This window comes from Corynebacterium sp. CCUG 70398 (genome assembly GCF_024454055.1).
Lineage (GTDB): Bacteria > Actinomycetota > Actinomycetes > Mycobacteriales > Mycobacteriaceae > Corynebacterium > Corynebacterium genitalium.
In genome coordinates, this window is record NZ_JAGPYZ010000007.1 from 55157 (window position 1) to 111553 (window position 56397).

A 56397-nucleotide genomic window follows, 5' to 3' on the forward strand; every position below is an offset into this window, starting at 1 on the left:
TGGCCAGCGTGCACCGCATCGCTGGGTATCCGCTAGTCTCGGAGGGCATGACTACTTCCCAGCTGCTTGGCCCCGCGGAGATCCGCGCGTTGGCTGAGGAGCTCGAGGTCTCTCCAACGAAGAAGTTGGGGCAGAACTTCGTGCACGACCCGAACACGGTCCGCCGGATCGTCGCTGCCGCTGACCTGGATGAGCCAGGCATTGCTGAGACGGTTCTCGAAGTCGGACCGGGTTTGGGCTCGCTCACACTGGGGCTTATCGACGTTGCGAATCACGTCGTCGCTGTCGAAATCGATCCGCGGCTGGCAACCAAATTGCCGGAAACTGTCGCCGAGCGCAGCGACGACGACAAGCTCACCGTGTTCAACATGGATGCACTCGCGGTGTCCCACGCCGACCTCGACCGGGAGCCGACGGCGCTGGTGGCAAACCTGCCGTACAACGTGGCGGTGCCCGTGCTCCTTCACCTGCTTGAGGAGTTTCCCAGCATCCGCCGCGTGCTGGTCATGGTCCAGCTTGAAGTGGCGGAGCGTCTCGCGGCCGACCCTGGCTCGAAAATCTACGGCGTGCCCAGCGTTAAAGCGTCATTCTACGGGGATGTGCGCAAGGCGGGGACGATCGGCAAGAACGTCTTCTGGCCTGCACCAAACATCGAATCAGGGCTTGTGCGCATTGATGTGAACGAGACATTCGACCGCTCGCTGCGGCCCCAGGTCTTTCCGCTTATCGACGCCGCATTTGCCCAGCGCCGCAAAACCCTTCGTGCGTGTTTGACCGGGGTCTACGGATCTGGCCCGGCTGCAGAGGAAGCCTTGCGGGCAGCGGGCATTGACCCGGGGCTGCGCGGTGAGAAGCTCTCTGTGGAGGACTTTGTCCAGCTTGCGGAGGTGACTGACTAATGTCACCTGCAGTTCCACTGTTCACGGAATCGTTCTCGGGCCGTGCGCACGGGAAAGTGAACCTCCACCTTGGTGTGGGGGAAGCAAGGGCCGACGGGTACCACGAGTTGTCCACAGTGTTCATGGCCGTCGACAGGCCGGAGACAGTCACCTTGACGCCGGCGGAGGAGGCGTCGATCAGCACGACCTTTCATGTCGAAGAACCCGACGAAGATGTGGACACCCCGCGTAACTTGGCCTGGCGCGCGGTGGAGGCGCTGGCTGGCGTGGCCGGAGACGCAGAGGGGGCTGATCTGCCGCCGGTGCGGATTGAGGTAGATAAGACCATCCCCGTCGCAGGTGGCATGGCCGGGGGCTCCGCCGATGCGGCTGCCGCGGTTGTCGCTGCTGAGGCCCTGTTGCTCCACTACGGGTACACAGTGGAGCCGGAAGATCGAGACAACGTATGGAAGGCCCTCGGGGCAGACGTGCCGTTTGCTGCGATGGGCGGCGTCGCGTTGGGCACGGACCGCGGGGATAGCCTCGTACCGATGATGTGCCGTGGCTCCTACTGGTTCGCTTTTCTCAACCCGCAGGTGGGGCTGTCGACTGGAAAGGTCTTCGAGAAGCTCGACGATCTGCGCTTTACCTACGCTTCGATGGTCCCGCACATGGACACCGCACTCATTTCCCGGGCGCTGCTTTCTGGCGACCCTCACCAGGTCGGCGCGGCGATGCACAACGATCTTGAACCGGCGGCCCTGGCGTTGCGGCCGTCATTGCAGCAGATCATCCACGATGCCGAAGACGCTGGTGCAATCCGAGCAATGGTGTCTGGATCCGGGCCGACAATTGCCGCGCTGTGTGAGGATCAGGCGGTGGCGCTGCGCGTCGTCGATAAGCTCACGGCGCACGGAAACATTGAAGGTTTCGCCGCACAGGGTCCCGTCGGTGGTGCAGCTCTTCTCTAGAATGGCCACATCATGGCTAACCTGATCAACCTGGAAAATGTGTCCAAGACGTGGGGGCTGAAAACGCTCTTGGATGGAGTCTCTCTCGGCGTTCAAACCGGCGACCGCATCGGCGTTGTCGGTCTCAATGGCGGCGGCAAGACCACGCTGCTGGAGGTGCTCACCGGCATCGAGCCGCCAGATGATGGGCGCGTGTCCCACACGAACGATCTGCGGATGGCGGTGGTGACGCAGCGTTTCGATCTGCCAGATGAGATGACCGTTGGCCAGGCAGTTGTGGAGCCGCTTGGGTTGGAGGTCTTCGAGTGGGCGTCGAATGCGAAGGTCCGCGAGGTGCTTGCCGGCACCGGTGTGGCTGAGCTCGGGTTGGACACACCCGTGGGGCAGTTGTCGGGTGGTGAGCGCCGACGCGTGAACCTTGCCGCTGCGCTCGTGCGTGATCTCGATCTGGTTGTGCTCGATGAGCCGACAAACCACCTCGATGTGGAAGGTGTGCAGTGGCTCGCTGACCATTTGATGAAGCGCAAACTCGCCATCGTGGTGGTCACGCACGACCGCTGGTTCCTGGATACAGTGGCCACCCTGACCTGGGAAGTCCATGACGGCAAAGTCGACGTTTACGAGGGCGGATACAACGACTGGACCTTCGCCCGCGCCGAGCGCGCCCGCCAGGCCGACGCGATTGAACAGCGCCGCCAGAATCTCGCCCGCAAAGAGCTTGCGTGGTTGCGCCGCGGTGCGCCGGCGCGCACGTCGAAGCCGCGCTACCGCATCGAGGCGGCGGAAGCACTCATTGCGGACGTTCCTGCCCCGCGCGACACGGTCGAGCTCATGGCGTTTTCTAAGCAGCGCCAGGGCCGCGTTGTGATCGAGCTCGAGGACGCACGTATTGACGCTCCTGACGGGCGAACCCTTGTGGACCATCTCACGTGGCGTCTCGCGCCGGGGGAGAGGATCGGTCTGGTCGGCGTGAACGGATCCGGCAAGACGACGCTGCTGCGCGCGTTGGCAGACGATTACCCCCTCGCTGCAGGCCGCCGCGTTGAAGGTCAGACGACCCGTATTGGATGGCTACGCCAAGAGCTCGACGACCTTGACCCGACCCGCCGCGTTATCGACGCCGTCGAAGACGTGGCCACCTACATCACCCTAGGCAAGAAGGAGCTATCTGCCTCCCAGCTGGCGGAACGCCTCGGGTTCTCCCCCAAACGTCAACGCACCCCCGTCGGGGATCTCTCCGGTGGAGAGCGCCGTCGCCTGCAACTGACGCGTGTGCTCATGAGCGAGCCGAACGTGCTGCTTCTCGACGAGCCAACCAACGACCTCGACATCGACACCCTCCAGGAACTCGAGGACCTGCTCGACTCGTGGCCGGGGACGCTCGTGGTGATTTCCCACGACCGCTACCTCATCGAGCGCATCGCTGATGTCACGTACGCCCTTTTCGGTGACGGTGACTTAACGAATTTGCCGGGTGGGATTGAGCAGTACCTGGAGCGCAGAAAAGCAATGGAGCAGGACTCGGGCGTTCTCAACCTGGGACAGAACGAGCCGAAGGCTGCGGAGAAGCCGGCTGGCGTCTCACCGCAGGAACGCCGCGAGCTGTCGAAGAAGATGAAATCGCTCGACCGCAAAATGGAGAAGCTCGACGAGCAGGTGGCCGCGTTGGAGGCGCAGATCACGGCGATGTCGCAGGAGGATGCCCCCGATTTCGAGGCCATCGGAGCCAAGACGGGTGAGGTCGCGCAGCTGCGCGGACAGCGCGAAGAACTCGAGCTCGAGTGGCTTGAGCTGGGAGAAATGCTCGAGGGTTAAAGCTCTCAACGTTGTCGAGAACGCGCTGACTTAGCGTCGCTCGACGGGCAGCTCGACCTTTCGCACTGTCCATCCCGCGCGTGCCAGGCTCGCTAACACGCCATGATCGAGCGGTAGGTGGGCGGCGCCGACGAGAACCAATCCTTCTTTGTCGCACAGCGCGACGTCCAGCTTGCTGGCCAGGGCGCTGTTGCGCTCAACCATGGCGGGCGAGTTCAGGTCCTTGTCCCGAACCAGTAGCAAGTTTTGCTCTACATAACGCTCAAACATGTCGAATGCGTCGTCCGCGTAGTACTCGTCTAACGCTTCCGCGAGGTCCTCGTTTTCGTGCATGTGTGCAAATTGCTCTTCGACACTTTCGAGGGATTCAACCGGAATCTCTTCCTTCATTGCAACGTCGACGAAGTGAGTTTCAGGTTCGAACGTGCCCTCGTCGAAAAACTGCGAACGGAGCTGGGTTTCCACTCTGACCAGCTGCGCGAGTGCTCCCGCTGGCAAGTGTTCGAGGTGGTCTTTCATGGGGGAGAGGCGAGGGGACGAGCTCAGCAGACTCTGCAACCTGTCCATGTCATCTGAGGAAAGGGTTTCGGATGCAGTTTTCTGGCTCATCTCAGTTTCGCTGCCGAGTTGTTCGAGCCCCTGCTTCCGCAGATCATCAAGGTCGTGGGGGTTGATCTCAACGAACAGTGCCTCTTTGCTCTTGAGGATTTGTTCAAGCTCGCTCACCGGCAACGCGATCTTCGTGTCGTCGATGACGTGGAGGGTTCCGAAGAGAAAGGATTCTTTTCCCTCCGGTGACCTGAGCGACCAGAAGAGAGAATCAGCGAACGGTGTGGATGAGCTCATGAGATTGAGGGTAGCGGACCCCGATTCCCGGCATTCGGGTCCACAAGGGTAGGTTCACGCCTTAAACTAATCGCAAATTTTCTCCCTAGGAAAGGAGGGCCCGATGACTATTCAGGACGGCTCCACCAAGGCAGAGGTTGAGACCTCTAATAACGGAAAAGTGGAGGCACCCAAGGGCGTCGGCTCCGTTATCGGCGCTGTGTTCCTCATGGCGACCAGCTCGATCGGCCCGGGCTTTCTCACCCAGACCAGTGTGTTCACCGTCCGGTTGGGCGCTGCTTTCGCGTTCGCGATTCTCATCTCCATTCTCGTGGATATCGCGATCCAGCTGAATGTGTGGCGCGTGCTCGGTATCTCGGGGCTGCGTGCTAACGAGCTCGGCAACTCGGTGATTCCCGGGCTGGGATGGGTGATGTCGTTACTGGTCTTCGCAGGCGGCATGATCTTCAATATCGGCAACATCGCCGGTGCAGGGCTGGGAATGAATGCCATGCTCGGCCTTGACCCGAAGATCGGCGGCGGGATCTCAGCGGTGATCGCCGTATTGATCTTCCTGTCCAAACGCGCAGGTGTTGCGCTGGACCGCATTGTTGTGGGCCTCGGCGCGATCATGATCCTGCTCATGCTGTACGTCGCTATTGTCTCCCAGCCGCCCGTCGGAGATGCGTTGAAGCAGACGGTCCTCCCCGAGCAAGTGGACTTTGCAGTCATCGTCACGCTAATCGGCGGCTCGGTCGGCGGCTACATCACCTTCGCCGGTGTCCACCGCATCATTGATTCGGGCCAGACCGGTGTGGAGAATATCAAGAATATTTCGAATGCATCTGTGCTGGGCATCGTGGTGATCGGCATCATGCGTGTGCTTCTCTTCCTCGCGGTGCTCGGCGTGGTTGCTACCGGCGTGGTGCTATCCAAGGACAATACGGCCGCCGATGCTTTCTACCAGGCCGCCGGAGAGTTCGGGCTTCGTGCCTTCGGTCTGGTGCTGTGGGCGGCGGGCCTGTCGTCGGTGATCGGTGCGTCCTACACTTCGCTGACATTCGTGACCACGCAGAAGACAGATGTGAAGCTGCGCAACTGGCTCACGGTGGCGTTCATCGTGGTATGCACGATCCTGTTCCTCCTCCTTGGCACTGCGCCGCAGAAACTGCTCATCTTCGCTGGTGCCTTCAACGGGCTTATCCTGCCGATCGGTTTTGCCGTGGTCATGTGGGCCGCGCTGTTCCGCAAGGATCTACTCAAGGGATACAACTACCCGGTGTGGATGAAGGTCATAGGAGTGATTGTGCTCGTGGGCACTTTCTGCATGGGCTTCCGCTCACTCTCCGGATTGGCAGCACTGTGGGCGTAGAAAAGGATCCCGCCCGCGCGCGGGACTACTTCCGCACCCACGACGTGGGCACCACCGCGGGGTGGGCGCCCGGCTACGCGCAGGCGAACCTTATTGCGGTTGACCAGAAGTACGCTTTCGACTTCTTGCTGTTCGCTCAGCGCAACCCGAAGCCGTGCCCGGTGCTCGGCGTTCTCGAGGCAGGCCAACTAAATTCCGAGCTCATGGCCGGCGGCGACATTCGCAAGGATATTCCGGCGTACAGGATCTACAAGCACGGTGTGCTTATCGACGAAATCACCGACGCCACCGGCTACTGGACCGACTCCACGGTGGCATTTCTCATCGGCTGCTCATTCACATTCGAAGACGCCCTCATTGCCGAGGGAATTCCAGTCGCGCATATTGAGCAAGGGCGCAATGTGCCCATGTACCTAACCACCCTCGAGACGGAGCCAGCTGGGGTCTTCGGCGGGCCGATGGTGGTGTCTATGCGCCCGATCCCTGCTAACCGCGTCGCGGACGCTGTGCGGGTCACTTCGCGCTATCCAGCGGTGCATGGTGCGCCGATCCATGTCGGCGACCCGGCGGCGATCGGCATTAAGGATCTTGGGGCACCCGATTTCGGTGACCCCGTGGACATCCCCGCCGGCACTATCCCAGTGTTCTGGGGTTGCGGCGTGACTCCGCAGTCCGTCGTGATGAGTTCCAAGCCGGAGCTGGCCATCTGCCATGCCCCGGGCAAGATGCTCATCACTGATATTCCGGACCGGTCCTACCAGGTTCCGTAAAGAGGGCTTAGGCGATCGTTGCGATCGTCGTTCCCGCCTTCACACGGTCTTTCTCCGACGCGGAGAGCGAGATCGTGCCGGCGGTCGGGGATTTGATGGTGGATTCCATCTTCATGGCCTCGACGGTGGCCAGCGGCTGATCCTTTTCCACGGTGTCGCCGTCGCTGACCATCCACTTCACGATGGTCGACTCGTACTTCACCGTCACAGCCCCTTCACCGCCGCTACCAGCAGTATTCTCCGCGGCGGAAGAAGATGACTCGCCAGTGACGCCGCCGCGGAGCAAGCTGCGGGGGAAGCCGATCTGGTGCAGGCGCCCGTCGATTTCGATGACGACGGTCTCCCGCTCGTCGTAAATGTGCTCGATATCGGCCGTTTCGTGGTTGGCGCTGGGGGAGTAATTGCCGTCCACCCAGTCGGTGTAGATATCCAGAGAATCGCCGTTGAGCTCCGGAGCATCCACCATGTCGCGGTGGAACGGCAACACTGTGCGCACTCCCTCAATGGTGAATTCCTTCAGGGCTTGGCGGGAGCGCGCCAGAGCCGCGTCGCGGTTCGGGCCGGTGACAATCAGCTTGGCCATCAGCGAGTCGTAGTAGGCGGGGATCTCACTGCCTGTCCGCACCCCAGAGTCGACGCGAATGCCGGGGCCGGTGGGGACGTCGAAACGCGTGACGGTGCCCGGCGCAGGTGCGAAACCGTTGGTGACGTCCTCGGCGTTAATGCGGAACTCGAAGGCGTGAGTGGTGATCTCCGGGTCCCCACCGAAGGACAGCTCCTGGCCGTCAGCGATGCGGAACTGCTCAGCGATGATGTCCACGCCTGTGACCACCTCCGTGACGGGGTGCTCCACCTGCACGCGGGTGTTCACCTCCAGGAAGGACACGGTGCCGTCTTCGGACACGATGTACTCGACGGTTCCCGCGCCGACGTAGTTCGCTGCGCGGCAAATCTCGCGCGCACCGTCCTCGATGCCGGTGCGCTGCTCGTCGGTGAGGAAGGGGGCGGGGGCTTCCTCGATGAGTTTCTGGAACCGGCGTTGCGTCGAGCAGTCTCGGGTTCCTAACACTGCGACGTTGCCGTGGGTGTCGGCAAGCACCTGAGCTTCAACGTGGCGCGGGTGGGTGAGGAACTTCTCCACGTAGCATTCCGCACGGCCGAAAGCTTCCTTGGCTTCGCGGCCGGCAGATGCGAAAGCGTCCTCGATGTCGGACTCGTCGTGGACGACCTTCAAACCGCGTCCACCACCGCCGTAAGCAGCCTTGATGGCAATCGGCATGCCGTGTTCTTCCGCGAAGGCGCGGGCCTCCTCCCAGTCGCCGATCGGATCTTCGGTGCCTGGGGCCAGCGGCGCGCCAACCTCCACTGCGACGCGGCGAGCGGCGATCTTGTCGCCGAGCAGCTCGATCGAGTCGGGAGTGGGGCCAATCCAGGTCAGGCCAGCGTCAACAACTGCACGGGCGAAGTCAGAGTTCTCCGACAGGAAGCCGTAACCGGGGTGGATGCAGTCTGCTCCAACTTTATGCGCCAGGGAGATCAGTGCCGGGACGTTCATGTACGTCTCGGAAGCGCTATTGCCGGGCAGGCGGTAGGCCTCGTCGGCAACGAGCGTGTGCAGCGCGCCGGTGTCAGCGTCGGAATAGACCGCGATGGATCGGATGCCCAGGTCGCGCGCCGCGCGGGCGATGCGGACCGCGATCTCCCCACGGTTGGCAATGAGCACCGCTTTCAAGGATGTCTGAGGTGCAGGAGTGGTCATGGTGTAGTTAATCTCTTTCGCTGTATCGTTCGAAGCGGATGGTGGAGCCAGGGGAAAGTTGCGCGGCAATGTCGACGTCTTCACTGATCACGGTGGCAATGACGGGATAGCCACCGGTCACTGCGTGGTCACGCAGGAACACGACGGGCTGGCCGCTGGGCGGGATTTGCACGCTGCCGGCCACCATGCCTTCTGAGGGAAGTTCGCCACTGCGATCACGCTGCAGCGGTTTGTCTGTTTCTAGGCGCACGCCGACGCGGTTGGATTCGCCGGTCACCGTGAAAGTCGTGTCAAAGAAACGCTCGACTTCATCTGTGCTGAACCAGTCATCGCGCGGGCCGAGCACGCAGCGCACGGTCGCGGTGTCAGCGGTGACGCGCAGTGGGTTGGACAACAGGGCGTTCGCAGTGTCCGGCTTCTTCAGCGACACGGAAACGGTGTCGCCAGCCTGGATCGGTGCGGGGCCGAGCCCGGAGAGCAGGTCGGTCGCGGCGGAATCCAACTCGGTATCGGCGATGAGCCCGCCGCGCACAGCGATATAAGAGCGCATGCCCACCCGGGGTGGGGCGACAACGAGCTGCGCACCGGCCGGCACAATGATCGGGGTGGCGAGTGGGAACGACCTCTGGCCCACGAACACGTCGGTGTCGGCACCGGTGACGCACACGACGGTTTCCGTCAGTGCCGTCATAGTCAGCCCGCCGATGTTTTCCAGGAGAGTCGCGTTGCGCTTGTTGCCCACCACGTCGTTCGCGATGCGCGCGGACGCACGGTCCGACGATCCGGACGTGGTCACGCCGAGGCTGCCGTTGCCCTGCCTGCCTAGGTCCTGGTAGAGCGTCTGCAGTCCAGCATCGTCCACAGTGAACAGCGGCATGCGTGGGGGAGTGTCCAGCTCGAAGTGGCTGGTCTCTTGCTCGTGCGCAAGCTTTTCGACGCTGACATAGCGCACCGTATCCCCAGGGCTGACCAACGCCGGAGGCTCAGCGGTGGAGTCCCACATCGGTGTCGTGGTCGTGCCGATGAGCTGCCACCCGCCTGGTGAGGTGCGCGGGTAAACGGCGGAGAAGTCACCAGCCAATGCGACGGCGCCGGCTGGGACCTCAGTACGGGGGGATGAGCGGCGTGGCACGTCGAGTGCGTCTGCCTCGTTTTCAGGGACGCAGTAGGTGAATCCGGGAGCGAATCCGCCAAACCCGGCCTTCCACACGGTGGAGGTGTGCCATTCGATGAGTTCGTCGCGGGTCTTGCCCAGGTGTTCAGCTAGTTCGTCGAGGTCTGCGCCGTCGTAGCAAACCTCAATTTCGATCTCGCGGGATTCCTTGCTTCCTGCCGCCTCGGGTTCGAAGTCGCGGAGGAATTCGGCTGCTGCTGTAGCCGCCGAGGTGGAATCAAAGGTGACCAGCACGGTGCGGGCGCCGGCGATGACGTCGGTTTGGCGCTCGAGAGGCTCGGTGCTTAAGGCCGCGTAGAAATCCATGACCTGTTCGAGGCTGACTAGGTCGACCATGAGTCCGCGCGTGCCCACGCGCTTGATGTCGCGTTTAATGGTGCCGCTCACAGGAAGCTCCTGATCTCAATGCCTTCGTCCTGCAGCTTCGCCACAACGCTGCGGGTCAACTCAACAGAGCCGGGGGAGTCGCCGTGCACGCACACCGATTCCGCAGCAACGTCGACGATACTGCCGTCGATGGCAGTGACGGCACCGGTTGAGGCGACCTGCAACACGCGCTCAGCCACCTGTTGGGCATCCGTCATCACAGCGTTCGGTTCGCGGCGGGAGACCAAAGTGCCGTCCGGGTTGTACCCGCGGTCCGCGAAGGCTTCACGGATCACCCGCAGGCCAGCCTTTTCTGCGATGTCCACCGCGGCGCCGCCAGGCAGAAGCATGACTGGGAGATCCCCAAAGGCTTTGATGCCGTCGATCACGGCTTGGGCGTGCTTGTCGTGGTGAACGATGGTGTTGTACAGCGCACCGTGCGGCTTGACGTAACGGACCTCCAATCCCTGCGCACGGGCCAGCGCGTCAAGAGCGCCAATTTGGTACAACGTCTCGTCAGCCAGCTCGGCTGGGTCGTAGTCGATGAAACGACGACCGAAACCGGCCGGGTCCTTGTAGGCGATGTGGGCGCCGACGGTCACGTTGCTTCTTTTCGCGTCGACAAGCGTCCCTTTAATGGAATGCGGATCACCCGCGTGGAAACCTGTAGCCACGTTGGCGCTGGAGACCATCTCCAGCATGGCTGCGTCGTCGGCGACGGGGTTACCCGCCGTCGTCTCGCCAAGGTCGGCGTTGAGGTCGATGTGCTCGCTCACGGTGCACCACGCTTTCCAGTTCGTCGAAAGTAGTTCTTCCCAGTGTAGTGAGCCGCTCTACACTGGGCCTCATGATCCTCATCAATGTCCGTTTCAAGCCCTTGCCCGAAAACACCGAGAACTTCCGCGAACTGGTCGCCGACTTCACTGATGCGTCCCGCAACGAGGCCGGATGCCTGTTCTTCGAGTGGTACCGCAACACCGACCAGCCTGGCGAGTACATCCTCGTCGAGGCGTTCCAGGACGATGCCGCCGAGGCCCACGTCACCTCTGATCACTTCAAGGCCGCACAGGAGCTGTTCCCGAAGATTCTGGAGGAGACCCCGGAGATCATCAACACCCTGATCGAAGGCAAGACCGAGTGGGACGAGATGGCTGAGTTCAAGGTGAACTAGCTGGGGGGGGAATCACCCCTCCGCCTGCCGGGGCGACCCCGGTTGCCAGGTATCTCACAGCCGGGACTACGGTGAAAGCCCATGAGTTCCGACATCAATTCCGAAGCCCGAGATTCCAAAGCAGAGGAATACACCAAGCCCCCGAAGCTGGCGAAGAAGGCTTATGAGAAAGAGCTGCTGCGGCTCCAGGCCGAGCTGGTGAAGTTGCAGCAGTGGGTCGTTGCCACGGGTGCCCGTATCGTCATCGTGATGGAGGGTCGCGACGCCGCTGGCAAGGGCTCGGCGATCAAGCGCATTACCCAGTACCTCAACCCGCGGGTGTGCCGCATTGAGGCATTGCCTAAGCCGACGGAGCGCGAGCAGACGCAGTGGTACTTCCAGCGCTACATCGAGCGCCTGCCTGCGGCTGGTGAGATCGTCATCTTTGACCGCTCCTGGTACAACCGTGCCGGTGTAGAGCGCGTGATGGGTTTCTGCACGACGGACGAGTACCGCCGTTTCCTCCACCAAGCGCCGATCTTTGAACGCCTGCTGGTCGAGGACGGGATCTTGCTGCGCAAGTACTGGTTCTCTGTCTCCGATGAAGAGCAGATTGCGCGTTTTCAGTCCCGCCGCGAAGACCCGTTGCGCCAGTGGAAGCTGTCACCGATGGATCTGGAATCCATCACGAAGTGGGAGGAGTACTCCCGCGCGAAAGACGAGATGTTCGTCCACACCGACATCCCAGAGGCGCCGTGGAACACGGTGGAGAGCGAAGATAAGAAGCGCTCGCGCATCAACGTCATCTCGCATCTGCTGGCCTCGATCCCGTACGAGGACGTCGCCCTCGACCTCCCTGAGATCCCGGAGCGGCCCGCCTCCAGCAACTATGAGCGGCCACCGCGCGAGGAGTTCCGTTACGTCCCCGATGTCGCTGCCGACTTGGAGCGCGACAAGAAGGGCAAGAAGAACTAGCGTTTCTTTCCCCGGAACTTGCTCACGGTCGGGTCGCCGGGGATCCAGAAGCGGTAGGGGGCATCGACGTTTTTGCTGATGCCCACACGCGGCCCAGACTCCCACTCTGGTTCTTCATTGCGTTCGGTCAGCTGGACGGGGGTGCCGTTGTCGGGCAGGGACAGCCCCAGTGCCTGCCCCAAATTTCCGGGTCCGCGCGCAAGGTTCTCGTCGACGACAATATTGCCTTTCGCTTGTCGACGTTCCCGCGCCACGTTGACCCCCTCTACAACCTCACCACCACGCATGAGGCATCCCTGGCCTGTGCCCTCCGGAGCGCAGACGATGTTGCCGTTCAAGTGAATGCCGTAGGAGAGGTAGACGTAGAGCCGGCCCGGCTCACCGAACATGGCAGCGTTACGCTGCGTCTTTCCACGGTAGGTGTGTGCGGCCTCATCCTCCTCGCCGAGGTAAGCCTCCACCTCTGTCAACCGGATTGTCACGCCGTTGTGGGTGATCAGGCAGCCAAGCAACTGTGGGCCGACAACGTCAGCGGGTGCGGTGAAATCGATCATTTTCTAGTCGTTGGCCTCCAGCCACCTACGGATTGCGTTGAGGGCACCGTGCTCCGCATTGGTGCCGGTGATCTCGTCGGCGATGGCTTTCAGGTCGCTGTGCGCGTTTCCCATCGCCACGGCGGTGCCAGCAGCTTCGAGCATGGACGTGTCGTTGAGGTAGTCACCGATGGCGGCAGTGTCGGCGATGTCGACATCCAGCGATTCCGCGAGTGACGTCAGGGCGGCGCCCTTATTGGCATCGTCGGACATGATGTCCAGCCAGTGCTCGGAGCTGACCGCCGCGTTCACACCGGGGGCCGCTTTCTCGATCAGGGGCACACCGTCATCTTCGGCATTGGACTCCACGAACAGGGACACTTTGGTGGTGGGGTTGGAGTCGGTCCGGGCAGCGTCGATAAGCGAACCAACCGCACGCTGCGACACGTAGTACTTGTCCGTCTCCTCCTGTACCCACTGCGGCATGGCCTCGGCAACGTAGGCGTACTCGGGCATGCACACGACGGGGTGAATGGCGGTGTCGCTCTCGCGGACAGCGTCGAGGATCGAAGTGACGGTGTCCAGGGACATCGGCTTGGTAGAGACGATCTCTCCGCGGTGCCACACGACGGCGCCGTTTTCGGCGATGAACGTCTCCAGTCCGCGGCCGTCGAACATTGTCTGCAGTGTGGCCAGCTGGCGGCCCGATGTGGGGGCGATGATCATCCCTGCGTCCTTGGCACGCCCCAGCAGCGGCCAGAATTCGTCGGGAATGTTGCCGTCCGGGTCGACGAGCGTGCCGTCCATGTCCAAAGCAACGATGCGGGGAAAGCTCATAGCAGTCCTTTGTAGGGTATGGAACACTGGTTTCATGAGTGAAAGCAACGAAAATGCGACGCAACCAGTGAAAATCGATGTGGTTCAGTCTACCGGAGTGGTCACGCTCGACCGGCCGAAGGCGCTGAACTCGCTGAATCCGGACATTCTCTACCCGATCATCGATGCGTTGCGCGCCTGGCGCGAGGACGACGCGATTGAGCAAGTGCTGGTTCAATCGAGCGGCAAGCACTTCTGTGCGGGCGGCGATGTGCGCTACGCGCGCGAGCAGATCATGGCCGGCAACCACGACGGCGTCGACGAGTTCTTCCGCCGCGAATACGAGATGAACTACCTTATTTCTGAATTCCCGAAGCCGTACATCTCGCTCATTTCCGGGGTAGTCATGGGCGGCGGTTTGGGCCTGACCGCACATGGCAGCCACTTCGTAGTCACCCCCGATGCATTCAGCTCGATGCCGGAGATGAACATCGGCTATTTCACCGATGTGGGTATGAGCTGGATGCTGCAGAATCTGCCGAAGCACCCGTCGCAGGGTCTGGGCACGTTCCTCGCGCTTACGGGGTACCGCCTCAAAGCGAATGACATGATGGCCACGGGCCTGGCCACGCACCTCGTTGAATCGCTTGACGGTGTCGCGGAGCGCGTGATCAACGAGGGGGCCGGTGCGCTCGACGCGATGGGCATGGAGCACGGCGAAGCGGAGATCGAGAGCATTTATTCGCTTGTCGACGGCACTTTCACCGGCCCCTGGTCTCACATCCGTGAGCAGCTGACTGGTGAGCTCGGCGAGCTGGCCAACCCGCTGCTGAAGCAGGCCTCCCCGGCATCATTGGTCGCCTCGGCGGAGCTGATGGATGCCAACGCCAAGCACGATCTGAAAGGCAGTCTCGACAACGAAGAGAGGTTGGGGTTGAAGATCCGCCGCGAGCCGGATTTCCTCGAAGGAGTACGCGCTGTGCTGGTGGATAAGTCCAACGATGCGGACTTCGCCCCGGCGCCAGGGCCGGAGCGGTACAGGGAAGTACTAGACTAAGTCACTTAGTGGCCTGTGAGCAGGCCAGCTGAAGCACTAACGCATGTAGAGAATGTAAGGAAGGACGCAGACGTGACGGAAGCCGTAGGGCAGCCCCAGAACCTGACCGAGGACTGGAACAACAAGCTGAAGCTCGCCCAGGAAATGCTGCCGCTGATCAGTAAGCTCCACCGCGAGAACAACGCTGTGACATCGATCTACGGCCGCATTCTGGTGGGAATGACAGACATTGAGATCATCAAGGCCCACCGCTACGCCCGCCGCGTGGTCGCCCGCGAGCTTCCGCTGGACGCGACCCTACCGATTTTGCGTGAGCTGTCCACGATGGACCTGGGCACTGCGTCCATCGATCTAGGCCGTCTGGCCAAGAACTACAGCCGCACCGAGGGAGTGGAGCTGCGCACCTTCCTCGAGGAGGAGCTGGCGGAAGTCATCGGTGCTGACAGCCACCGCGTCCCGCGTGACGTGGTCCTCTACGGCTTCGGCCGCATCGGTCGCCTGCTCGCCCGCATCCTTATCGCGCGTGAGGCCCAGTACGGCGGCGTGCGCCTGCGTGCCGTGGTCGTGCGTAAGAAGGGCGACGACGACATCGTCAAGCGCGCGTCCCTGCTGCGCCGCGATTCCGTCCACGGTGCGTTCAACGGCACGATCACCGTCGATCGTGAGAACGAGATCATCTGGGCTAACGGCACCCCAATCCAGATGATTTACTCCGATGATCCGGGTGCGATCGACTACACCGCCTACGGCATCAACGACGCAATCGTTGTGGACAACACCGGCCGCTGGCGCGACCGTGCTGGCCTGTCCCGCCACCTGGATTCCAAGGGTGTCGCCCGCGCGCTGCTGACCGCGCCGGGCAAGGGCGACGTGAAGAACATTGTCTACGGCGTGAACCACGACATGATCGACGATTCCGAGCAGGACCGCGTGCTCTCCGCAGCGTCGTGCACCACGAACGCGATCACGCCAGTGCTCAAGGTCGTTGGCGACCGTTGGGGCGTCAAGCACGGCCACGTTGAGACCGTCCACTCCTACACCAATGACCAGAACCTGGCTGACAACTTCCACAAGGGTGCCCGTCGCGGCCGCGCCGCCGGCCTGAACATGGTGCTCACCGAGACCGGTGCAGCCAAGGCCGTGTCCAAGGCGCTGCCGGAGTTTGAGGGCAAGCTCACCGGTAACGCCATCCGCGTTCCTACCCCGGATGTGTCCATGGCTGTGCTCAACCTCGATCTGGATTCCGAGGTGAACAAGGACGACGTGAACAACTACCTCCGTCGCGTGTCCACTGACTCGGACCTGCGCCAGCAGATCGACTACATCCAGTCCCCGGACATTGTTTCCACCGACTTCGTGGGCACCACCCACGCCGGCATCGTGGACGGGTTGGCCACCATCGCCACCGGCAACCACTTGGTGCTCTACGTCTGGTACGACAACGAGTTCGGCTACTCCAACCAGGTTGTGCGCATCGTCGAGGAGATCGCGGGCGTACGCCCGAAGATCTTGCCGGAGCGCAAGGATCCGCAGGACATCCGCTAGTGCTCAAACTGACAGGGCAGCTGCAACATTATCCCTGGGGCGATGACTCCAGCATTGCTTCGCTGCAGAACCGCGAACCTTCAGGCAAACCGGAAGCCGAGCTATGGTTCGGTGCGCACCCGAGCGCGCCGTCTTTGACCGACGCCGGCCCGCTCGATGCTGTCATCGCCGCCGACCCCGCGGGGATTCTCGGCCCGCAGTGCGCGGAGACTTTCTCCGGCACGTTGCCGTACCTCGTGAAGATTCTCGCGGCCGCGCAGCCCCTGTCCATCCAGGCGCACCCGTCCATTGCGCAGGCGCGGGAGGGTTTCGCATGGGAGAACGCCGCCGGCATCCCCGTGGACGCGCCCGCACGTAACTACAAGGACGACAACCACAAGCCGGAGATCCTCGTCGCGCTGTCTCCGTTCCGTGCGCTCGCAGGATTCCGCCCGGTGGCCAAAACCCGGGCGCTTATCGACGTTCTTGCGCTCCCGGCGCTTAACCCCGCCCAGAAGGTTCTCGCCGACGAAACGATGAGCGAGGAACAACGCCTGCACACGGTGCTGGAGGGGTGGCTGTCGTTGGATGACCCTGCCCCGTTGGCCAACGCTGTCGTTCAGCGGGCGCAAGCCCTCGCTGACGGTGAGACGGATGAGGCGGAACTGATCACCATCGCCCGGAACCTGGAGTTCATTGGGGAGCAGTTCCCCGGCGATGTGGGCATCCTTGCCGCGCTCTTGCTCAACCACGTCGAGCTGGACACAGGTGACGGGCTTTTCTTGCCGGCCGGTAACCTACACGCCTACATCAGCGGCCTCGGTGTGGAAGTGATGGCCAACTCCGACAATGTGCTGCGCGGCGGATTGACCAGCAAGCACATCGATCAGGCAGAACTGCTGAGCATTCTGGAGTTCACGCCGCTGGAGGACCCCACCTTCCACGGCAAGGCCACAGAAACGCTCAGCCTGTACACGCGCAACTTCGACGTTGGCATCCCGGATTTCCGGGTCACCCGCTACTTCGACGAAACTGATGACGAAGAAGAAAACGGCACAATGGTCCGCATTGACGGTGGGGAACCGACCATCATCCTGGTGGTGGAAGGCACCCTGACCATTGCGACTGAGACTTCCTCGCCGCTGGAGCTGGCCCCGGGTGAAGCCGTCTTCATTGGCGCGAATGAGGGTCTCATTCACGTAGAGACCACCCCAGGGTCTGGTGCCCGGTTCTTCGAAATTGCACCTGGAGAAATAACGAAAGCCGGGTCAATCGACCCGGCCGAGTTCGACTAGCAGCCAGCTACTAGTACTGGTAGCCGCCCGGAGCGCTCGGTCCGCCCGGTGCAGTCTGGGTGACGTCGTTAGCCCGCCACTTGTCTTTGTTCCGGCGGCCCCACAGCAGCCAAACCAGCGCGGCGAAGATGCCAGCGAAGAGAAGCGCGACCAGCCAGATGATCCTCGAGGTGCTATCCATCGGCTTGGTGCGGGCGAAGTCAATGACCGCCCAGAGCCACACGATGAAGGAGATCAGGCTGGCGATTCCCAAACCGATGAGCAAGCCTTCGGGGATGACCACGTCGGTGGTGGTGCCGTACTCGCTGTAGGTCTGGGCGAAAAGGTGGACAGATTCGTTGAACATGAGAGGGAGGATTTCCTTTCGGGAAAGTGAACGTCTCGTACAGCGACATCATCAACTGATGTCCTGATCCTTAGACTTTGCATAGAAGCGTAAGGTTACACGTCGAGAGAAAAATTATTTGGCGTGCCCGCTGATGCACTGCTCGTAGTACTCGACCAGCTTTTCTGTGGCCGCGCGCCACGACCACCGCTGCGCCTCTTCGCGGGCAAGGGTGCCCATGGTGTGGCGGCGAGGGGCGTCAATAAGCAACTGCGCGAACGCGTCCGCCCATTGCGCGGCTGAGGCCTCTTTATCCACGAGCAGGCCCGTCTCGCCGTCGTCAATCACGAAGGGGATGCCGCCTGCGCGGGCGCCGACAACTGGGACGCCGGACGCGAAAGATTCCAGCGCGACGAGGCCGAGAGTTTCGGTCAGCGAGGGGAACGCGAAAACATCCGCCGACGCGAATGCTTGCGCAAGCGGCTCGCCCGACATGTAGCCGGTGAAGTGGGTGAACTCGGGGTTGAAGGCCTTCTTCATCTGCTCGTACAGCGGGCCTTCGCCGACCATGGCCAAGCGCGCGCCGGGGACCTTCTCGCGCAGCAGCGGCATGACATCGTTGAGGATGGTCAGATTCTTCTCCGCCGACATGCGCCCGACGTAGAGCAGTAGGGGAGCCTCCGGATTGCCGTCAGTGAGACGCGCCCGCATCTGCTCCGAGTACTTGTCCGGGTGGTAACCGACGGTGTCGACAGCCTTCGGCCACAGCGCCACGTTCTTGAAGCCGTAGCCTGCGGCAGTGTCCATCATGGGGTCAGAGGTGACCAGGTTCATTCCCGCGAGATTGTGCCAATTCTTGATCAGCCAGATCGACTGCTTATGCACGAAGCCAATGCCCAGATCCTTCGTGTAGGCGGGCACATCCGTGTGGAAGGACGCCAAGAGAGGGATCTTCTGGCGGCGGGCCACAACGGCGGCGTATCCGGCGTACGCGACGGGGTTGACGATGTGCACGATGTCCGGCCCGAACTCTTTGAGGCGCTTAGATACCCGCGGCATCGGCAAACCGACTTTGATCTCCGGGTAAATCCAGTGGAAGGAAATGCTGGGCACCTTCTCCACAGGGAACCCCGCGTAGGTGTCAGGGGCATCACCGGTGGCGAAGATGACTACGTCGTGGCCCATTTCCGCCAACTGGTCCACGGTGCGAATGATGCGGGTGACCACACCGTCAATTTTGGGGAGGAAGACCTCCGTGAAGATGGCAATGCGCATGGGGGCTCGAGCTAGCGCTCGGTCTCCGGCACACCCTCAGCCTGGTTCTCGGTCCACAGGGAGCGGGCGGGGATCTTGGAGCGGTCCACGCGGTCGGCGTAGCGCTTCGCTACCTCTTCCACCTCCTGCAGCAGGCCTTCAGCGAGCTTCGTGGGCTCGAGGCCGAGGCTCAAGAAGGTGTCGTTGGAGACAAAGAGATCGTTCTCGTCGGCCTCCTTGCGCGGGTTGGGCACGAGCGCGTACTCCGTGCCGGAGATGTCGGCGATGAGCTTGGCCAGGTCGCGGACGCGGTGAGTCTCCGTCATCTGGTTGAAGATCTTCACGCGCTCGCCGTTCTCCGGCGGGTTTTCCACCGCGAGCTGGATGCACTTGGCCATATCGCGGATGTGGATGAACGCGCGGGTCTGGCCGCCGGTGCCGTGCACAGTCAGCGGGTAGCCGATAGCTGCCTGCATGAGGAAGCGGTTGAGCACGGTGCCGTAGTCTCCGTCGTAGTCGAAGCGGTTGATCAGGCGCTCGTCGCGCTCCGTCTGCGGGGTGTGGGTGCCCCAGATGATGCCCTGGTGCAGGTCGGTGATGCGCAGTTCGTCGTTCTTGGCGTAGTACGCGAACAGGTTCTGGTCCAGCACCTTGGTCAGGTGGTACACCGAGCCCGGATTGGTGGGGTAGAGGATCTGCTGGTCGATCATGCCGTTTTCACCAGCGTCGACCTTGATGTCTAGGTAGCCCTCCGGGATCTCCATTCCAGCAGTGCCGTAGCCGTACACACCCATGGTGCCCAGGTGGACGATGTGGATGTCCAGGCCAGACTCCACCACCGCCACGAGCAGGTTGTGGGTGGCGTTGACGTTGTTGTCCACGGTGTAGCGCTTCGTGCGGTTGTTCTTCATCGAGTACGGTGCGGCGCGCTGCTCGGCGAAGTGGATGATGGTGTCTGGGCGTTCCTCTTCTATGAATCGCTTGAGCGATTCATAGTCTTGGGCGACGTCGATGTTGCGGAACTCGATCGTCTTGCCAGAAACCTCTTTCCACGCTTCCAGACGCTCCTCGATGGGCACGATCGGGGTGAGCGACTGAGCGCCGAGCTCTTCGTCGATGGCGCGGCGGGAAAGGTTGTCCACGATGGTGACGTCGTGCCCGAGATCCGAAAGGTGCAGGGAGGAGGGCCACCCGCAGAATCCGTCTCCGCCGAGAACTGCAATCTTCATCGTGTTGTTTCACCTTTCAAGTCGCATGCACAGGTCGCGCGCGTGAACTTTCATGCGCGCAAGCTTCTAGGTCACGTTACCTGCCCGGCTCTACCGGCGCGCGGTATGCAGAGTGAACGTTAGATGACATGGTTGATCAGTTTCTATAACGCCCTCAAACTCGTTCTCAATCTGCTCACGGGCTCACGGGGAGCCGGTATTCTTTTTGGCATGAAAACTTCTGATTCCATCATTATCGTCGGCGCGGGCCTGGCCGGACTTGTCGCAGGCCACGAAGCCGTGAAGGCAGGCCGCAAGGTCGTGTTCATCGACCAGGAAAGCAGGGTGAACTTAGGCGGTCAGGCATTTTGGTCGCTCGGTGGGCTGTTCATAGTGGGCACCCCGGAGCAGAAGTTGATGGGCGCGAAGGACTTCGAAGACCTCGCGTGGGCGGACTGGGAGAACTCCGCTGATTACGACGATGCGACCGGGCCTGGCGGTCAGGGCAACCACGACTATTGGCCGCGCAGGTGGGGCCGTGAGTTTGTTCGTTTCGCAGCTAACGAGATGCGCGATTACCTCGGCGAGCTGGGTTTGCGTGTGCTCCCGACCGTCGGGTGGGCTGAGCGTGGCTCTGGTGATGCATCTGGGCACGGCAACACTGTGCCGCGTTTCCACCTCACATGGGGCACCGGCCCCGAAGTCGTCCGCGTCTTCCTCGAACCGCTCGAAGCCGCCGAGAAGCAGGGCAAGGTGGAGTTCCGCAACCGCCACCGCATGGACGAAATCATCGTGGAAAACGGCAGGGCAGTGGGGGTCAAAGGCATGGTGCTTGCCGACGATTCCTCCGAGCGCGGTTTCGCCTCCAACAACGATGAGGTGGAACCGTTTGAGATCCGCGGCGACGCCGTTGTCATCTCCACCGGAGGCATTGGCGGAAACTTGGACAAGGTCCGCGAGATGTGGCCGGACGACCGTTGGGGTCCGTGCCCGGAGGAGATGGTCACGGGTGTGCCTGAGTTCGTCGACGGCCGAGGCATCGGCATCGCGGAGGCAGCTGGTGCGAACCTGGTCAATACCGACCGCATGTGGCACTACCCGGAGGGCATGATCAACTGGGATCCGATTTGGCCGGGCCACGGCATCCGCATCATTCCCGGCCCATCGTCGATGTGGCTCGACGCGACTGGCAAGCGCTTGCCCACGAACCTCTTCCCGGGCTCGGACAACATTGCCGCCCTGGCCCACATAGGGCGCACCGGCCACGGGTACTCCTGGTTCCTTCTCAACCAGCACATTGCCGACAAAGAGTTCATCTTCTCCGGCTCTGAGCAGAATCCGGACCTGACCGACAAGTCCTTCAAGAAGCTCGCCGGCAAGCTCGGCCCCGGCACGCACGTGGCCGTCAAGGCGTTCATGGACAACGGCGCGGACTGGGTCATTGCCGACAACCTTGAAGATCTGGTGCGCAAGATGAACGAGCTGGCTGCCGAAAATGCAGACGATGAGGCCATCGAGGTGAACTACGACCTCGTGCACAAGCAGGTCGTCGAGCGTGACGCCCAGTTGACCAACACCTTCTCCAAGGACGCGCAGATCAACTACATCCGCACGGCACGCAATTTCCTGGGCGACAAGATCGTGCGCTGCGCCGAACCCCACCGCCTTCTGGACGAGAAGAAGGGCCCGCTCATTGCCGTCAAACTGCACATACTCACCCGCAAGACCCTTGGCGGCATTGAGACAGACTTGAACGGCCGCGCTTTGCACGACGACGGCTCCGTCTTCCCCGGCCTCTACGCCTGCGGTGAAGTCGCCGGATTCGGCGGTGGCGGCTACCACGGCAAGAACGCCCTGGAGGGCACCTTCCTGGGCGGCTGCATTCACTCCGGCAAGCGCGTCGGAGAAAGCGTTGCCAGCTAATCTGCCTAACGTGCAGCCTGGATAGCGGCGGTGGCCGCTTGTCCGCGCAGTCGTTCCCGGTCCTGGTCGGGGATGAGTGAGCCACCGGTGAGCCAGACCAGGTGCGTGGCAGTGTCGGGCACATCAGGCAGCCGCCACGGGATAGTCAGGCCGGCTGTCGCGGACGGTTCGACGACGATGCCGGTGGTGCGCTCGAGCCAGTTGACTCCGGCGAGGAATGTCACGTCTTCGAGGGTGTGGATGCCGTCGAAAAGCGCATCCGCGTGCTTGACGACGAGCGGCGACGGGCGCTGCACAGCTAAACCATCGGCAATGGTGCGCCCGCTCAGGCCGAAGTCCGCGCAGGTGATGTCGGCGCCTTTGCCGGTGGCGAGGCCGAGAGCCATGCACGGGCTGGTGACGGGTTCGACGATATGGCACTGCACCGCGCGGCCGAAGGCCTGCTTGAGACCGAACGCGACCCCGCCGGGGCCGCCGCCGACACCGCAGGGGAGGTAGACGATAAGCGGGGAGTCCGGCGTGAACTCCTTGCCGAGGGCATCGAACTGGGCCTTGAGGCGACGGCCAGCAACGGCGTAACCGGTGAACAGACCGAGCGAGTTCTCGTCGTCGATGAAGAACGCCGATCCGGCTTCGGTAGTTGAGCTGAGTGAAGCCGCCCGTGCCGCTGCGACGGTGTCCGTGAACAGTCCAGGGTGTTCGATGACGGTCGCGCCGCCGGCGCGCAGCCGGTCTTTCTTCCACTGTTTGGCGTCGACCGACATGTGCACCTCGGTGGGGAAGCCCAGCTGCGGGCCGACTGTGCCGATGGACAGCCCTAGGTTGCCCGTGGAAGCAACAGTGATCTTCACACCGGGCTGCTCCTCAGCGAGGCGGAAGACTTCGTGGATCCCGCCGCGGGCTTTGATCGAGCCGCTGATCGGCAGGGCGTCGTCACGCTTGATCCACAGCGGCCCCGACAGGTCGCGCTCGAGGATGCGGGAGAGATAGTCCTTGGTGTCCGGTACTTCCTTGACGGGAGATTCGATGATGCCGGGGCCGAACGCGCCTGACCCAGCGCGGGTTTCGGGATAGTGCTCGGCCACCCACGGAGCGAAGCGGTCGAAACGCTCCGCGGCCTCGTCCACGGCGGCCGCGATATCGGCGTCGAGCTCACGGGTAGTTTCGCGGGCCCAGGAGATTTCTTGGGCGGTGCGGAGGGCGTCGATAAGCGAAAGGGCGCTTGGGGGAGGGGAAGCGGGACGGTCCCAGGGCATGGTCATAAGCACCCATTCTATAAATCTGTTGGAAAGTAGATATTAGCGGGAGTAGAGTTACCCGGGTCACAACCGTTGCATTGTTCCGCGGGAGGAGGCACCTGCAATGACCCGCACCTTCACGCCGAAAGACTCCAAGACTGTCTTCATGAGCGTGGTAGCGTTCCTCATCTCTGCCGGATGGGCCGCGAACCACTTCGCGTCCGTGCTCGTGGTGCTCCGGGAAAACCAGGACATGTCGACGCTGCTAGTCAACAGTGCGTACGGTATCTACGCCCTGGGTCTGTTTCCGTGCCTGATCGCTGGCGGCCTCATCGCGGACCGTTTTGGTTCACGCCCGGCGGTGATGGTCGGCGCGACCGTGGCCATGCTGGGCAACATCGCGCTCATGTTCTGGCAGGAGCACCCGGCGGTATTGCTGGGAGCGCGCTTCGTTGTCGGACTCGGCGTGGGCCTGGTGGTCAGCGCGGGCACTGCCTGGGCCGGGCGTTTGCGCGGCACAGAAGGCACGACGCTGGCTGGCATCTTCCTCACTTCGGGCTTCATGCTGGGGCCGATCGCCTCCGGGATCATCGCGCACACGGTCAGCGCTAGCAACGCCATTTACATCCCGTACGTGGCGTCGATCCTGCTTTCGCTGTGTGCGATCGTGTTCTCCTTCATCGTCGGCGATGTTCCGCACACTCGGGAAGTCCTGCACCAAGAGGTGGATGAGGAAGACATTCAGCGCGATGCGCTCGACGATGCAGACGATGCAGACGGCGCTCACGACGCAGATGAGCTGGCGCCGGCGGTGGAGCAGTCCGCCGGCAAGGCGTTGGCGACTGCATTCCCCATGGGTCTGTGGGTCTTCGCATGCATGACCTGTGCGATTGTCACCCTGTCCGGACGCGTGGGACAGTACTTCGAGTCTGGGGCGTTCCTGCCGGGCGTTGCCGCTGTGACCGCCTTCGGGTCGGGTCTGGTGATCCAGGCGATCGGCCGGAAGATGAACTTCGGCCCGTACTCCGGTGTCGTCGGTGCGTTGTGCGCGGTAACGGGCATGACGCTGGTGGCGCTCGGCGGAGCAAGCCCATCGATGGTCATGTTCATCGTGGCGTCGGTCTTCTTGGGCCTCGCGTACGGGCTGTGCTTGCGCGAAGGGCTTCTGGACGTTGATACATTCAGCCCGCCCGAAAAGCGTGGCTCTGTCATCGGCATTTACTACGTGGCCACCTACATTGGCTTCGGGTTCCCGCCGTTGATTGAGTGGCTGAGCGGCTTTGTCGGACCATCCCTGCCGTACTGGGTGCTCGCGGTGCTCGCGTTGACGTCCGCGACAATCCGCACGGTGCAGATCCGCTCTGGTTACCTGACCAGGCCGCAGGCAGCGTAAACGGCTGTTCAAGCACGTGCTGAAGTAGCGCGCATTACTCCAGCACAATGAGTCCCACGTGAATCGTGGCCAACTCATGCTCGTCCGGACCTGGCGGGAGAGCGTGGAGCTCCTCGCGGGTCGCGTCTGTGACGGGAATGATCCAGCCGTAGTTCGGGTCCAACGTGGGGGCACCGCCGGTGATACCGGTCACGAATGTGACGGGACGGGATGTAGGGGAGGTGAGGCGCAAGGGAGCGTCGATAAGCGAAAGCTCCTGGAACGCATCTTCGTCTAGCGTGATGATGACAATGATTTCATCTGTGTCGGGGCTCAAGTTCGCGGTGTGAACCTCGAGTGAGCGTGCTTCCACTTCGCGGGGGTCGCGCGGCATGGCAACGAGCGGGACGGTATCACGGCCGAAGAGCGTGCGGACACGGTCGAAGAGACCCATGTGCTACCTCGGCATGTAGTTCGGGTCGACGCTGCGCCCGGATCGCTTACGACCCGCGAATAGCCACACCAACGAGCCGATGAGGGGGAAGAGGGCGCAGACGATGACCCAAATGAGTTTGGAGACCCCATCGAGATAATCAGCTCTGATAATGGACGCGATCGCCCACACAAAGAGAACAAAAGAAGCCACTGCGAGGAGGGCCATGCCGCCGAGGATCAGGACTTCTAGCCAAGAAACATTGAAACCGAGTTCACCGAATTCAGTCGTGCCCATGGATATAACCTTCCTTTAGTCCTTGCGCTCCCACGGTGGCGGTTCTTGTCCAGGCTGGAGTGGGGTGGTGTGACGCCCCACCTTGTGGCCGAGAAAGATCCACAGCAAGGGCCCGATGACCGGAAGCAAAAGCACCACAATGACCCAGAGCAGCTTGGGCGCAGGTTGAAGGCCTTTATCCAGGATGATGCTGAACAGAGCCCAGAAGAACAGGACGACCGCAGCCACACCGAGCAGCATCATGAACAGGAAGCCGAGACCAAAGGCCGTATCCCCGCTGATGATGGGATCACTTGCCACAAGAACCATGTCTTTAATTTTAACCGAGAAACCTGGCGCAAAGCTGCTGTGAACATGCGCTGCACGTGTGAGCCGGGCAGATAAGGTGAGGGATATGAGCGAGGACGACAGCGCAAAGGGCGCAGACAAAGAGATCATCGCGCGCCCTGCGCAACTAGTCCAAACCTACGGGCCGGGCGAGACAGTCCTGGTGGATCCGCCTGACAAGAACCCCAAGGCTTTGCAAAGGGGAAACCGTCTGAGCTGGAAGGGTTGGAAGCTCGTCATCGCGCGCACTGTGCTCGATTTCGGGCCGATCGCGCTCATGGACCGGGGTGCGACGCTGACGTATTTCACTATTACTGCGATGGCGCCGACTCTGCTCGCGTTTTACTCGCTGGTCACGCTGATGTTCCCGTCAGACAAAGATGACTTGCGCGAGTTCATGGGCGGGGTGATTGAGGACACGGTGCCTGAAGAGCTGCGAGAGCAAGCACTCGACCTTCTCCTCAACGTCGCCGGTACCCCGGAGCAGAGCACCGTGGCCATCATCATTTCGCTATTAGTGTCGCTTTTCTCTTCGTCGGCGTATGTGAGGGCGTTTTCCCGTAGCTGCAACGTGATCTACACCCGTACCGAGGGGCGCAGCTTACCGGTGACCTGGCTGACCATGTGGGGGATCACGGTGCTGATGGTGCTCGGTGGCGTGATCATGGTCGCAGGTGTAGTGCTGCGCACATCGATCGTGGACGCGGTATTAGGGCCCATCGCGGAGCCACTGCGGCTCCAAGGGGTGGTGGACTACCTCAACCAGATCTTCATCCCCGTCTGGAACTGGTTGCGCTACCCAGTGGTGATTCTCGCCGCGATCGCATTGGTGTCCTGCCTGTACTACTTCGCACCGAATGTGCGGCCGGGGCGGTTCCGCCTACTCACCGTCGGCTCTGCACTGGCGCTTGTGGTCATTGGCCTGCTGTGGGCGCTGTTCAACTGGTTCGTGTCCAACTTCGGGCTTCAGAGCGCCTACGGGGCCTTCGGGTCTGTCCTGGCGATGCTCGTGATGGTCTGGGCAATGAATATTGTGCTGCTGCTCGGAGTGAAACTCGACGCGGAGATCTTGCGGGCCAAAGAGCTCCAGATGGGGTGGAACGCGGAAGAGATGGTGCAGGCGGCGCCGAGGTCGCAAGACGCCGTGCTGTTCCGGTATAAGATCGTGGGTTTCCTGCACCGGCTGGCGCGGGATGTCTACGAGGATGCACAGTCCAAGCGCGAGATGAAGGAGCAGGAGAGCGTCAAGCGCAGCGGCGACCGGGACTAACGTTCTTGCGTACGGTGGGTGTCATGTCTCTCATTGACCCCCGCAGCAAGTACCCGACAATCTCCCCGCCCGAACAGCGCCAGCCCCACCCGGGCCTGGACGTTGAAATGGAACCGACCGCCGACATCGGTTTGGAGTCTTACGTGGGTCGTGGCCGCCTCGAAGGCCGCAAAGCGCTGATCACCGGTGGTGACTCCGGCATCGGTGCTGCCGTCGCCATCGCTTACGCCCGTGAGGGTGCTGACGTTGCCATCGCGTACCTGCCAGAAGAGCAGGTCGACGCTGACCGCGTGCTGGCCGCCATTGAGGAGGCCGGCCGCAAGGCTGTGGGCATCCCAGGCGATCTGCAGGATCCAGATACCTGCACCAAGACCGTGCAGACGGCCCTCGACGAGCTGGGTGGCCTGGACATCCTGGTCAACAACGCATCGCGCCAGATCTTCGCCGAATCGTTCCTGGACATCGACGATGAAGAGTTTGATGCCACGATGAAAACCAACATCTACGGCTCCTTCCGCGTGACCAAGGCGGCGTTGCCGCACCTGAAACCCGGCTCGTCCATCCTTTTCACCTCCTCCATTCAGGCGTATGACCCGACGCCGGGCCTGAACCACTACGCCGTGACCAAGGCCGCGATGAACAACATGGCGAAGGGCTTGAGCATGGAGCTGCTGGAAAAGGGCATCCGTGTCAATGCTGTCGCGCCGGGTCCGGTGTGGACCCCGCTGCAGCCGAGCTACGGCCAGCCGATGGAGAAGCTCACCGAGTTCGGCCAGGAATCCGGTCTGGGACGGGCAGGTCAGCCCGTCGAATGTGCTGGTGCTTACGTGTTCTTGGCATCTGAGGAAGCCTCTTTTATCTCCGGTGAGACCCTCGGCGTTACAGGTGGGGCGCTCACGCCCTAAATGGTCCGCAGGCGGCCTGTGACCCCGTACACTGGTGAACCATGATTGACGCACGTGATACTGCTCTCGTCATTGAGGGCGGCGGAACCCGTAACTCCTACACCGCCCCGGTGATCATCAAACTCATTGAGGAAGGTGTCCAATTCGGCTGGGTAGGCGGGGTGTCCGCCGGCGCCATCCACTCCGTGAACTTCCTGTCCGGGGATGCGGAGCGCACCCGCGAGGCATTCACCACCTTCATGGGCCACCCCAAGATCGGCGGCTTGCGCTCGCTCGCACTGGGACGCGGTCTGCTCAACGCAGAATTCATGTTCCAGGACCGCGGCGGTGAGCTGCCGTTCAACATGGACGCGTTCAAACAGGCTGAAACACCGCTCCACATCGAAGCCGTGCGTGCGGACACTGGCGAATCAGTCGCATGGCACAACGAGGAGCTTTTCGACGAAGACTTCATGAACCTGGTCATCCGCGCCTCTTCCACGATGCCGATGTTGATGCCGATGGCGCACATCGACGGCGTGCCGTACGTCGACGGTGCTCTAGGTGACGGCGGTGGCCTTGTCATCGATGCTGCCGAGCAGGCTGGTTTCAAGAAGTTCCTGGTGCTGGGCACCAAGGACCGCGACTATGTGCGCGAGCCGGTCAACCGTCCAGCGATGATCCGCCGTATGTTCCCTAAGTATCCCGAGGTCGCGCGCCGTACGATCGAGCGCCCAGACAAGTACAACCGCGCCAAGGATCGCATCGTTGAGCTGGAGAACGCTGGCAATGCGTACGCGTTCTTCCCGGAGAACATGATGGTGGAAAACGCTGAGTTCAAGGTGCACAAGCTGGAGAAGAACTTCGCCGCTGGTGAAGAGCAGCTGGAGCGCGAGTGGCCCGCTATGAAGGCTTTCCTCGAGGGGTCCGGCGCGTAAACTAGCAAGTTATGATCGATGCCACCGACACTGCCCTTATTCTCGAGGGTGGTGGGATGCGCAACTCTTATACCGCTCCCGCCATCGTCAGATTCATCCAGGAACACGTCGTATTTGGCTGGGCTGGGGGAGTGTCGGCTGGTTCGGGGCATGCGATCAACTACGTGTCCCGCGACGCACACCGTGCCCGCGAGGCGTTCACGAATATGGCTGCCAATGCAGAGTTCGGCGGCTGGAAATCGCTGGCCCGCGGTCGCGGTTACTTCAACGCCGAGTTCATTTATGAGCGCTCCAACGATGTCTTGCCGTTCGACTGGGACGCGTTCCTGTCCAACACGGACACTGAGGTTCACATTGAGGCGGTCCGCGCCGACACTGGCCACACCGTGCAGTGGACGAAGAAGGATCTCGCGAACATCGAGACCGTAGGCAAAGTCACGCGCGCGTCGTCCACGCTGCCGAAGATCATGCCGATGGCAGAGATCGACGGTATCCAGTACGTCGACGGTGCGTTGGGGTATTCGGGGGGCTTGCTTATCGACGCCGCCGAGAAAGCCGGCTTCACCAAATTCCTCGTTCTCGCCACCAAGGAACGGGACTACGTCCGGCCGACGGTGACACGGCCGATCGCGACCCGCAGGTTGTTCAATAAGCATCCCGCCGTCGCAGAGGCATTAATTGTCCGGCCGGGGCGGTACAACGCGTCCAAGAAACGCATTCTGGAGCTAGAGCAAGATGGCCGAGCGAAGGTCTTTTTTCCGGATCAGATGAGCGTGGATGCATCAGAACGCAATGTGACCAAGCTCAACACGAACTACATTCTGGGCCAGGCTCAAATGGAGCGCGAATGGGACGAATGGATGGAATTCCTGGGCGGCTAGGCGCTACAGGCCAGTCCCACGCAATCCGGCGTCAGCCAGGTTCAAACCGATAGATGCGCTGGCCGTCCCCAGCCTCTGTCTCCCTCTCGGCATCCTTGATCGCGCTGCGGACGTTCTGATGAATATTTTCGAACAGTCTTGCGCTCTTGGTTTGGGGGTGGGTACAATGGTGGCATCGGTTGATACGCTGCACACAGTATCGAGGGGAGGGGACCATGGCGGGGCGCATCGCACAGCTTGTGGACACTATCGGCGATGCTTTAGCGCAGCTTCGCGACGAGTTCGCCGACCCGTCTCTGCTATCGCTGCATGATGTGGCCGCCGAGATGGAAAAGCTCGAGGAGCACCTTAACGCCAAAGCGCTTATCGACGCTTCATTCGCCTACCTGTGCGACCGTGACAACGCCGGACGACTCGTCGGGGCAGTCCACCCCAACGCCTACCTGACCACCCGACTAGGGCTCTCGGCCGGGGAAGCCTACGACCGGCTCGCCCGCGGACGCGACCTCTTCGCCCCACCAGTGACACCTGATCCTGAACCGGCTGACATCAGTGGTGACGACGATGGTTCCGGTGGTTCAGGGTTTGAGCTCGAGTTCGGCACGGATAATGCGGAAACCGAACACGCTCGCCGTGAGGCTGAAGAGCAAGCCCGCCGCAGCCAGGAAGAAGCACGCACCAAAGCAGCTGGCGTGTCCGCGGAGAAGCAGAACATCATCCGCCGCGAACTCGACAAGCTGCTTGCCCCCGCCCGCGGGGAACGCACCCGCCTCCACGCCCAAGCCATGGATGAAGCCGCCACCCGGGACGTAAAAGACCTCCGGATGTTCGTGCGCCGCAACGTCGACGCCGCCAACCGTAAGCACGCCCCACGAAACAACCCGAACGCAGGCTTTGCCAACCGCGCGGTCCACATCGGGCACCGCAAAGCCGACGGCACCCACGAGATCACCATCACCGCCACAGCCGGTGATACCGCATTGTTCAAAGCGCACCTGGATAAAGGACTCGCCCCGAACACCAACACCGGTGATGCTCAGCGCGGCACCGATGGCACCGGCGAAACCGGTGGTGTGGCGGATTACCGCACGCCACCCCAACGCCACTACGACCAATTCACCACCATCCTCAAAGCTTTCGAATCAGGCCAGCAAAAGCTCAGCGGTGGCGCGGCATCTGTCGTCATCGCCATGACAATGGACGACCTTGCCGATACTGACGGCTACGCTGCCGGCGGTGGCCTGTTCGCCACCAACACAGGTATCGACATTGATGTCATCGACATGGCCCGCCTCGGCCTGGGCACCCTGGACACCGCTGATTCAGGCCAGGCGAACTTCATCCTCCAGCTCGACTCCGTCACCGCAGTCCCGCTGTCGATGGGTAAAACCCGCACTGCTTCGATCGGGCAGCGCATCGCGATGCTCGCCGTCCAAGGCGTCTGCTCCTGGACCGGATGCACCAAACCACTGACCGAATGCGAAGCCCACCACATCTTCGCCTGGATCCTGGGTGGTTTGACCACGATGGATAACCTCACCGGATTATGCCGGCAGCACCACAGATGCAACAACGACAACCGCGACGGCACCTGGGGCAAAGGACACATGGACTACGACCCCGACACCGGACAAGCAGGACTTGTCACACCCGGGGCTACACACATGCAGTTCAACACCACAGACCCCGCCCACCACTGCGCAGCCAACCGCATCCGCCGCAGAACCACCACCACCAACACCGGCACTGGCACTGGCACCAGTGGGCCCACAACACCCACACCCAAAACCAGACCCGACCCACCCCTGTTCCCACCAAACAACACACCAACCCGCACCCGAAAACGCCCCCGGGCTCGTGAGTAAGAGGGACACCCTCGCTTCACTACCCCCAGTCCTGCCGTATCCATCCGCACTGTGCACCCCTGGCGCGCCGTGGAGAAGGCCTGTCGGAAACGGTTTGGGCGCCAGATTCCTGCATCCAGAGCCCAGCGGGCCATGAACGAAACGTTGGAGGGTTGTGTGAGCTAAAACGCATGCCCTAAACCGGGGTTGACCAGTCATTTCAGGTCTCAGGCGGGCGTAGTCTGGAAGGTGACCCCTTCGAGGAGAGTGCGTCCGCATGTCTCTCCACTGACTTTGATTGGAGTGTTCCGCTTGTCATCCGCGGTCAACAACCCCGCGTCATCTTCCACCCCGTCCGAACCCTCCGGTGCCACCGCGCCCTCGACGGCGACGGACCCCAACACCCCCACAGCTGAAGCTAGCAGCGGTGCCCCGGAGAAACCCCAGAGCTCTGGCCGGGGCAAGCTGATTGCTTTCTTCTTGGCCTTCATTGCCCTCGGTGCGGTGCTGATCATCCCGATCGAGACCATCGACTGGCAGGGCCAGATCGCGCTTGGCCTGCTGGCCTTCGCAGTGATCATGTGGGTCACCGAGGCAGTGTCCTATCCGGTTAGCTCCGTGCTGATCATCAGCTTGATTTCCTTGCTGCTCGGATTCTCACAGGACCCCGAAAACCCGGGTGAGATCGTCGGCACGTCCGCGGCCCTGAAGACAGCGATGGCTGGCTTTTCGTCCTCGGCCGTCGCACTCGTTGCCGCCGCCCTCGCACTGGCCGTGGCGATGCAGGCGACCGGCTTGCACCGCCGCCTCGCCCTGTACGTTCTGCGGTTGGCCGGCGAGAAGACGTCGAACATTGTCATCGGCGCGATCGTCATTTCCATCATTTTGGCGTTCTTCGTGCCGTCTGCAACGGCCCGCGCCGGCGCCGTCGTGCCGATTCTGCTGGGCATGGTCGCGGCTTTCGGGTTGGCCACCAACTCGAAACTGTCGGCGCTGTTGATCATCACAGCGACCCAGGCCGTATCGGTGTGGAACGTGGGCATCAAAACGGCTGCCGCCCAGAACCTCGTTGCCGTCGGATTCATCGAGTCGGAAATGGGCCGGAGCGTGTCGTGGGGTGAATGGTTCCTCTGGGCCGCGCCCTGGTCCGTCCTCATGTCGATCGCGCTCTACTTCATCATGCGCTGGGCGATTAAGCCGGAAACGGAGTCGATTGAGGGCGGGAAGGCGCTCGTCGACAAGCAGCTGGAAGAGATGGGACCGATGTCCGGCGCAGAAAAGCGTCTTACCGCGATCGCGGTAATCCTGTTGCTGTTCTGGGCGACCGAAGGCGTGCTTCACCCCATTGATTCCTCGGTGATCACCATCGTGGCCATCGGCATCATGCTGTTGCCCGGAATTGGCGTCATGGACTGGAAGTACGCTCAGGAGAAGATCAACTGGGGAACGCTCGTCGTCTTCGCTGTCGGTATTTCCTTGGGCATGTTCATGCTGGAGACTGGCGCCGCGACGTGGTTGTCGGAGAAGACCTTCGGCGCCATTGGTTTGCAGAGCATGCCGCTTCTGGCCACCATCGCGCTGGTCTCGCTGTTCAACATCGTGATCCACCTTGGTTTCGCCTCGGCCACCTCGCTGTCGTCGGCGCTCATCCCTGTGTTCATCGCCCTCGCAGCGACATTGGATGTGCCCAACGGCGGATTGGGCTTCGTGGTCATCCAGCAGTTCGTCATCTGCTTCGGCTTCCTGCTGCCGGTCTCCGCCCCGCAGAACATGCTGGCCTACGGTACCGGGGCGTTCACCACCCGCCAGTTCCTCAAGACCGGTATCCCGCTGACAATCGTTGGGTACCTGCTGGTGTTGCTGTTCTCGGCGACGTACTGGAACTGGATCGGGCTGGTCTAAACAACTCGCACCAAACGCGCTAGTCGGCGACGAGCGGCTCCATGGTGAGCTCCGGGTGCTCCTTCTCCACGAAGGCGAGCTTCCACTTGTCGCCGAACAGCGCGATGAGTTCGCCGTCGGTGCGGGTGAAAATCTCCACGCCGCGCTGGCGTCCCAGCTCCGGGGCGGACTCCGCATCGGTGCGCCGCGCCACCGAGTAGGGGATCGGCTCGGTCACGGTCTCAACGTTGTATTCGTTTTCCATGCGGGCCTGCATGACCTCGAACTGCATGGGGCCGACAGCGGCCATGACGGGGGAGGCGTCGCCGCGGGCGTCGTTACGCAGAATCTGCACAACACCCTCGGCGTCGAGCTGCTCCAGCGCCTTACGGAACTGCTTGTATTTGCCCAGCGATTTCGCGCGCAGCGTGCGGAAGTGCTCGGGGGCGAACTGCGGCATCGGCGGGAACTGGACTTTGCGGCCCGTGTAGATCGTGTCGCCCGGCGCCAGGGCGCCTGCGTTGACCAGACCGATGATGTCGCCCGGGAACGCTGTCTCCACAGTGTCGCGGGTGCGGCCGAAGACGGTGAGGGCGTATTTCGTCGAAAAGCTGCGGCCCGACTGCGCGTGCGTGACCTGCATGCCGCGGTCGAACTCGCCGGAGACCACGCGCATGAACGCGAGCGTGTCGCGGTGGTTCTTGTCCATGCCCGCTTGCACCTTGAACACGACGCCGGAGAATTCATCGCCGACCGAACGCGACTCATCCATCGCGCTTGTCGACGCCTCCACCGCCGCCGGATCCGACTCACGGCCCTCCGGAGCGGGCGCAATGGCGCACAGCGTGTCCAAAATCTGGTGGACGCCGAAGTTGAGCATGGCAGACGCGAAAATGAGCGGCGAGGTCACGCACTGTTCGAACAGGTCCTGATTGTGGACGGCGCCGTCGGCGGCGAGCAACTCGGCTTCCTCGATGGCGGTCTCCCACACGTCGCCTTCCTTGGCGGCTGCGTCGTCCGGGGTGAAGTGCTCTTCCGGGGCGATGGTGGAACCGCCAGCGGTGCGGGTGAAGTGAATGTACTCGTCGGCTTCACCGTCGTCGTTGACGTGGGCGAGGCCGCGGAAGTCGCCTGCCTCGCCGACAGGCCAGTAGAGGGGAGTGGGTTGGAGGTCGATTTCGGTGACGATCTCGTCGACAAGCTCCAGCGGCTCGCGGCCCACGCGGTCCCACTTGTTGATCACCGTGACAATCGGCAACCCGCGGGCTTTGCAGACGCGGAAGAGCTTGAGGGTTTGAGGCTCGAGGCCCTTCGCGGCGTCGATCAGCATGACGGCAGCATCGACGGCAGACAGCACGCGGTAGGTGTCCTCGGAGAAGTCCGCGTGGCCCGGGGTGTCCACGAGGTTGACCACATACGGCTCACCGGTGTGGCCCTCGGGAGCGTATTCGAACTGGAGCGCTGACGATGCGATGGAGATGCCGCGGTCCTTTTCCATCTCCATCCAGTCAGACACCGTGTCTTTGCGGTTGCCCTTGCCGTGCACCGCGCCCGCCTCCGAGATCGCGTGGGCGTGCAGCGCTAGCGCCTCCGTCAGCGTCGACTTACCCGCGTCCGGGTGGGCGATGACGGCGAAGGTGCGGCGGCGGGCGGCCTCGGTGACGGTGGAAGCGGTGCTCATGACCTGTAGAGGGTAGTCGCTTGTGCGGTGGGAGAGCGAACCAGCGCAATGCAGCGCAATCAGGGCAGCTTCTCGGCGAAAAGCGCCTGGTCGATCGCGATCCCGACGGCCGCCCCTGCACCTGTCGCCTGCGACACTTGGTCGGGAGAGCTGACCACATTGCCCGCTGCCCAGAGACCCGGCTGCGATGTCCGGCCGCGTTCTGTGCGGACCCATCCGTCGACGACATCGCAACCAGCTTCGCGCAGCAGCTCGTCGTTCGGTTCGAAACGTGGGCCGGTGAAACAGGATTCGAACACGAAATGGTGGTTAGTCGTGCGAACCACGACGCGATCTCCCTCCGCCGGGCCGACTTCCAGGACAGGCTCGTCGACGAGCTTGATGTCAAGTGCTTCGAAAAAGGTAGTCTCTTGGCTGGGAAGATCGAGACCGTTCGTGAAGAACGTGACGGTCTCCGCCCACTTGGTGAGCAGCTTGGAAATATGGAACGTGAAGCCGGGGTTCTCTCCACCGATGACAGCGAGGTCCGTCCCGTTCACTTCGTACCCGTGACAGTAGGGGCAGTGGAAGACCCGCGTTCCCCACAGTGCGGACAAACCGTACACGTCAGGCAAGACGTCGGTGATTCCGGTAGTGACGAGAACATGCGGGGAATCAATGGCCTTGCTGCTCGCGAGAGTTACGGACCACTTGTCGTGCGACTTTGTCAGGTTCTCAGCGCGGTCCCGCACGATCGTCCCGCCGAACGACTCGAATTCAGCATGACCCTTTTCGAGTAGCTCGACTGGTTTGATCGAGTCCATTCCTAGGATGCCGTGGGCGTGCTCGCTGAACCGGTTGCGCGGCCGCCCTTCGTCGACCAAGCAGACGGACCGATTCGCTCTTGCCAAGTTGATTGCCGCCGCGGTCCCGGCGAAACCTCCGCCGATGATCGTGACATCCATGTCTTAGCCTCCTGGAATTCTTTGGACTGGTTCTCGTTGAAGAAACTAGTTGCTCGAGCTCCACCGCGGGAGGCCCTGATGGCCTTCGTTAGAGTGGGGCCGAGTTAGGTGACTTGTACGCAAATGAGAGGAGAAGCAATGAAGATCGGCGTCATCGTCGGATCTATCCGTAAGGGCCGCACTGCGGAGAAGGTGGCCGACTGGATGAAAGAGAACATCGGCGAACGGAAGGGCGCCGAGTACGAGTTCATCGACCTCGCCGACTTCGACCTGCCGATGTATGACGGTGCCGGCATGCCGATGCTCATGAACCGCGAGTACGACAACGATGAGGTCACCCGCTGGTCGCAAGCCATTGACGCCTGCGACGCGTTCATCTTCATCACGCCGGAGTACAACCACTCGGTCCCGGCAGCGCTGAAGAACGCTGTGGATACGCTCGGCCCCGAGTGGGTGGGCAAGCCGATCGCGTTTGTCGGCTACGGCGGTGTCGGCGCGATCCGCGCCATCGAGCATTGGCGCCAGATCGCCGCGAACTTCCACATGCATGACATCCGCGAGCAGCTCGGCTTTATCCAGGCGATGGAGATGCGCGACGGCTTCCAGCCGATGCCCCATCGCGCCAAGGAGCTCGCCGCGATGTGCGACCGCCTCGAGACGCTCACCGCCCAGCTGAACAAGTAACTCAGCTACGCGGGTGGATCTCGTTCTGCGCGCGCTGCACCCCGTGCTTAACGACGATCCCAGCCGCCTCGGCCGCCAACTCCAACTGCTCCGTCAGAGCTTTCTCCTCGTGTTCTGAGTCCTGCGGCAGCGAGCTGAGCACCCACTCCGGCACGGGCATTCCTTTCGGCGGGCGCCCGATTCCGATCCGAATTCGCACGTAGTCGCGCGTCCCCAGGTGCTCAGTGAGGGACTTCAATCCGTTGTGCCCGTTCTCGTTGCCGCCGAGCTTGATGCGGACTTTGCCGGGTGGGAGGTCGAGCTCGTCGTGAAGCACTACGACGTGATCGGGCGTGATACCCAGTTCACGGGCCAGGGGAGCGATGCTCTCGCCGCTCAAGTTCATGAACGTCGTGGAGCGGGCGTAGGCCACCCCGTCAGCGACAGCGACGGTCACCTTGTGCCCTGCGAGAGGGGCCAGGGTGGCCGCGACCTGGTCGAGGAGGATGTCCTGCACCATGTAGCCGACGTTGTGCTTCGTAGCGTCATACCTCGCGCCGGGGTTGCCCAGGCCAACGACGAGCCATTCGGCATCGGGCAGCGCTGGATCAACGTCAGGGGTTGGATCGGTGTTAGTGGTCGGCGTTGAACGGAAGAGTCTGCGCAGGAAATCGAACACGATAGCCAGTCTAACTATGATGAGGGCCATGAATGAGCAGCTACGGGCAGCCCAGGAGCCCATTGGGTGGGGGCCGACGCTGCTGGTACTGGGCATCATCCTGATTGTGTTTGCCGTGGGTGCGTTCATCGCTGTGGCCTCGAGGAAGAGGGCAGAGAAGGGGGCGGAGCGTGGGTTCGTCGATAAGCATTATGCGCGTGCGGCGAACCTTATCCCGGAAACCGACGCACGCGTGCGTGGGTTGCACTCGCCGCTGTGTCCGCCCCACGCCGTGCAGGAGTGGGAGGCCACCCGCGCCCGCTTCGAGCAGGAGAGCTCGCGCGAGGCGACGGAGCAGGTGCTTGCCGCCCACGCAAACGCGCTGTACCTGCAGGGGATCGAACAGGGCGACCTGCGGCTGCGTGCACAGGCCGTCAACGAGCTGGTCAGCGAAGCACGCCAGTTCGGTTCGGACCAGCTTGCGCGCCACGTGGCTGGTCTACGGGCAAAAGTTGCGGACCCGGAGTTCTGTGCCGAGTACGCCCGCGCCGCATCCGCCTTGGGCCCCGCATCGCGCCAGTGGTGCGACCGCGAATTCAACAAGCTGATGTCCTTGCGGCAAGTGGGGCGCAAAGCTGACCCGGACGTACCGTCACCGGGAATCACCAGCCGGGAGTACCGCCCGGGATCCGGGCTGGGAGGCTTCGTGCCCATCGGTGCGATCTGGGAGCAGTATTGCGTGGGCATGGGCTCGTACGACGTGGCGCAGACGGTCAACCTGCATCCGGCGGCAACTGGGCGCGTGTACCGCCGCTGGCTGCGCGGTGAGGTCGCACCGTGAGGAGGTTCATGGACCACGCGAAGCTGACTAAAGAAACCGACGGGCACGTCCCTCGTGATGATGCTTTCTACCACCGCGCCCTGACCCGCATCGACGAGACCGACCGGCTTATCCCGCAGCTGCGCTCCGCGTTAGCTGCCGGTGCCGGCAAGCAGTGGCAACGCGCGAAGGCGGATATCCATCCCCTACCCGAGCGCAAGCGCCCCGGCAAGGGGGTGACCCGCGCCATGCGCTCTGTTGAGCAGATCGACCGCACCGCCACGCTGGCCGCCGTGCTTGCCGGCGCTGAGCAAGGCGACGTCGACGCGCGGCTCGTTGTCGTGAATGACCTGCTCGAGGACCTCCGCTTCGCCACGGCACGGTGCGGGGCATCCACGCCTGACCGCGTGGCCGCGCGCGACGGGATCTTCGCCATCACGCATAAGCTCCGCGCACTGAAAGGGGAGCTGGACTCGCCGCAGTTCATCGACCGGTTCGTCGGAGTGGCCGCGCAGTACGCCGACGTCATGCGGTCTGCCCGGCCGTGTTTCACCGAGATCAAAGACTCTACCGTCATCGAACCACCGCAATTCGGTGACGAGCTTTTCGTGCTCGGCACCGGCATCAACGGCCTGATCCCCTGGATGTACATGGACGATGTCGACGAGTGGATCCGTTACGACCGCACCCGGAACGCCAATGCTTAGATCACGCGGCTCGGCTTGAAACCGGCGGGGTAGGGTAGGCCCCATGCCCACCGACCTGCCTGCTCCGTTGCCCCGCGTCGTCGCCGCCCCCATGGCCGGCGGCCCGTCCACGCCCGAACTGGTCAATGCCGTCAGCTTCGGGTTCCTGGCTTGGGGTACCTGCTCGTTGGCGCAGGCGGCCGAAGAGCTCGCCCGCGTCGAGGAGCCCTTCGGCATCAACCTCTTCTACCCGCAGGCCGATGAGCCAGCCGCGGCGGACCTGGAGCGGCTCTCCGCAGAACTCGACGAGCCTGTGCCCCCAGCCGACCTGACTTTCGGCTTCCACGACAAGCTGCGTTTGGCCATCGAGGACGGACGAGCCACCATCGTGTCGTCGACCTTCGGCTGCTTCACTCCTGAGGAAGTCCGCATGCTGCATGACGCCGGGATCCAAGCCTGGGTCACCGTCACCAACGAAGTCGACGCGGTCAAGGCGGCCGAGTACGCCGACGGACTCATCGTGCAAGGTCCCGAAGCTGGTGGGCACCGCGCGACGTGGCGGCTGGGGGAGGAGCCGGGGGACCGTAGCGTCGAAAAGCTTCTTGATGGCATCTTCCGCCTCATCAACATCCCCCTCATGGCCGCTGGCGGCGCCCGCGGCCCCGCCGACGTGGAGCGCCTCATCGAGTGGGGCGCGTCATCCGTTGCGTGCGGCAGCGCCTTTTTGCTTGCCGACGAAGCCGGCACCTCCGACACCAACCGCGCCCACCTTCGCGATGCCCGCACCGGTGGTGAGCGCAGCGTTTCTACGCGTGCTTTCTCGGGCCGTTACGCCCGCGGCCTCGAGACCGAGTTCACGCGCACCCATCCCGACCTGCCACCGACGTACCCGCACCTCAACGCGATGCTGAAACCTCGGCGCAACGACCCAGATTACGCTTATTGCCTGGTCGGCGAGCGGCCAGAGGAGTTGCGTGAGGGCCCGGCGGCCGAGATCGAGGCGTACTTGCTGGGCGCGCGTTAGTCAGGTTCAGTCCAGAACTTCCGGTTCGTGATCGGAGTTCTCCACATTGACGGCGTCAGGGGGAGTCGCTATGTCGGAGCCATACCTCAGTTGATCCGCACGGGCGATCACACGGATGCGCTTGTCGACGTATTTGGTCCAGTCCAGCGGTTGCGGCGAGGTGTCATTACCCAGGATTGCCCACAGCGGGCTTTGGGTAGTTTCGATCCCTCCAGCGACAAGGCCGTCAACTGGTTTCACTGGGTCAAGCTCGATTGCATAGAAAGTAGAAACATTGTCTACGTCGTCCGCAACCTCTTCATGCACTCCTGGGGGAAGCATGTCCTTGAAGTGAACCGCCTTGAGCGTTCCTTCCAGCACTTGCTCTCCTGGCGCAAGGTTGAGGTCTTCCCCCGAATCTCCTCCCTCGCCCGGCACGGCCAATGAATCGGGCTCTGGGATCGGTGCTTCAGTGGAGCATCCCGTGACGCCGACACTGAGAATCGCTGCGGTGAGGACCGCGGCGAGCGCCCGCGTTGTCAGGTGGCGGGTGGACTGGTGCATGGAACCGACCTCTCTACGAATGTCACGCCGTTTCCCGGGGGCAGAATACTGCTGAGGGTTTTCCGGAATACTGCTCGGATAAACATACTGGTCAAAAACGTGCGGCGTGGCTTATTCGGGCGAGCAGTATTCCAGCAGCCCGTCGGCCACGTCCGCGAGCACGATCGGAAGCTCCGCGAACTCCTGCTTGCTGAATGGCTTGAGCACGTAATCGGCGGGAGCCTGCCGCCCCGGCGGGCGCCCGATGCCCACCGCGAGACGGTGGTAATCGGAGGTACCCAATGACTTGGTGACGGACTTCAACCCATTATGGCCGTGGTCCCCGCCGCCGAGACGGAGCTTGAACTGGCCGAAGTCGAGGTCCAGCTCGTCGTAGATGACGTAGACGCCGGCAGGCTTCGTTCCGTAGTAGCTGGCCAGCGCCTTAACGGGGCCGCCGGAGACATTCATGAAGCCACGCGTGCGCGCGAGAATCGTGCGTCGCGGCATGAGACGACCCGCGGCGAGTTCAGCGACCTCAGTGTTGGTCTTCTTGTGCACGCTCAGTTGGGCGGGCATCGGGGTAGCGCGATCCAGAAGCTCGTCGATCACCATCGCCCCCGCATTATGTCTCGTCTGCGCATAGATAGTGCCCGGGTTGCCTAGGCCCACGACCAGAATGGGGGAATCAGTAGCCACGGGAATTAATTCTACGGGCAATACGGATCAACGGGTGGCGGGTAAACCCGGGGCATGCCGAGAGTTGCCGGACCAATGCGAAAGGCCGGCTCCCCGGGGTGGGGGAAGCCGGCCTTGGCAAGTGGGGCGTCGATAAGCGACTTACTCGCTTGCGCCCTCGTCGCCCTCGCCGCCGTCGGCGATCTCGACGGTGCCCTCTGCGTCGCCGTCCTCGCCTTCGGTGTCAGCGCCAGCCTCAGCGCCGCCCTCCTCAACATCAGCGGCAGCAGCCTCGAGCTCTTCGTCGACCTGCTCGTAGGTGACGTTGATGACCAAGAACTCCGGATCGGTGAGCAGCTCTGCACCCTCCGGCAGCTGCAGGTCGGAAGCGAAGATCTGGTCGCCGATCTCCTTGCCCTCGATGGACACGATGATCTCGTCCGGAATCTTCAGGGCCTCGACCTCGATCTCGACAACGTCGAGCTCCTGCAGGACCACGGCATCGGCAGCAGCCTCGCCCTCGTAGGTAACCGGGACCTCGACGTTGACCTTCTCGCCGCGCTTGACGCCCAGCAGGTCGATGTGGTCGATGTTCAGGGTCAGAACGTTCTGGTCGATGTTCTTGACCATGGCGAGGTTCTTCTCGCCGTCGATGTCGAGCTCGAGAATGGCGTTGGTGCCGTCGTTACGCACAAGCGCACTAATCTCGAGGATGTCGACGTGGAAGTGCAAGTTGTCCTCGCCAGAGCTGTAGAGAACGCCGGGGACGCGGCCCGCGGCGCGAAGGCGGCGGGAAGCGCCCTTGCCGAACTCTTCGCGCTTCTCGGCCTTAATAACCGGGTTAGCCATGATGGTTACTCCTGTGTGTTCGGGCCACAAAAAATGCGGCCACTGTGATGACGATGTTCGTGTGCTCGTCGAGTGACCGCGCGCTGTTGTTTCGCTTCCGCTCAACAACAGCGAGATGATATGTAGTCGAATCGCGTCGATAACGGCTCCCCGTAGGGCGCCCTCGCCGAGACGCAGTAGAGCTTAACAGCCCACCGCAGGCGGGACCAAAACCCCCGTGCCGCGAATAGTGGGCTAACACCCAACGTTGGCGGTGGTAGACCGGAAAGGGAAAGCATAAGCAATCCGCGATTGAGGGAAACCCCGCATGATGTCCAAGATTGATATTGACCAGCTTCTGGAAAAGGTAGAAAAGCGTCTCCTCATCGGCGGCGAGTGGCGCGACGGCTCGGAGGGTGAGACGTTCGAGGTAGAAAACCCGGCCACGGGGGAGACCATTGCAACCATGGCGTCGGCAAGCCGCGAGGACGCACTCAAAGCGCTCGCAGCGGCTGATAATGCCCGCGCCGAGTGGGAGCACACCACCCCGCGCGAGCGAGCCGAGATCCTGCGCACGGCATACGACCTCATGCACGAGCACAAGGCGGAGTTTGCCACCCTGATGTCCCTGGAGATGGGAAAGACGTACGCCGAGGCTGAAGGTGAGGTCGACTACGGCTCCGATTACCTGCTGTGGTTCTCTGAGGAAGCCAACCACTTCTTCGGCAACACCAACGCATACCCAGCCAAGGGCAACCGGATGCTCACCTTCCGTAAGCCGATTGGTCCCTGCCTGCTGATTACGCCGTGGAACTTCCCGCTGTCGATGGCCACGCGCAAGGTGGCTCCGGCGTTGGCGGCCGGCAACACCGTCGTGGTGAAACCTGCTAGCAAAACCCCGCTGACCATTCAGTACTTTGCGCAGACGATGATGGAAGCTGGCCTGCCCGCCGGCGTGATCAACCTGGTTTCCACCGCGAGCTCGAAGGATGTCTCCGAGCCGATCCTAGCCGACAGCCGCCTGCGCAAGCTTTCCTTCACCGGATCGACTCCCGTGGGCGTGACCTTGCTCAAACTGGCGGCGGAGAACGTCGTGCGCACGTCGATGGAGCTCGGGGGTAACGCGCCCGCCATCGTTTTCGGTGATGCTGACATGAATGTCGCAGTCGAGGGTGTGAAGATGGCCAAGATGCGCAACAATGCAGAGGCTTGCACCGCCGCGAACCGGATCTTCGTTCACGAGTCCGTCGCCGACGAGTTCACCGAGAAGTTCGTTGCCGCGGTCAAGGAGATGAAGGTCGACGACCCGTTTGCGGAAGGCGCTGACATCGGCCCGCTCATTGACGAACAGGCGCAGCAAGACATGCAAGAGCTTGTCGACGACGCTGTCTCCCACGGCGGCGAGATCCTCTGCGGAGGCACGAAACTCGACCGCGACGGCTACTTCTTCGAGCCCACCGTGGTCCGCGGCTGCTCCAAGGTAACCAAGGTATACCGTGAAGAGATCTTCGGCCCGATCGCGCCGATTTTCACCTTCAAGGATGAGGACGAGTTGTGGGAGCTGGCCAACGACACCGAATACGGCCTGGCCTCCTACGTGTTCTCCCAGAACCCCGACGTGATCTTCCGCGCCTCCGACAACTTGGAGTTCGGCATCGTCGGCTTCAACACCGGCGCAGTGTCCGATGCCTCAATCCCGTTCGGTGGTGTCAAGGCGTCGGGTCTGGGGCGCGAGGGCTCGAAGGAGGGCATGCTCGAGTACACCGAGGTGCAGTTCGTCGGCATGCCAGACCCGTACGCGAATAACTAGAGGGTGTGAGGCTGTACAGTCTCGCGCCGCAGCGCCCCGTGACCACCGGGACGCTCCATGACTGTCGCCGCGATGAACAGGCCGATCGCCCAGACAGCCATGGCGATGAGGCCGACGCGGTAGTCGGGCAGTGCGGCCATGAGCACCAGGACCAGCACGAAGTAGGCTCCGCAGATGTAGTTCGCAGCGGGGAAGAGCGGTGCTGTGAAGCTCGAGCTGCGTCCGCTCTTGCGGAAGTTCAGGTGAGCGAAGTTCACTGCAGCCCAGGTGATCAGCTCGGAACCGACCACGACGGCAAGCAACACAGTGAAGATCTTGCCCTCGAAGAAGTAGTTGAGCAGCACGACAGAGCCCATGAGTGCGCAGTTGAACAGCAGCGCACGCAGTGGCAGACCCTTCCTCGTGGTCTGGCCGAAGTACGCGGGGGCTTGACCGTTGAGCGACAGGTCGCGCAGCATGCGGGCACCTGAGTACGTCATGGTGTTGCACACCGAGGCGACCGCGGCGAGGATCACGAGGTTGAGCACATGGGCAGCGCCGTCAACACCGACAAAGCTAAGCACGCGCACGAAGGGGCTTTTCGACGAGTCCTGGCCATCCCACGGCGCCAGCAGCAGGATCACGCTCATGCCGCCGATGTAGAAGACCAAGATGCGCCAGATCACGGAGTTGATGGCCTTCGGGATCGTGTGTTCCGGATTCTCTGTTTCTCCGGCGGCGGTGCCGATGGACATGATGCCGCCGAAGGTGAAGGTGACCGCAACGAGTGAGAAGACCACGCCGGAAGCACCGAAGGGGAAGAAGCCGCCGTGGTCGGTGAGGTTGTGGAACCCGGCGTCGGCGGAGGGGGTGAGCACCAGCACGAAACCCAGAATGATCATCGCGACGAGTGCGATGACTTTCACGAGGGACAGCCAGTATTCGGCTTCGGCGAAGATGCTCACGCGGGCGGCGTTGATGATCAGCACGACCACCAAGGTGACCAGCGCCGTGATCCAGTGGGGGATCTGCGGGAACCAGAAGTCCAGGAACGTGCCCATGGCGGTGAGCTCGATCATGCCCACCACGATCGTGGTGTACCACCAGTTCCAACCCGCGACGAAGCCCGCGCGGGGGCCGATGAAGTCGCGGGCGTACGCAGCAAACGACCCAGAGACAGGGTTGGCCACCGCCATCTCACCCAGCATGCGCATGAGCAGGTAGACGATTGCGCCGACGAAGAGGAAGGTGACCAGCACGCCTGGACCGGCGTAACCAATCGATTCCGCGGATCCAAGGAACAGACCGGTGCCGATGGCGGAGCCCAGCGCGATCATCTGCAGCTGGCGGCTTTTCATTGCCCGCTGCAATCCAGCGTCGCGCTGCTGCAGCGAATGCGGTGCATCCGATGTCACGGTCGCGGCAGGCCCAGCGGGCACGGTGGAACTCCCGCCAGCTGACCCGGCGCCGGCGGGATCAATGTGAGGGGCAGGCACCTTAAGCTTGGCCCTCAAACAGCGTGGTCACGGAACCGTTCTCGAAGATCTCGTGGATCGTGCGGGCGAGCAGCGGCGCAATAGACAGCACGGTGAGGTTCTTCCAGCCCTCGGTGGACTGCGGCAGGGTGTCGGTGGTGATGATTTCTTCGGCGCCGCAGTCGTTGAGGCGCTCGCGGGCCGGGTCGGAGAACACGCCGTGGGTGGTGGCGATGACCACCGAGCGGGCGCCAGCGTCCTTGAGCACACCGACAGCCCCGGCGATGGTGCCGCCGGTGTCGATCATGTCGTCGAGAAGCACGCAGTCCTTGCCTTCAACGTCACCGACAACGCGGTTGGCCACGACCTTGTTGGCCGCGTCGATGTCGCGGGTCTTGTGGACGAAGGCCATCGGAGCGTCCCCAAGCGTGTTGGCCCACTTCTCAGCCGTCTTCACACGGCCGGCATCGGGGGAGACCACGGCGAGGTTGTCCATGGAGTACTTGGACTTGATGTAGTCGGTCAGGATCGGCATCGCGTGCATGTGGTCGACCGGGCCGTCGAAGAAGCCCTGGATCTGGTCGGTGTGCAAGTCCACGGAGACGATGCGGTCGGCACCCGCGGCGGTGAGCAGGTCAGCGACCAGGCGGGCCGAAATCGGCTCGCGGCCGCGGTGCTTCTTATCCTGGCGGGCGTAGGGGTAGAACGGCAGGATCGCGGTGATGCGCTTGGCGGAGCCACGCTTGAGCGCGTCAATCATGATCAACTGCTCCATGAGCCACTTGTTCAGCGGCTGCGCGTGGGACTGAATGACAAAGCAGTCCGCGCCGCGGACGGACTCGCCGAAGCGAATGAAGATCTCACCGTTGGCGAAGTCGCGGGCGGTGGTGGGGACCAAGTCGATGCCGAGTTCCCGGGCCACGTTCTCCGCCAGCTCTGGGTGGGCGCGGCCGGAGAAGACCTTGAGGTCCTTGTGGCTTTCGACTTTCTTACCGGTCATGGGTGGTGTCGCCTTTCAGTTAGCTCTCGCGTGCGCGCTGGGCAGCCTCCGCCGCGGCGGTGCCGGGGCGCTTGTCTTCCACCCAGCCCTCGATGTTGCGCTGGCGACCTTCCTTGATGGCCAGGGCGCCTGCGGGCACATCCTTAATGACTACTGTACCTGCGCCTGTATACGCGCCATCACCGACGGTCACCGGAGCGACGAACATGGTGTCGGAGCCGGTGCGGCAGTGGTCGCCGATGGTGGTGCGGTGCTTGTTCACGCCGTCGTAGTTGACGAAGACACTGGACGCGCCGATGTTGGACTCCACGCCGACGGTCGCGTCGCCGATGTAGGTCAGGTGAGGCACCTTTGACCCTTCACCGATCGTGGCGTTCTTGGATTCCACGAAGGCACCGAGCTTGCCGCGCGCGCCCAGTTCTGTACCCGGCCGGATGTAGGTGAACGGGCCGACAGTAGCGTCGTCGCCGATGACGCCGAGTTCGCCGTGGGTGCGCACCACCGACGCCCGCGCACCGACTTCCATGTCGGTCAGGGTGGTGTCAGGGCCGATCACGGCACCGTCGCCAATCTTCGTGGAGCCCCACAGCTGCGTATTCGGGTGGATGGTCACATCCTGGCCGACTTCCACGTCGACGCCGATCCACGTCGTGGCCGGATCGATCACGGTCGCGCCAGCGCGCATCGCGCGTTCAACCAAGCGGCGGTTGAGTTCCTTGCCGGCCTCGGCGAGTTGCACGCGGTCATTCACGCCGGCGAGTTCGCGCGCGTCGGGGGCGATGTGGGCGGCGACTTTGCGGCCGTCGTTACGCGCGATGCCCAGTACGTCTGTGATGTAGAGCTCGCCCTGGGCGTTGTCGGAGGTGATGCGTGTCAGAGCGTCGCGAAGCACGGCGCCATCGAAGGCGAAGACACCGGAGTTGACCTCGCGCACGCGGCGCTGCTCGTCGTTCGCGTCCTTCTCTTCGACAATTTCTTGCACCTGCCCGGCAGAATCGCGGATGATGCGTCCGTACCCGGTGGGGTTGTCGAACTCGAGGGAGAGCACCGTCACCGCGGCCTCTTCGCGCTCATGCTTATCGATGAGCCCCTCAATCGTCTCCGGCGTCAACAGGGGCACATCACCGTTCGTGACCACAACCGTGCCGGTGAACTCGGGGATCGCGGTCAGACCAATCTGCACGGCGTGACCGGTGCCGTTTTGCTCCTCCTGCACGGCCTGGAGGATCTGGATGCGCATTTCCTCTGCCACCGCGTCGACAGCAGGGGAGACCTGGTCGCGCTGGTGTCCCACCACCGCCACGACATGCGCCGGGTGGATCGCCGCCGCCGCGTGCAGCGAGTGCGACAACAGGCTGCGGCCGCCAATCTCGTGCAAAGTCTTCTGCTTGGTCGACTTCATGCGGGTTCCGGCGCCGGCAGCGAGGACGACAACGGCGCGGGGCTGGTTCGCAGTGTTCGCAGTGTTCACAGCGGGCACAAAAGCTCCTTCTTCAGTGATGGGGAGTCGTGGGCAGTTCGCCCCCACTTTACGCACTGCCAATTAGGAGGCGGAGACTTCCTTCAAGTTCCTCGCTCCGAACACTCCGCACACACCCAGCACAGCCAGGAAGAGCAGCACGGCCTGGGTGCCGAGGACCGCGATGACCGAGTTCACCGCGCCGACGACAAGCAGCATGATGCCCATCACCGTGTTGGAGGCACCCGTGATCAGCGTGCGGCGGTCGCCGTCCGCCATGTCCACGAGGTAGGTCTTTCGGCTCACTCGCACGGTGGTGTGCGCTAGGTTCACCGCGAAGAATCCGAGCGGCATCACCCACGCGTTCACGCTTTCCGGTGCCAGGCGTGCGCTGAGCACCAGCAGCACCAGCACGACAGAGGCAGTTGCGGCGGCCCACGCCATTGTGCTTTTCGACGACTTATCCGACCACCACCCCGACACCCGTCCTCCCAGCAGAGCAGCCCCGCCGGAAGCGATGATGAACGCACCGAGACCTGCGAGATCGGTACCTTGCTCTTGGGCCAGCACCACGATGAATGGGGTGGACAGTGCGGTCACTAGCATCAACGAGCGCACCAGGAGGAACTTCTGCAGGTCGCGGTCGGTTCTGACCAGCTCCCACATGTGCCCGAAACCGTGTGCCGTCGCGTTGTCCTCGGTTTCGTATTCCGGTTCTCTAACGCCCGCGAAAACGAGCGCAGCGAGCGCCCAGGTCGAGGCACCCAGGGCAAGCAGCGCGGCCATGACCCACTGCGGCAGGTCGTTCGGCAAGAAGAACAGAATCAGGCCGACTGCCAAGGTGAAGCCGCCGCCCAGAGCAGTCGCCCGGCCCGTGATCATTCCGCGGTGACCCTTGGAAATGGTCCGTCCTTGGACGTCTTTGCCGGCAATGGAGCACATGGCTCGGAACAACGCGAGACCGGCAAGCAGGATGAGGACGGAGATGCCGAGGGCGGTGCCGTCGAAAAGCAATGCGGATACAGCGATGAGCGCGGCGCAGATTGCTTGGCCCACGGACCCTAAGATCCATACGCCTTTGCGCGAGCTCTTGGATGTCGCCCACGGCCCCAGTGCGAACTGCGGCAGCATCGAGCCCGACTCGCGGATCGGCACGAGGAAGGAGGTGAACGCCGCCGGTACACCGGCGGAGGTGAACAGCCACGTCAATACGGTTTTGGGGGCGACGATCTGGTCGCCGATGTTCTGGAACCCGTTGGACCAGATGAAGCGGCGGGCGTTGTGCTCCTCGTGGGGGAGGCTCGTGCCGCCCGATTCGTTCTCGTCTGCGGTCATAACGGAAATAGTAGGCTGGGCAGGAACGCGTGGAAAGCAAGTGTGGGCTAAGAAAGGCTCGCTTGATCTGCGTCCTTGATCAGCGTCGATCGACTTCCTGGGAGGCTATGTGGGCACTATCAGCAGGCGGACTTTCTTCAAAGGCATGATTCTGGCCAGTGCCGCCGCGCTGACGGCCTGCGCTGGCCCCGGTGGTGTGCGCCGCGGCCAACCAGCGCCTGCTGGTGCCGACGCGGACCCGCGTCCACTGCCGATTCCGCCGCTGTACGAAGGCGAGTTGGACGGCACGGACGGCACGACCCGCCGCTTCGAGCTCACTGCGCAGGAAGGCGAATACGAGATAGTGCCCGGCCACACCACGAAGACCTGGGGGTTCAACGGGGCGTGGTTGGGGCCGACGCTACTCATGCGCCGTGGCGAGCACATCGAGATGACCGTGCGCAACGAGGTGCCAGAACCCACCGTCGTGCACTGGCACGGCCTGCACCTCCCGGCCGCAGCCGATGGTGGTCCCGCCTTAATGTTTCCGCCGGGGGAGTCATGGACACCGAGCTGGGATGTCGACCAACCTGCCGCGACGTGCTGGTACCACCCGCACCCGCACGAGACTTCCGCGCTGCACGCCTACCGCGGGCTCGCCGGCGCGATCATCGTCGCCGACGAAGGGCCGGAGACGATTGACTTCCCGTCCGACTACGGTGTCGACGACATCCCGGTGATCATCACCGACGCGAAGTTCACCGCGGACTTCCAACTCGACGAGACCATCGACCCCACCTACGGCTTGCTCGGCGACACCCCGTTGGTCAACGGCATCACGCGCCCGCGGTTTGAGGCGTCCAAGCGGGTACTGCGCCTGCGGCTCGTCAACGGCGCGACGATGCGCTTCCATCACCTTGAACTCGGCGTGCCGTTCCAGGTCATCGCCACTGACCAGGGGGTACTCAGCGGCCCCGCGCTTGTCGACGGCATCCTGCTCAGCCCCGGCGAACGCGCCGAGATCCTCGTCTACCTCGAACCCGGCAAGGACCTCACGCTGTGCAGCACGGGCGTGCCCGACGGCGGGGGCTTGCCCCGCGAAGAAGCCGCCAACGGATTCGGCCTCCGCGACACTTTCGACCTGCTGGAGATCGCGGTGCCGGAAACCTTGGAGGGCTCCGGCGAGGGCGAAGAGGGGAAGCTGGTCTGGGACATTCACAGTGAAGAACCTTCCGCTGAAGGGGTGCCGGAACGTGAGTGGCGGCTCAACGGCTTCCAGATCAACGAGCAATCCATGGACATGGCGCGTGTTGACGCCGTGATTGACCACTCCGGCCCCGAACTGTGGCACGTGATCAACGAGAACGCAGATTGGCCCCACAACTTCCACATCCACAACGCCCGGTTCAGGGTTCACGACATCCAGGACGGAGAGATTGCCTTCCGGGACGGATGGCACGACACCATCACTATCCCACCGAGATCGCGGGTGTCTTTACTTGTCGTGTTCGGCCAGTATCCCGACCCCACCTTGGCCTACATGTTCCACTGTCACATGCTCTTCCACGAGGATGAAGGCATGATGGGGCAGTTCGTCATCGTGGAACCGGGGCAACAGCCGGCACTAGACCATCCCAACCACTAGGCCTAGCGCCGGCAAGCAAAGAACTAGAGCTTGCTTAAGGCGTAATCGATCTCCTCGTCAGTGAACCCAGCTGCGATGGAAAGGTAACTTCTTAGTTCTTCATCGCTGGTGTCTTGAATGTCTCGTAATTCTTTAGCAGCTTCCAGCGCTTCTTCGTTCCAATCGACGTCGACGTTATCGAGTGCGTAATCGATAGCTTCTTGGGTGTAGCCGTGTCCGTACGTCGTGTTGCCGAGAAGCGACTTCAAGTTGCGCTTGGAAACGCCGCCTACATCAACGTACATCTGCGCGGCTTCGAGGGCGTCTTCGTTGCTGCCAGCGCCACTGGCGGCACCAGTGCTTGCTTGAGAGCTCGGTGCCGTAGACGGCTCTGTTTCTTTTCCGGTCGCACCGCCTATACCGGGCGCGATGGCGCTCGTCGGTGCTGACGTTGCTGACGCTGACGAGTCTGCGTCGTCTCCGCCGGTGAGCAAGAGCACAGCGGCGAGAAGCCCGAGTGCTGCCAGCAGCCCAATGACCGCGATCGCGGTGATCAACCCGTTGTTACTTTTCTTCGTCCCCCCTTGCGTGTACGGGTTGGATGCCCCGGGACGGCCTTGATATCCAGGCATCTGCTGGCCCTGCTGGTACCCGAAACCAGGCCCGTTGGGCCCGGCGGCAAAGTTCTGCTCCGAACCCTGGTGCGGCTGCTGGGCGCCTTGGAACGGATACTGCTGCACGGGTTGAGTGAACTGCCCGCCTTGGTAGGGCCCACCCTGATTGACCTGCCGGTGGTAAGAACTTTGGGGCTGACCAGTGTTACCGGGGTGTGCTGGTTGCCCGGGTTGGGCGTGTCCTTGCTGCTGGGACAGGTACGGGTTTGGACGAGGTGAGGTGCCTCCGCGCTGGTTGGAGTCGTTGTTCGGGCCGGGATAAGCGGTGTTCATGACAGGAATGACCTTTCGGGGAAGTTGACGGCACTCATCTTCCTGTTAGATGGGATCAGGAGCGCCCCGGGTTACAAGACATTGTGACAAAGTCGGCTTGTGCGCATACTCACTCGGCGGCAGGTCCGGTTTGAGCCAGACCATCTCCACCGTCGGTGGCTGCGTGCCTTGTCCCACATTGAACGGTTCTACGCCTTGCATACTGGGTTTTTGGCTGAAAGCGTTGCCCTCGCCGCTGCAGTGCACCGAGGCGAGGAGAGCAACGAAGGCTTATTAGGGGCAGGAGCGGGGATGCGGTATGCTCTTGATCGTCTTTCCCCATGGTGTAATTGGCAACACTACGGTTTTTGGTACCGTCATTCTAGGTTCGAGTCCTGGTGGGGAAGCTTTTTTATTGCCTGCCCGACACCCCACGCGCTTCGCAGAAAGATTCCATGGCCAACCACACCGAAGACCTTCCCATGCTCGCCGGAGTGCTCACGCAGGCCGCGGGCGACCCGAAGCTGACGGGCTTGCGCGCACGCGTGGGGGATCCCGCGCTCCACGTCACCGGCATCGACCAAGTGCGTCCGTGGGCTGCGGCGGCGCTCTCACGTGAGGTGCCGGTCCTGCTCATTACCGCCACCGGGCATGAGGCAGAGGATCTCGCGGCGGAGATCGCGGCGCTCATCGGCCAGGAGCAGGTCGCTTTGATGCCGGCGTTGGAGACCTTGCCGCACGAGCGCCTTTCGCCTGCGGCGGATGTCATCGGTGCGCGCAACAAGGTGGTACACAACATTGCATCCACGCGTGTGGTCGTGGCGTCGGCACGCGCGGCCTGCCAGCCGGTGCTGCCGTCGGTGGCTCCAGTCACGGTGAAACTCGGTGAGGAATACGACTTCGGTGAGCTCACCGAAACCCTGGTCCGCTTCGCGTACGAGCACGTGGACATGGTGGCCAAGCGCGGCGAGTTCGCCACCCGCGGCGGCATCATCGATGTGTTTCCCACGACCGCCGAGCACCCCGTTCGCATCGAGTTCTGGGGTGATGAGGCCACTGATCTGCGCACGTTCGCGGTGGCTGATCAGCGCACCATCGATGATGTCGCCTCCGTCGAGATGCACCCCGCGCGCCAGTTGCTTATCGACGATTCCGTCCGCACCCGCGCCCAAGCCCTTTCCACCGCGCACAGCGGCAACCCGACGTTGGCCCAGTTGCTGGAGCGCGTATCGGAAGGGACCTACGTCGACGGCATGGAGGCGATCGTTCCCGCCCTGACGGATGCGAGCTTCTCCGTGCTGCCGGAGCTCATGCCGGCCGGCTCGATCGTGCTGGTGACATCCCCGGAGAAGGTGCGCGCCCGCATTGCTGACCTGCAAGCGACCGACCAAGAGTTCCTCGAAGCGGGCTGGGAGGCCGCCGCCATGGGAGCAGAGGGCCCTGTCGCCGCGGAAGGACTCGACGTGTCGGCCAGCTCCTACCGCTCCTTCGAATCACTCGAGGTCTCGGCGCGCGACGCGGACAACGCCTGGTGGACGTTCGCCCCGCCCGGCATGTTCACCGCTGATGATGAGGCCACCTTGCCGCTCGAGTACGAGCCCGCCCCCGCACCAAAGGGCGACCCGAAGCAGATCGAGGCGCTGTACGGCCAGGTGAAGCTGCACCTGCAGGGCGGCGGCCGCGCTGCGTTCGTCGCACCAGCCAAGGGCACGATCGAGCGTATGGCGGAGCGGCTGCGTGAAAACGGTGTCTCCGCGCGCATTGCTACCCCGGGCCTGGAGCCGGTCGCTGGCCAGGTGACTCTCTATCAGGCTCTGTCCCATGCCGGCCTGAGCTTCCCCGGCCCGGGGCTGGTCGTTTTCACTGAGACCGACGTGACCGGCAACCGTGTCGGCGACATCGCCGGGGCCAAGCGTCGCGCTCCGCGCCGCCGCAACCGCGTCGACCCGCTCGCGCTCAAGCCGGGGGACTACGTCGTCCATGACACGCACGGCATTGGCCGCTTTGTGAAGATGGCTGAGCGCACAATCGGCACCGGCTCTGACGCTGCCCGGCGCGAGTTCATCGTGCTCGAGTACCAGCCCGCCAAGCGCGGCCAACCCGCGGATATGCTGTGGGTTCCAATGGATTCCTTGGACCTGCTGAGCAAGTACTCGGGCGGGGAGCAGCCGTCGTTAAGCAAAATGGGCGGCTCCGACTGGAAGAACACGAAGCGCAAAGCTCGCGCCGCGGTGCGTGAAATCGCCGGTGAACTTGTGGAGCTCTACGCCAAGCGCGCGTCCGCGCCGGGGCACGCGTTCGCGGCAGATTCGCCCTGGCAGATGGAGATGGAGGACAACTTCCCCTTCGTCGAAACCGAAGACCAGATGGCTGCGATTGAAGCCGTGAAGTCCGACATGGAAAAGCCCACGCCAATGGACCGCGTCATTGTCGGTGACGTTGGCTTCGGCAAGACCGAGGTCGCGGTGCGCGCCGCGTTCAAGGCGGTGCAGGACGGCAAGCAGGTCGCCGTGCTCGTGCCCACCACACTGCTCGCCCAGCAGCACTACTCGACGTTTTCTCAGCGCATGGACGGGTTCGGGGTGGAGATTCGCGAGCTGTCGCGCTTCACCACGGCCGCGGACGCGAAGAAGATAAGCGCCGGGCTTGCCGACGGCTCCGTCGACATCGTCATTGGCACCCACCGGCTGCTGCAGACGGGTGTGCAGTGGAAGAACCTGGGGCTCATCGTCGTCGATGAGGAGCAGCGCTTTGGTGTCGAGCACAAGGAGCACATCAAGGCCCTGAAATCGCATGTCGACGTGCTCACCATGACCGCGACGCCGATCCCGCGCACCCTGGAGATGTCCCTGACCGGCATCCGCGAGATGACCTCGATCACGACCCCGCCGGAGGACCGCCACCCGGTGCTCACGTACGTCGGCCCGCAGGAGGACAAGCAGGTCGCCGCCGCGATCCGCCGTGAGCTGCTGCGCGACGGCCAGGTGTTCTACATCCACAACAAGGTCGCCGACATTGAGAAAACCGCCCGCCACCTGCGCACCCTTGTACCGGAGGCGCGCATCGTCGTCGCCCACGGCCAGATGAGTGAGCAGGTGCTCGAACAGACCGTGCAAGGGTTTTGGGGCCGCGAATTCGACGTGCTCGTGTGCACGACGATCGTGGAAACTGGCTTGGACATTGCCAACGCCAACACGCTGATCGTCGAAAACGCCCAGAACATGGGTCTGTCGCAGCTCCACCAGCTGCGTGGCCGCGTCGGCCGTTCCCGCGAGCGCGGCTATGCCTACTTCCTGTACCCCAAGGACAAGGTGCTCACCGAGACGTCCTACGACCGCTTGGCCACCATCGCCCAGAACAACGACTTGGGCGCCGGCATGGCTGTCGCGCAAAAGGACCTGGAGATGCGCGGCGCCGGCAACGTGCTCGGTGCGGAGCAGTCCGGACACATCGCTGGTGTCGGCTTCGACATGTACGTCCGCCTCGTCGGTGAGGCAGTGGAGACATTCAAGTCCCTCATGCAGGGCGAAGTTGTCGACGCCACCGACCACGGCCCCAAGGAAATCCGCATCGACCTGCCTGTTGACGCTCACATTCCGGAGACCTATATCAACTCCGAGCGCCTACGCCTGGAGAGCTACCGCAAGCTCGCCGCCGCCCGCGACGAGGACGAGCTGACAACGGTCGCCGACGAACTTGTCGACCGTTTCGGCGATCTTCCCGCCGAGGTCCAGCGTCTCTTCGCGGTGGCACGCGTGCGCCATCAGGCCCGCAAGGCCGGGGTTGCTGACATCACCATGCAGGGCACCCGCCTGAAGTTCCACCCGGTGGACATGGCCGACTCGAAACAGATCCGGCTGAAGCGCCTCTACCCGGGCTCGAATTACCGTGCCGCCGCAAAGGCCGTCCAGGTGCCTTTCCCGCGCGAAGGCGGGACGAAGAAGGCGCTCAACGCACCCAACCTGCGCGACGAAGAACTGCTCCAGTGGGTCGCCGACTTCCTGTCTGAGATGTTCGATGTGGACCCGGTGTCCGTGTCGGGGTCCACGGCAGTGGGGGATGGTGCTGCGGACGGCGCAGCCGGGAACGGCGATAAGCGGAAGAAGCGTGTGTTCTCGGTGAGCGAGTAGCCGACTGAACGGGCCAGTGTTCGGTCATGCGCGCACGATGGTGGACAGAACCTCGGCCAGTTTGGTGTTGTCGCCGGTGTCTTGGGAGTGAAAGCGGGCAGCGACGAAAGCGTCGCGAAGCGGATCATCAAGGAACACCGCTGGTTCCAGCACGTAGCCCGCGTTGCGGGCGAGCTCGCTGAAGAACACCACCTGCGCGCGGGTGTTGCCCTCTCGGAAGCTGTGGATGACATTGATTTCACCCCAGGCTTCCGCAAGTTCGATGATGAACTCCTCTCGCGTCAAACCTTTGAGTAGGTTCTTTTCGTCCAAAAGCCGGTACTGCTTTTCGGCTGCTTCGGTGAGGACGGGTCCGGCGGGGTAGTAGGTGTGGCCGTCTTTGGCCATCCATTGCCCGGTTGGGGCGACGCGTTCTTCGCCCGCCCACTCGTACACATCCTGGAAAATGTGGCGGTGGATCGCCTTCATGTGGGCGTAATCGAAGTTGCCGGGGAGGGGGTTGGTGGCGAGCTCATTCAAGCGGAACTCCGTGTTAACCAACTCCAGTACCCGCAGTTTTTCTGGGTCTTCAACGCCGAACGGTTCTTCATCGCTCACGAAGAGGTTGCGTAATGTACGTGTTCCAGGGATGAAGTAGTCATCCCAGTTTCTGAACGCCCCCCGCCGCGCCATTATCCGAGGATGTGTTCTCGAGCCAGCTGTTGAGCTTGTTCGGTTGTGAGCTCACCTGCAGCGTGGGCATCGAGCAATTCCGACAGGTAGGGGTCGGCTGTGCGCCCGCCGGCTAGATTCGCGGCGCCTGCGGAATATTCCCGGATTTC

The 56397-nt window shown here is 62.7% G+C and carries 52 protein-coding genes (2 of these 52 only partly in view); 26 read left to right on the top strand and 26 right to left on the bottom strand.

Features of this window, described 5'->3' with window-relative positions; translation table 11 throughout:
• The 4 genes in view from KBX07_RS08610 to KBX07_RS08625 are tightly spaced (at most 12 nt apart) and all read left to right on the top strand, a layout consistent with a single transcriptional unit that may run on beyond the window.
• Positions 1 to 36, top strand: the 3' portion of a protein-coding gene (locus KBX07_RS08610; protein ID WP_255995422.1) for a resuscitation-promoting factor. 1107 nt of this gene lie to the left of the window's left edge; only the last 36 of its 1143 coding nucleotides appear in the window; its start codon lies beyond the left edge, outside the window; it ends in the stop codon at positions 34 to 36.
• Positions 37 to 47: 11 nt separating this feature from the next.
• Entirely contained in the window at positions 48 to 899 is an 852-nt protein-coding gene (rsmA, locus tag KBX07_RS08615) for a 16S rRNA (adenine(1518)-N(6)/adenine(1519)-N(6))-dimethyltransferase RsmA (protein WP_256003363.1), read from the top strand.
• On the top strand, positions 899 to 1849 hold the full coding sequence (locus KBX07_RS08620; RefSeq protein WP_256003365.1) for a 4-(cytidine 5'-diphospho)-2-C-methyl-D-erythritol kinase: 951 nt from the start codon (positions 899 to 901) through the stop codon (positions 1847 to 1849). The genes rsmA and KBX07_RS08620 overlap by 1 nt, the downstream gene beginning before the upstream one ends.
• 12 nt (positions 1850 to 1861) lie before the next feature.
• Entirely contained in the window at positions 1862 to 3664 is a 1803-nt protein-coding gene (locus tag KBX07_RS08625; RefSeq protein ID WP_256003372.1) for an ABC-F family ATP-binding cassette domain-containing protein, read from the top strand.
• Positions 3665 to 3694: 30 nt separating this feature from the next.
• Here the strand turns inward: KBX07_RS08625 and KBX07_RS08630 are convergent, their stop codons facing one another.
• Positions 3695 to 4510: a TraB/GumN family protein gene (locus KBX07_RS08630; RefSeq protein WP_255995429.1), complete on the bottom strand. Its 816-nt coding sequence runs from the start codon at positions 4508 to 4510 to the stop codon at positions 3695 to 3697.
• 103 nt (positions 4511 to 4613) lie between these two features.
• On the opposite strand from KBX07_RS08630, the gene KBX07_RS08635 reads away from it, so the two are divergent.
• Positions 4614 to 5861: an NRAMP family divalent metal transporter gene (locus KBX07_RS08635; protein WP_256003376.1), complete on the top strand. Its 1248-nt coding sequence runs from the start codon at positions 4614 to 4616 to the stop codon at positions 5859 to 5861.
• Positions 5840 to 6631, top strand: a complete 792-nt coding sequence (locus tag KBX07_RS08640; RefSeq protein ID WP_370687236.1) for a putative hydro-lyase — start codon at positions 5840 to 5842, stop codon at positions 6629 to 6631. Before KBX07_RS08635 ends, KBX07_RS08640 begins: the two co-directional genes overlap by 22 nt.
• 7 nt (positions 6632 to 6638) lie before the next feature.
• Here the strand turns inward: KBX07_RS08640 and KBX07_RS08645 are convergent, their stop codons facing one another.
• Genes KBX07_RS08645 through KBX07_RS08655 form a run of 3 tightly spaced genes read right to left on the bottom strand, consistent with a single transcriptional unit; the run spans position 6639 to position 10706 of the window.
• Complete coding sequence (locus KBX07_RS08645) at positions 6639 to 8390, bottom strand: biotin carboxylase N-terminal domain-containing protein (protein ID WP_256023788.1); 1752 nt, start codon at positions 8388 to 8390, stop codon at positions 6639 to 6641.
• Positions 8391 to 8397: 7 nt separating this feature from the next.
• Positions 8398 to 9951, bottom strand: a complete 1554-nt coding sequence (locus tag KBX07_RS08650; protein ID WP_256023790.1) for an urea amidolyase family protein — start codon at positions 9949 to 9951, stop codon at positions 8398 to 8400.
• Positions 9948 to 10706, bottom strand: coding sequence for a LamB/YcsF family protein (locus KBX07_RS08655; protein WP_005291273.1), 759 nt, complete (start codon positions 10704 to 10706; stop codon positions 9948 to 9950). The genes KBX07_RS08650 and KBX07_RS08655 overlap by 4 nt, the downstream gene beginning before the upstream one ends.
• Before the next feature lie 71 nt (positions 10707 to 10777).
• On the opposite strand from KBX07_RS08655, the gene KBX07_RS08660 reads away from it, so the two are divergent.
• A complete protein-coding gene (locus tag KBX07_RS08660) occupies positions 10778 to 11101 on the top strand; it encodes a putative quinol monooxygenase (RefSeq protein WP_005291270.1) in 324 nt (107 codons plus the stop codon).
• Between the two features lie 81 nt (positions 11102 to 11182).
• On the top strand, positions 11183 to 12055 hold the full coding sequence (gene ppk2, locus KBX07_RS08665; protein WP_255995437.1) for a polyphosphate kinase 2: 873 nt from the start codon (positions 11183 to 11185) through the stop codon (positions 12053 to 12055).
• Here ppk2 and KBX07_RS08670 read toward each other — a convergent pair.
• Together KBX07_RS08670 and KBX07_RS08675 are read right to left on the bottom strand one after the other, a co-directional pair.
• Positions 12052 to 12609 (bottom strand): DNA-3-methyladenine glycosylase, encoded by a 558-nt coding sequence (locus tag KBX07_RS08670; RefSeq protein WP_256023791.1) that lies wholly within the window; start codon positions 12607 to 12609, stop codon positions 12052 to 12054. The genes ppk2 and KBX07_RS08670 overlap by 4 nt on opposite strands.
• 3 nt (positions 12610 to 12612) lie before the next feature.
• Positions 12613 to 13425, bottom strand: coding sequence for an HAD family hydrolase (locus KBX07_RS08675; RefSeq protein ID WP_256023793.1), 813 nt, complete (start codon positions 13423 to 13425; stop codon positions 12613 to 12615).
• A gap of 34 nt (positions 13426 to 13459) precedes the next feature.
• On the opposite strand from KBX07_RS08675, the gene KBX07_RS08680 reads away from it, so the two are divergent.
• The 3 genes from KBX07_RS08680 (at position 13460) to manA (ending at position 17280) form a co-directional block, all read left to right on the top strand.
• The gene (locus KBX07_RS08680; protein WP_256023795.1) at positions 13460 to 14461 is read left to right on the top strand and encodes a 3-hydroxyisobutyryl-CoA hydrolase; all 1002 of its coding nucleotides are present in this window, start codon (positions 13460 to 13462) and stop codon (positions 14459 to 14461) included.
• Positions 14462 to 14533: 72 nt separating this feature from the next.
• A complete protein-coding gene (locus tag KBX07_RS08685) occupies positions 14534 to 16006 on the top strand; it encodes a glyceraldehyde-3-phosphate dehydrogenase (protein WP_255995442.1) in 1473 nt (490 codons plus the stop codon).
• Entirely contained in the window at positions 16006 to 17280 is a 1275-nt protein-coding gene (gene manA / locus KBX07_RS08690; RefSeq protein WP_256023796.1) for a mannose-6-phosphate isomerase, class I, read from the top strand. The genes KBX07_RS08685 and manA overlap by 1 nt, the downstream gene beginning before the upstream one ends.
• 10 nt (positions 17281 to 17290) lie before the next feature.
• On the opposite strand, the gene KBX07_RS08695 is transcribed toward manA, so the two are convergent.
• From KBX07_RS08695 to KBX07_RS08705, 3 genes are all read right to left on the bottom strand, one after another.
• Positions 17291 to 17626: a PLD nuclease N-terminal domain-containing protein gene (locus tag KBX07_RS08695; protein WP_005291246.1), complete on the bottom strand. Its 336-nt coding sequence runs from the start codon at positions 17624 to 17626 to the stop codon at positions 17291 to 17293.
• Positions 17627 to 17740: 114 nt separating this feature from the next.
• On the bottom strand, positions 17741 to 18880 hold the full coding sequence (locus KBX07_RS08700) for a glycosyltransferase family 1 protein (protein ID WP_256018831.1): 1140 nt from the start codon (positions 18878 to 18880) through the stop codon (positions 17741 to 17743).
• A gap of 11 nt (positions 18881 to 18891) precedes the next feature.
• Positions 18892 to 20088 carry an NAD-dependent epimerase/dehydratase family protein gene (locus KBX07_RS08705; protein ID WP_255997077.1) on the bottom strand — a complete coding sequence of 399 codons (1197 nt, stop codon included), beginning with the start codon at positions 20086 to 20088 and terminating at the stop codon, positions 18892 to 18894.
• Between the two features lie 210 nt (positions 20089 to 20298).
• On the opposite strand from KBX07_RS08705, the gene KBX07_RS08710 reads away from it, so the two are divergent.
• Positions 20299 to 21990, top strand: coding sequence for an FAD-binding dehydrogenase (locus KBX07_RS08710; protein ID WP_256023798.1), 1692 nt, complete (start codon positions 20299 to 20301; stop codon positions 21988 to 21990).
• A 5-nt stretch (positions 21991 to 21995) separates the two neighbouring features.
• Here KBX07_RS08710 and KBX07_RS08715 read toward each other — a convergent pair whose 3' ends face one another.
• On the bottom strand, positions 21996 to 23252 hold the full coding sequence (locus KBX07_RS08715; protein WP_256023799.1) for a D-serine ammonia-lyase: 1257 nt from the start codon (positions 23250 to 23252) through the stop codon (positions 21996 to 21998).
• A 100-nt stretch (positions 23253 to 23352) separates the two neighbouring features.
• Between KBX07_RS08715 and KBX07_RS08720 the strand changes: the two genes are divergently transcribed.
• On the top strand, positions 23353 to 24621 hold the full coding sequence (locus KBX07_RS08720) for an MFS transporter (protein WP_256018824.1): 1269 nt from the start codon (positions 23353 to 23355) through the stop codon (positions 24619 to 24621).
• 34 nt (positions 24622 to 24655) lie between these two features.
• On the opposite strand, the gene KBX07_RS08725 is transcribed toward KBX07_RS08720, so the two are convergent.
• Genes KBX07_RS08725 through KBX07_RS08735 form a run of 3 tightly spaced genes read right to left on the bottom strand, consistent with a single transcriptional unit; the run spans position 24656 to position 25639 of the window.
• Positions 24656 to 25054: a hypothetical protein gene (locus tag KBX07_RS08725; RefSeq protein WP_005291230.1), complete on the bottom strand. Its 399-nt coding sequence runs from the start codon at positions 25052 to 25054 to the stop codon at positions 24656 to 24658.
• Between the two features lie 3 nt (positions 25055 to 25057).
• A complete protein-coding gene (locus KBX07_RS08730; protein WP_005291227.1) occupies positions 25058 to 25330 on the bottom strand; it encodes a PLD nuclease N-terminal domain-containing protein in 273 nt (90 codons plus the stop codon).
• Positions 25331 to 25345: 15 nt separating this feature from the next.
• Positions 25346 to 25639, bottom strand: a complete 294-nt coding sequence (locus tag KBX07_RS08735) for a PLDc N-terminal domain-containing protein (RefSeq protein WP_005291223.1) — start codon at positions 25637 to 25639, stop codon at positions 25346 to 25348.
• An 85-nt stretch (positions 25640 to 25724) separates the two neighbouring features.
• Between KBX07_RS08735 and KBX07_RS08740 the strand changes: the two genes are divergently transcribed.
• The 6 genes from KBX07_RS08740 to KBX07_RS08765 all read left to right on the top strand — a co-directional run bounded on the left by KBX07_RS08740 (position 25725) and on the right by KBX07_RS08765 (position 33376).
• Positions 25725 to 26927: a YihY/virulence factor BrkB family protein gene (locus tag KBX07_RS08740; RefSeq protein WP_256023801.1), complete on the top strand. Its 1203-nt coding sequence runs from the start codon at positions 25725 to 25727 to the stop codon at positions 26925 to 26927.
• Positions 26928 to 26950: 23 nt separating this feature from the next.
• Positions 26951 to 27832 carry an SDR family oxidoreductase gene (locus KBX07_RS08745; RefSeq protein WP_005291217.1) on the top strand — a complete coding sequence of 294 codons (882 nt, stop codon included), beginning with the start codon at positions 26951 to 26953 and terminating at the stop codon, positions 27830 to 27832.
• A gap of 41 nt (positions 27833 to 27873) precedes the next feature.
• Positions 27874 to 28749, top strand: coding sequence for a patatin family protein (locus KBX07_RS08750; protein ID WP_255995454.1), 876 nt, complete (start codon positions 27874 to 27876; stop codon positions 28747 to 28749).
• Between the two features lie 11 nt (positions 28750 to 28760).
• Positions 28761 to 29630, top strand: a complete 870-nt coding sequence (locus KBX07_RS08755) for a patatin family protein (protein ID WP_005291211.1) — start codon at positions 28761 to 28763, stop codon at positions 29628 to 29630.
• A 215-nt stretch (positions 29631 to 29845) separates the two neighbouring features.
• The gene (locus KBX07_RS08760; protein WP_256023803.1) at positions 29846 to 31495 is read left to right on the top strand and encodes an HNH endonuclease; all 1650 of its coding nucleotides are present in this window, start codon (positions 29846 to 29848) and stop codon (positions 31493 to 31495) included.
• Between the two features lie 282 nt (positions 31496 to 31777).
• Positions 31778 to 33376 (top strand): DASS family sodium-coupled anion symporter, encoded by a 1599-nt coding sequence (locus KBX07_RS08765; protein ID WP_256023804.1) that lies wholly within the window; start codon positions 31778 to 31780, stop codon positions 33374 to 33376.
• Positions 33377 to 33395: 19 nt separating this feature from the next.
• Here KBX07_RS08765 and KBX07_RS08770 read toward each other — a convergent pair whose 3' ends face one another.
• Both KBX07_RS08770 and KBX07_RS08775 read right to left on the bottom strand, forming a co-directional pair.
• On the bottom strand, positions 33396 to 35036 hold the full coding sequence (locus tag KBX07_RS08770) for a peptide chain release factor 3 (RefSeq protein ID WP_256023806.1): 1641 nt from the start codon (positions 35034 to 35036) through the stop codon (positions 33396 to 33398).
• Positions 35037 to 35095: 59 nt separating this feature from the next.
• Positions 35096 to 35980 (bottom strand): NAD(P)/FAD-dependent oxidoreductase, encoded by an 885-nt coding sequence (locus KBX07_RS08775; protein ID WP_256023807.1) that lies wholly within the window; start codon positions 35978 to 35980, stop codon positions 35096 to 35098.
• Between the two features lie 138 nt (positions 35981 to 36118).
• On the opposite strand from KBX07_RS08775, the gene KBX07_RS08780 reads away from it, so the two are divergent.
• On the top strand, positions 36119 to 36664 hold the full coding sequence (locus tag KBX07_RS08780; protein ID WP_256023809.1) for an NADPH-dependent FMN reductase: 546 nt from the start codon (positions 36119 to 36121) through the stop codon (positions 36662 to 36664).
• 1 nt (position 36665) lies between these two features.
• Here KBX07_RS08780 and pth (KBX07_RS08785) read toward each other — a convergent pair whose 3' ends face one another.
• A complete protein-coding gene (gene pth / locus KBX07_RS08785) occupies positions 36666 to 37331 on the bottom strand; it encodes an aminoacyl-tRNA hydrolase (protein WP_256023864.1) in 666 nt (221 codons plus the stop codon).
• A 19-nt stretch (positions 37332 to 37350) separates the two neighbouring features.
• Between pth (KBX07_RS08785) and KBX07_RS08790 the strand changes: the two genes are divergently transcribed.
• The 3 genes from KBX07_RS08790 to KBX07_RS08800 are packed head-to-tail and all read left to right on the top strand — an operon-like array spanning position 37351 to position 39831.
• The gene (locus KBX07_RS08790; RefSeq protein ID WP_256023810.1) at positions 37351 to 38142 is read left to right on the top strand and encodes a hypothetical protein; all 792 of its coding nucleotides are present in this window, start codon (positions 37351 to 37353) and stop codon (positions 38140 to 38142) included.
• Positions 38143 to 38150: 8 nt separating this feature from the next.
• Entirely contained in the window at positions 38151 to 38828 is a 678-nt protein-coding gene (locus KBX07_RS08795; protein ID WP_256023812.1) for a hypothetical protein, read from the top strand.
• Between the two features lie 43 nt (positions 38829 to 38871).
• Positions 38872 to 39831: a nitronate monooxygenase gene (locus KBX07_RS08800; RefSeq protein ID WP_255997066.1), complete on the top strand. Its 960-nt coding sequence runs from the start codon at positions 38872 to 38874 to the stop codon at positions 39829 to 39831.
• 6 nt (positions 39832 to 39837) lie between these two features.
• Here KBX07_RS08800 and KBX07_RS08805 read toward each other — a convergent pair whose 3' ends face one another.
• From KBX07_RS08805 to KBX07_RS08815, 3 genes are all read right to left on the bottom strand, one after another.
• Entirely contained in the window at positions 39838 to 40374 is a 537-nt protein-coding gene (locus KBX07_RS08805; protein ID WP_256018806.1) for a hypothetical protein, read from the bottom strand.
• Between the two features lie 111 nt (positions 40375 to 40485).
• Positions 40486 to 41052, bottom strand: coding sequence for an aminoacyl-tRNA hydrolase (gene pth / locus KBX07_RS08810; protein WP_255997064.1), 567 nt, complete (start codon positions 41050 to 41052; stop codon positions 40486 to 40488).
• 141 nt (positions 41053 to 41193) lie between these two features.
• Complete coding sequence (locus tag KBX07_RS08815) at positions 41194 to 41880, bottom strand: 50S ribosomal protein L25/general stress protein Ctc (protein WP_005291181.1); 687 nt, start codon at positions 41878 to 41880, stop codon at positions 41194 to 41196.
• A gap of 307 nt (positions 41881 to 42187) precedes the next feature.
• Here KBX07_RS08815 and KBX07_RS08820 point away from each other — a divergent pair, with 307 nt between their 5' ends.
• Complete coding sequence (locus tag KBX07_RS08820) at positions 42188 to 43669, top strand: NAD-dependent succinate-semialdehyde dehydrogenase (RefSeq protein WP_256023814.1); 1482 nt, start codon at positions 42188 to 42190, stop codon at positions 43667 to 43669.
• Here KBX07_RS08820 and KBX07_RS08825 read toward each other — a convergent pair.
• The 4 genes from KBX07_RS08825 to KBX07_RS08840 all read right to left on the bottom strand — a co-directional run bounded on the left by KBX07_RS08825 (position 43666) and on the right by KBX07_RS08840 (position 48917).
• A complete protein-coding gene (locus tag KBX07_RS08825; RefSeq protein WP_255997062.1) occupies positions 43666 to 45144 on the bottom strand; it encodes an amino acid permease in 1479 nt (492 codons plus the stop codon). The genes KBX07_RS08820 and KBX07_RS08825 overlap by 4 nt on opposite strands.
• A 1-nt stretch (position 45145) precedes the next feature.
• Positions 45146 to 46123, bottom strand: a complete 978-nt coding sequence (locus KBX07_RS08830; RefSeq protein ID WP_005291171.1) for a ribose-phosphate diphosphokinase — start codon at positions 46121 to 46123, stop codon at positions 45146 to 45148.
• 19 nt (positions 46124 to 46142) lie between these two features.
• The gene (glmU, locus tag KBX07_RS08835; RefSeq protein WP_256023865.1) at positions 46143 to 47594 is read right to left on the bottom strand and encodes a bifunctional UDP-N-acetylglucosamine diphosphorylase/glucosamine-1-phosphate N-acetyltransferase GlmU; all 1452 of its coding nucleotides are present in this window, start codon (positions 47592 to 47594) and stop codon (positions 46143 to 46145) included.
• A gap of 72 nt (positions 47595 to 47666) precedes the next feature.
• The gene (locus tag KBX07_RS08840; protein ID WP_256023816.1) at positions 47667 to 48917 is read right to left on the bottom strand and encodes an MFS transporter; all 1251 of its coding nucleotides are present in this window, start codon (positions 48915 to 48917) and stop codon (positions 47667 to 47669) included.
• 145 nt (positions 48918 to 49062) lie between these two features.
• Here KBX07_RS08840 and KBX07_RS08845 point away from each other — a divergent pair, with 145 nt between their 5' ends.
• Positions 49063 to 50541 (top strand): multicopper oxidase family protein, encoded by a 1479-nt coding sequence (locus KBX07_RS08845; RefSeq protein WP_256023817.1) that lies wholly within the window; start codon positions 49063 to 49065, stop codon positions 50539 to 50541.
• A 23-nt stretch (positions 50542 to 50564) separates the two neighbouring features.
• Here the strand turns inward: KBX07_RS08845 and KBX07_RS08850 are convergent, their stop codons facing one another.
• Positions 50565 to 51467 (bottom strand): Ltp family lipoprotein, encoded by a 903-nt coding sequence (locus KBX07_RS08850; RefSeq protein WP_256023819.1) that lies wholly within the window; start codon positions 51465 to 51467, stop codon positions 50565 to 50567.
• Between the two features lie 434 nt (positions 51468 to 51901).
• Here KBX07_RS08850 and mfd point away from each other — a divergent pair, with 434 nt between their 5' ends.
• Positions 51902 to 55576, top strand: a complete 3675-nt coding sequence (mfd, locus tag KBX07_RS08855) for a transcription-repair coupling factor (protein ID WP_256023820.1) — start codon at positions 51902 to 51904, stop codon at positions 55574 to 55576.
• A 24-nt stretch (positions 55577 to 55600) separates the two neighbouring features.
• Here the strand turns inward: mfd and KBX07_RS08860 are convergent, their stop codons facing one another.
• Positions 55601 to 56248, bottom strand: a complete 648-nt coding sequence (locus tag KBX07_RS08860; RefSeq protein ID WP_256023822.1) for a Fic family protein — start codon at positions 56246 to 56248, stop codon at positions 55601 to 55603.
• Positions 56248 to 56397, bottom strand: partial view of an antitoxin VbhA family protein gene (locus KBX07_RS08865; RefSeq protein ID WP_005291148.1) — the 3' portion only. It continues 51 nt past the right edge of the window; the window shows 150 of its 201 coding nt (coding positions 52-201); its start codon lies beyond the right edge, outside the window — the gene reads right to left on this strand; its stop codon occupies positions 56248 to 56250. Before KBX07_RS08865 ends, KBX07_RS08860 begins: the two co-directional genes overlap by 1 nt.

Coding starts and splice junctions, on each gene's coding strand:
- KBX07_RS08735 (WP_005291223.1), bottom strand. CDS start 25,639: ATGGTTCTTGTGGCAAGTGATCCCATCATCAGCGGGGATACGGCCTTT.
- KBX07_RS08625 (WP_256003372.1), top strand. CDS start 1,862: ATGGCTAACCTGATCAACCTGGAAAATGTGTCCAAGACGTGGGGGCTG.
- KBX07_RS08720 (WP_256018824.1), top strand. CDS start 23,353: ATGACCCGCACCTTCACGCCGAAAGACTCCAAGACTGTCTTCATGAGC.
- KBX07_RS08715 (WP_256023799.1), bottom strand. CDS start 23,252: ATGACCATGCCCTGGGACCGTCCCGCTTCCCCTCCCCCAAGCGCCCTT.
- KBX07_RS08740 (WP_256023801.1), top strand. CDS start 25,725: ATGAGCGAGGACGACAGCGCAAAGGGCGCAGACAAAGAGATCATCGCG.
- KBX07_RS08705 (WP_255997077.1), bottom strand. CDS start 20,088: ATGAAGATTGCAGTTCTCGGCGGAGACGGATTCTGCGGGTGGCCCTCC.
- ppk2 (WP_255995437.1), top strand. CDS start 11,183: ATGAGTTCCGACATCAATTCCGAAGCCCGAGATTCCAAAGCAGAGGAA.
- KBX07_RS08645 (WP_256023788.1), bottom strand. CDS start 8,390: ATGACCACTCCTGCACCTCAGACATCCTTGAAAGCGGTGCTCATTGCC.
- KBX07_RS08775 (WP_256023807.1), bottom strand. CDS start 35,980: ATGGATGTCACGATCATCGGCGGAGGTTTCGCCGGGACCGCGGCGGCA.
- KBX07_RS08620 (WP_256003365.1), top strand. CDS start 899: ATGTCACCTGCAGTTCCACTGTTCACGGAATCGTTCTCGGGCCGTGCG.
- KBX07_RS08630 (WP_255995429.1), bottom strand. CDS start 4,510: ATGAGCTCATCCACACCGTTCGCTGATTCTCTCTTCTGGTCGCTCAGG.
- KBX07_RS08675 (WP_256023793.1), bottom strand. CDS start 13,425: ATGAGCTTTCCCCGCATCGTTGCTTTGGACATGGACGGCACGCTCGTC.
- KBX07_RS08750 (WP_255995454.1), top strand. CDS start 27,874: ATGATTGACGCACGTGATACTGCTCTCGTCATTGAGGGCGGCGGAACC.
- KBX07_RS08670 (WP_256023791.1), bottom strand. CDS start 12,609: ATGATCGATTTCACCGCACCCGCTGACGTTGTCGGCCCACAGTTGCTT.
- KBX07_RS08755 (WP_005291211.1), top strand. CDS start 28,761: ATGATCGATGCCACCGACACTGCCCTTATTCTCGAGGGTGGTGGGATG.
- KBX07_RS08790 (WP_256023810.1), top strand. CDS start 37,351: ATGAATGAGCAGCTACGGGCAGCCCAGGAGCCCATTGGGTGGGGGCCG.
- KBX07_RS08725 (WP_005291230.1), bottom strand. CDS start 25,054: ATGGGTCTCTTCGACCGTGTCCGCACGCTCTTCGGCCGTGATACCGTC.
- KBX07_RS08745 (WP_005291217.1), top strand. CDS start 26,951: ATGTCTCTCATTGACCCCCGCAGCAAGTACCCGACAATCTCCCCGCCC.
- KBX07_RS08780 (WP_256023809.1), top strand. CDS start 36,119: ATGAAGATCGGCGTCATCGTCGGATCTATCCGTAAGGGCCGCACTGCG.
- KBX07_RS08680 (WP_256023795.1), top strand. CDS start 13,460: ATGAGTGAAAGCAACGAAAATGCGACGCAACCAGTGAAAATCGATGTG.
- KBX07_RS08710 (WP_256023798.1), top strand. CDS start 20,299: ATGAAAACTTCTGATTCCATCATTATCGTCGGCGCGGGCCTGGCCGGA.
- KBX07_RS08730 (WP_005291227.1), bottom strand. CDS start 25,330: ATGGGCACGACTGAATTCGGTGAACTCGGTTTCAATGTTTCTTGGCTA.
- KBX07_RS08820 (WP_256023814.1), top strand. CDS start 42,188: ATGATGTCCAAGATTGATATTGACCAGCTTCTGGAAAAGGTAGAAAAG.
- rsmA (WP_256003363.1), top strand. CDS start 48: ATGACTACTTCCCAGCTGCTTGGCCCCGCGGAGATCCGCGCGTTGGCT.
- KBX07_RS08635 (WP_256003376.1), top strand. CDS start 4,614: ATGACTATTCAGGACGGCTCCACCAAGGCAGAGGTTGAGACCTCTAAT.
- KBX07_RS08695 (WP_005291246.1), bottom strand. CDS start 17,626: ATGTTCAACGAATCTGTCCACCTTTTCGCCCAGACCTACAGCGAGTAC.
- mfd (WP_256023820.1), top strand. CDS start 51,902: ATGGCCAACCACACCGAAGACCTTCCCATGCTCGCCGGAGTGCTCACG.
- KBX07_RS08840 (WP_256023816.1), bottom strand. CDS start 48,917: ATGACCGCAGACGAGAACGAATCGGGCGGCACGAGCCTCCCCCACGAG.
- KBX07_RS08760 (WP_256023803.1), top strand. CDS start 29,846: ATGGCGGGGCGCATCGCACAGCTTGTGGACACTATCGGCGATGCTTTA.
- KBX07_RS08815 (WP_005291181.1), bottom strand. CDS start 41,880: ATGGCTAACCCGGTTATTAAGGCCGAGAAGCGCGAAGAGTTCGGCAAG.
- KBX07_RS08795 (WP_256023812.1), top strand. CDS start 38,151: ATGGACCACGCGAAGCTGACTAAAGAAACCGACGGGCACGTCCCTCGT.
- KBX07_RS08700 (WP_256018831.1), bottom strand. CDS start 18,880: ATGCGCATTGCCATCTTCACGGAGGTCTTCCTCCCCAAAATTGACGGT.
- KBX07_RS08860 (WP_256023822.1), bottom strand. CDS start 56,248: ATGGCGCGGCGGGGGGCGTTCAGAAACTGGGATGACTACTTCATCCCT.
- KBX07_RS08800 (WP_255997066.1), top strand. CDS start 38,872: ATGCCCACCGACCTGCCTGCTCCGTTGCCCCGCGTCGTCGCCGCCCCC.
- KBX07_RS08660 (WP_005291270.1), top strand. CDS start 10,778: ATGATCCTCATCAATGTCCGTTTCAAGCCCTTGCCCGAAAACACCGAG.
- KBX07_RS08830 (WP_005291171.1), bottom strand. CDS start 46,123: ATGACCGGTAAGAAAGTCGAAAGCCACAAGGACCTCAAGGTCTTCTCC.
- KBX07_RS08805 (WP_256018806.1), bottom strand. CDS start 40,374: ATGCACCAGTCCACCCGCCACCTGACAACGCGGGCGCTCGCCGCGGTC.
- KBX07_RS08845 (WP_256023817.1), top strand. CDS start 49,063: ATGATTCTGGCCAGTGCCGCCGCGCTGACGGCCTGCGCTGGCCCCGGT.
- KBX07_RS08770 (WP_256023806.1), bottom strand. CDS start 35,036: ATGAGCACCGCTTCCACCGTCACCGAGGCCGCCCGCCGCCGCACCTTC.
- KBX07_RS08850 (WP_256023819.1), bottom strand. CDS start 51,467: ATGAACACCGCTTATCCCGGCCCGAACAACGACTCCAACCAGCGCGGA.